This is a genomic window from Thermococcus marinus, from assembly GCF_055389025.1.
This window is the reverse complement of sequence record NZ_AP042417.1, coordinates 1,745,746-1,799,822: the sequence shown is the minus strand read 5'-3', so window position 1 is coordinate 1,799,822 and position 54,077 is coordinate 1,745,746. Positions and strand designations below refer to the sequence as shown.

Here is a 54,077-nt window from a genome sequence, read left to right as displayed (position 1 = left end):
GAGATGTTCCTTAAAGATCCTGCTTATCAGGAATGGCTGACCAAGCTGACAACGACGGCGGAGAGAATCCTTTATATATCTCCAAACTACCATTATCAGGAGATAATCAGAATACTCTTTGGGGGAAAGCCTCAGATAAGCGAAATAGTCTCTGCCTTAGCTTACGAGCAGAGCGTAGTGGAGGATAGACCAATGATGGAGAGCCTTGGGCTGATATGGAAGAACATCACCGCACTGCTCGTCATGCTCTTATTGCCCTTTGCGATAGCCTACGTCAAGTTTATGAAAGCCGACCTGAGGTGATTGCATGTACGCCATAGAGATTGAAAACCTAACCAAGTCCTATGGAAATTTTAAGGCTGTTGACGACCTAACACTAAAGGTTGAAAAAGGCATTACATTCGGATTTTTGGGGCCAAACGGTGCCGGGAAGACTACCACGATCCTGAGCATGATAGGCCTGATAATTCCGGACAGCGGGAGCATCAGGATTCTGGGAAACGACGTCTTCAGGGAGCCGATCAAGGTAAAGGAGAAAATAGGCTATCTCCCGGAAAACGCCACCGCCTATGAGGAGTTGACTGCCTGGAGAAATCTGGAGTTCTTCGCCAACTTTTATAATTTCTCCAAGCCAGAAAAGGAAAGGAGAATAGAGGAGCTCCTGAAGATGGTCGGCCTCTGGGACGTCCGCTACAGGAAAGTCAAGACTTTCTCAAAGGGAATGAAGCAGCGTCTTCTTCTGGCTCAGGCGCTGATAAACGATCCAGACGTTTTGATTCTTGATGAGCCGACCAGCGGGCTTGACCCAGAGGGGGCTTACCTTGTAAAGAACATCGTCAGGGAGGAGCGCAAAAAGGGCAAAACAGTCTTTTTCTCGTCCCACATCTTAAGTGAGGTTGAAGAGCTGAGCGACAAGGTCGGGATCCTCGTGAACGGAAAGCTCAGGGCAGTGGGACCGTTGGAAGAGATAAAGAGGCAGTTCATGGAGCTTGAAGGATATGAGATAAAGGTTGAGACGAAGCAAAAGCTCCCGCGGATTGAACTGCCCGAAATCATAAGGATAGAAAGGGTGAGTGAAAACAAGGCAATAATATTTGCAAAAGGAGACATAAGGGAGCAGCTTTCGGAGCTTCTTGCAAAGAAAGGAGTTACAATTGTGAGCCTTGAAGTCGAGGAACCGAGCTTAGAGGATGTTTTCCTGAAAACCGTTTACAGGAGAGGTGAATGAAATGAAAAAGAAGGCTTTTGTCATAATTTTTCTGCTTGTGCTCTCCCTCCTTCCTTTCACAAACGCTCAGCCGTGGATAACCGTGTTTGAGGGGAAGGTGAAGATTGGGGAGACCTTGGTCGTGGGGGATTACCGGATAAAGGCAACCCTTGAAAAGAACGAGATGAAGCCCTATGCTATAGTCTACGAAGGCGATGAGATTATGAAAATCATTGGACAGTGGAATCTCACAGAGGTCGGCAACATTAGAATAATTCTCGGAGGCTATGACGCGGAGAGCAAAGAGGTCTTCGTTTCCCTTCAGTATAGACCATCTCTGGTCAAAGAACTCAGACCGGAGGAAGGCTTCTCTTTTGAAGTTGGTGAGCACTCCATAACGATAGTCAAGTCAAGTAGCGAAAAATTGTTACTGAAGGTGGATGGAAGAGAGGTAGAGGTAAAGGCAAGCTCTACCAAAATATACCACAAACTTGCCCTAGAATACGCCGACGGAATTTTGAAGGTCTATTATGCCAAAGTTGAAGTGAAGAAAGAGGAGAAAAAGGATTACGAAATATACTACCCGTTCACAGGGTTAAAGGTTGTGGCAGGGAGTCAAGTTCAAATCCCCATTGAAGTCAGGAACAACGGCAACGAGGATTTAACCCTGCAGGTAGGGGTAGTATCAAAGCCCCTTGAATGGGAGGTTAAATTGCTCGATGAAAAGGGGGGATATGAGGTTAGCGAGATATTCCTAAAACCGGGAGCCTCTGCTATTTTGAACCTCCTTATAAAGGTCCCGGAAGATGCGAGCGGAACAAAGATTGTTCGCTTTGCAGTCGGGGAAGAAGTTGAGGAGATAACTCTCGATGTGGTCAAAAAGGGTAGCGTTGACGTGGCCATTCCAGTGCTTAGCATAGAGTGCGAAGCCGGTCAAAACGTTACTTTCCCGATAACCCTCAGGGGAGAAGGCGCTGTGGAGCTGGCAATAAAAGAAAAGCCTGCCAATTGGAGCGCATACTTCATCATGAAAAATCAGAGGGTCAGGTCGTTTCTCCTAGAAGGGGAGGAGAACGTCATCCTTTTTGTTGAAGTTCCGAGGGATGCCGGGCTCGGCGAGCATTCAATAATATTCTCTGTAAACGGGGTAGAAAAGAGCGTAAGCGTTTTCGTCTATAAAACGCACAGGGGAGAACCCGCAAAACTGCACATAACGGTTAAAGATGAGGAGGGCAACTTTTTGCAGAAGGCAAAAATTTACGTTGGGAACAAAACTGTTTTCACGGACGGCTATGGAAGGGCCACGGCGGAGCTTAAGCCCGGTGTTTATAAGGTGATCGTTGAGAAAGAGGGCTATGAAAAAGCTGAGAAAGAGGTCACACTTGAAGATGGAGAAGAAAAGGCATTGGAGATAACTATGACGAAGCTTCCATACTATTTTGAGCTCGAGGGGAGCGGTGACACAGTTGCCGTCACGACGGGATCGATAGGGGCTTACAAGCTGGGCATAAGAAACGTTGGAAAAGCTGAGGATACCTACTCGCTTTCCCTTCTGGGAGTTCCAGAGGGATGGTCGGTAGAATTCTACTACGCCGAAAGTCCAGTTAGGAGTTTAAAAATCAACTCGGGCGAATCAAAGGAAGTCACCTTAAGAATAATCCCTCCCTTCAACGCCCAGCCGGGTGAATACAACCTAACGATCGTCGTCAGAAGCTCTTCCGGACTGCAGAAGAACTTAAGCCTTGCAGTGAAGCTCATCGGGGAATACAGGTTCGAGATGTATCCCGAAACACCCATCGTTGGGATTAAAGCCGGAAAAGAGGGTGTTGCATACGTTTCCCTCGAAAACACTGGAACCGCCCCGATAACGAACATAAAGTTTAAAGTGAGTGCCCCTCAGGGCTGGGACGTTAAAGTTGTCCCCCAGGTTGTTCCGGAGCTTGGATCCCGCTATTACTTCGAAAAGGGTGGCATGACTATAAAAGGGGTGGAAGCAAAGGAACGCGTGACAATAACCATAAAGGTTCCCAAAACCACTCCGGCCGGAACATATCAGATAACGATCACTGGCAAAGGAGATCAGGCCCAAGCGAGCACCCAGATTACGGTCAGGGTGACCCAGAGCTCGAGCTCCGCCTACATCGGAGTATTCCTGCTTGTGATAACGTTTGTGGTGGTGGCGTGGATGATAAGGAGGGTGGGCAGGAGATGAAAGCGTTAAACGTTGCGATGAAAGAGCTCTACGTCTCGATAAAGAGCAAGAGGTTCGCAGTGCTCATCGCCATCTACGCCCTCTTCCTTATTCTGCTCTCTTACTCTTTAAGAGATAACTTGGCCGAGCTGACATCTCCCTCCGTCGAAAGGGTTCCAATGGGCCCCTTTGGAGTGAATGGGGAAATCCTTGCCACACCCCTGTCGGTAATGCTCATCACAAACTTCACGTTTTTCACTGTGATAGGAGCCATTCTCGGGGCTTCCCTAGGGGCGGACTGCATAAACAGGGAGATTGAAAGCGGGACAATAAAGACTCTTCTCAGCCATCCGGTTTACAGGGATGAGGTTTTAGTCGGTAAGTTCCTTGGCAATGCGTTCGTTTTGGTAATCACGATTTTCACTGGCTATGCATTTACGATTGCTTTTCTTCTTATCAACGGAACGCCGATTGACGGGGACTCGCTTTTGAGGGGCCTAATAGCGTTTCTTTTAACCGTCGTTTACTCCCTGGTGTTTTTGAGTGTTTCACTTCTTTTTTCAACCCTCCTCAAAAAGCCTGAAACGTCCATGCTGGTGTCGATAGGCCTTGCGATTTTCCTTACGATGGTATACGGCATTGTAGTTTCTTTAATATCCCACCATCTCGCCGGAGAAATGCCCCCTTATGGGACCCCGGCCTTTGAAATCTGGAGGGAAAACCTAAGGCTTTGGGAGCAGAGACTGCACTTCATTAACCCGGCTCATCACTACGCCGCCCTGGTTACTGCGGTTTTTGCGGGAGACAGAATAACCAACTGCTACGTACCCCTGGGAGAATCACTGGGGCTGGTGCTCAACAACGTCTCAATGCTTCTGGTGTTCTTGCTCTTGCCCTTCGCCTTCGCATACGCCCGGTTCCTGACGAGCGATTTAAGATAAAAGAGAAATCAGCCCTTCGCGACGCCCATCGGGCGCATCCTCGCGACGAGCTTTGCTATGCCAGCCTGGTGGACGACGTTGACGACGTTATCGACGCTCTTGTAGGCTCCGGGAGCTTCTTCGGCCACGACCCTGAGAGAAGCGGCTCTCACGTAGATTCCCCTCTGGAGGAGCTCGTTTCTGAGCCTGTCACCGCGGTACTGCCTCGTTGCGGCCTTCCTGCTGAGCAGCCTTCCGGCACCGTGACAGGAGCTTCCGAAGGTCTCTCTCATCGAGCCCTCGGCTCCAGCTAAGACGTAGCTCGCCGTTCCCATCGAGCCCGGAATAAGGACTGGCTGGCCGACGTCGCGGTAGGCCCTCGGCACGTCCGGATGGCCTGCTGGGAACGCCCTCGTCGCTCCCTTCCTGTGGACGACCACCTTGACCTTCTTCCCATCAACCTCGTGCTCCTCGACCTTGGCTATGTTGTGGGCGACGTCGTAAACTATGTGCATCTCCATGTCTTCGGCCTTCCTCTTGAAGACCTCTTCAAAGGACTCCCTGACCCAGTGGGTTATCATCTGCCTGTTGGCCCAGGCGAAGTTTGCGGCCGCCTTCATCGCGCTGAAGTACCTCTGACCCTCCTCGCTCTGGAAGGGAACGCTCACCAGCTCGCGGTCGGGCCAGGGGATTCCGTACTTCCTGTTGGCCTTCTCCATTATCCTGAGGTAGTCGCTCGCCACCTGGTGGCCGAGACCGCGCGAACCTGTGTGGACCATCACGACGACCTGCCCCTCGAAGAGGCCGTAGGCCTTGGCTATCTCCTCGTCAAAGACCTTATCAACGACCTGAACCTCAAGGAAGTGATTCCCTGAACCGAGGGAGCCGAGCTGCGGGGCACCCCTCTGCTTCGCCTTCTGGCTGACCGCGTTTGGGTCGGCGCCCTCCATTCTCCCGCCTTCCTCAAGGTGCTCAAGGTCCTCCTTCCAGCCGTAGCCGTTGTCAACGGCCCACTTGGCGCCGTCTGCTAACACGTCGTCGAGCTGGGTCCAGTGGAGCCTTACTCTTCCCTTGCTTCCCAGTCCAGAAGGCACGTTTTTGAAGAGCGTGTCAACGAGCTCCTTGATGCGTGGTCTGACTTCTTTTTCCGTTAAATTCGTTCTAATCAGTCTGACGCCGCAGTTGTGGACGACGACGCCGTTGGCTATGAAGTTGTGTGCCCTGTGATAGACGCCGATGTCGTAGAACTTTTCATAACTTGGCCTGATTCTCTCGACTTTAACGACCTTCTCTGCGACGAAGCCGCCCTCGTAACCCCTCTCGCGCGCGAACTCCTCAAAGGTCGGGAAGTCCTTGGGAACACGCGGTTCTTTCTCACCCTCGTATATTGCCCTCTCGACAAAGCGCTTGTTGACGACGTCCTTGACGGCCTCGTGGGCCTTTGCTACGCTTCCGGTCTCGGCGTAAACCCTTCTTGCGATTTCAGCCGCTTTCTTCCTCTCGGCCCTAACGCTTTCCTTGAACCTCAGGTAGGCGTAGGCGATTAAGCCTTTGGCCTTCTTCTCAAGGTCGTACTCGTAGTTTATCCTTCCAAGGAAGTTTCTGATGCTCTCCTCGCCAACGAGGGCCAGCCTGTACGTTATGCCCTTCTTCGACTTGACCCTGTAAACTGTCGTTTTGATACCGAACTCTGCCAGAAGCCCCGCTATCTCGTCCATGAACTCCCTGAGGTTTTCTTCAAGTTCCTCAACCTTGGACTGCGTGAGGTTTATCGGCAGTGGAGTGTTGCCCTTGAACTCGACGATGCTTCCGTCGGCCGCGAAGAGTCCCGCCAGGAAGTTCCTCTTCACCCAGAGGGGCGCGCTCTTAATCCACTCTGGAACGCTGTACGCAGTTTCTGCCTTCCTGCCTCTCGGCATTCCGAGCTTCTCCATGAGCAGGGCAAAGCTCCTTGAGGTGACCCTCAGCTCCGCCGAGACGCTCCTGCCCTCGTACTCGCCGCTCACCGTTTCGATGTGGTAGTCCCTCTCGCGCACGTAGAGGTTCGCGCTGATGCCGAGCCTCTCAAGGTCTTTCTTGAGCTCCTTCAGCGTCTCCTCCTTCCCGTAGAAGCTCAGGTAGAGCCTACCGTCCATCTCGCCAAGGTGGCCGTCGCCGAAGGCGAAGCCGAGGATTCTCGCGAGGGTTCCTATCCTCGGGTCGTCCCAGCGGAGCGGTAGTAGATTTTTCTCGCGCAGGAACTTCACTATTTGCCCGCCCTCGCCCTCAAAATCCTCCTCGCTCAGGAGAACACCTCTTCTCTCCTCGAACTCAACACCTTCGAACGGGTAAACGAGAACTTCGTCGCCCTCCCTGACGTTGCCGAGGTAAACGTAGCCCTGAGGGGTTAGAACCGGGTGGTCCTCGCTGCCCTCGATGATCTTCCCCGACTCGGTGACGATTCTCACCGCGAGCTCGTTCTCTTCAACGTCCCTCTCGGCAACGAAGGCGACCTCTGAGAAATCGTTGTGTCCCTCATCAACGTCGTAGACCCTCAGCCCCTGGAGCTTGAACTTTTCGGGCATTTCCTCAACCTTAACCCAGTATCCGTGCTCCGTAAGGACCTTTGAGCCCGGAGCAAGGCAGTTAATGTCGTATCCGACCCCTCCGGGGCTTATGACGCCTTCTTTGATGTCAAAAGCCGCTACACCACCGATTGGGAAGCCGTAGCCCTGGTGTCCATCAGGCATGACAATTGAGTACTTGTAGATGCCCGGGAGCATGGCGACGTTGGCGGCCTGCTCCAGAGTCCTGTCCTGACGCATCTTCTCGATGAGCTGGTCGTCAGCGTAAACCCTGCCCGGAACGCGCATTCTCCTGTCGAACTTGGGAATCTCCCAGCGGATTTTGTCAATCCTCTTCAGCGGAACCATCCTCTCACCCCCTCCTTAGGTGGGCCTAAAATTATTTTAAGCTTTCGAGGAACGGAAATGTTACTCAATCCTTAACCTCCTCTCCTTCGGGACGTAGTTGAGCAACCTCCCGTTCTTGGCCTTGGCCGACCCGAGGTAGTAGGAGCGCCATTTGAGGAGCACCCAGCCGTCTGGCACGTCAACTTCCACGCTCTCCCCGGCCAGGTAGCGCTTTGCTTTCTCATCGTCCAGCTCGACGACGTTCTTCGTTGCCTTTGGTCCAACGAGGAAGGCACCTTCAATCGTCAGCCTTATTCCGTCGCTCTCTATCCTGCCAAAGTAGACTCCCCTCCTGCCGGTGTCGCTTATCTTGAGTTCACAGTGCTTGTAGGCGTAGACCTTCCGGTGGTTGCCCCTGATTTCGTAGATTAAGTCTGGCGCATAGCCGTAGTTCTCCATGAGGAGCCTCTTGACGAGCTCGGCATCGCTGGTCTTGCCAATCTCGTTTCTGGGATTTCCCTTCTCATCACTCATTTTCATCACCCGGCTTGACTATCTTCGCTATGAAGAAGGCCTCGGTGTCGTTGTCGTTCGGGTGTATGCGCAGAGCCTTTTTCAGCTCGTCAGAGTAGGTCTTCCCCTCCCACTCAAGGACGGGCTCGCTCGTCTTCACGGGCAGTTCTATCCTCTCCAGCCTCGCATCGGTCTTCCTCAGGAGGTAGTCAACGACCTCCTCGTTCTCAAGCGGGTCTATGGTACAGGTTGAGTAAACCATAACTCCCCCCGGCTTGAGCGCTTTGTAACCGGCCAAGATGAGCCTCTTCTGAATGTTCATGTACTTGACGACGGCCTTCTCACGCCACTCCCTCAGGAAGCGCCAGCTCTTTCGTATCATTCCGACTGAGGAGCACGGTGCATCCAATAGAACCCTGTCGAAGGTGTTCTCGAAGCGCGCGAATTTAGTCCCGTCCCGCGTCGTTACCCTCGCTATCAGAACCCCCATTCTGTTGAGGTTCGCTATCAGGACGTTGGCCCTGTCCCTGTTGGGGTCGTTTGCTATTATGCACCCATCGTTCTCCATGTACTGGGCTATTTGTCCTGTCTTCGAGCCCGGCGCGGCGGCCATGTCGAGGACGAGCTCTCCCGGCCTCGGCTCGAGAACCACCGGCGGAATCATCGAGCTTGCCTCCTGCCCGAAGATTAAGCCGAGGCCGTGCTCCGGGACCTTTGCGAGGTTGTCAACGTTGATGAAGAACCCCTCGCGAACCCAGGGAATCGGTTCGAGCTCGAACTCCTCCCTGAGTCTCTCAACTACCACCTCCAGCGGGGCCTTGAGGGTGTTCACCCTGATGCTCTGCCTGAGGGGCTTAACCATGAACTCCCAGAACTCATCCGAATCGTCGAGCTTTGAGTAGCGCTCGTAAAATGCAGGATTGGTTTCCCTAATAACGTCCCTCGCGCTCATCCAATCACCTCACAGGTCGGGAACGAACTGCGCCATCCAGCGCCCGTCCGGCAGTTTCTCAATCTTCATGTCGTGGTAGGTTATTGCCTTGACTTCCTCCTTCGGCTCGTGCTTCTCGTAGTCGAGAACCTCGCCACAGGCCTTCGCTTTGAGGCGGTAGCCGTTCTCTGTCTTCTCTATCCTGACTCTAACGTCGCCGAAGACCAGCCCCTCCATGTCGTGGAGCACGAGGAGCTCTTCAAGGAAGCTGTACAGGAGAGCCTCTAAGTCCTCTTCCTCCACCTCAACCTCGCGACATTCCCTCGGCTCGACCTTCCTCACGTCCACCATCACGTCAAAGAGTCCCAACGCGACTGCCTCAAAGGCCTCCTCAAGCGTTGAGCCGTAACCGCGAACGCCTATGTCAGCGGTATGCTCGTAGTGCTCCCACTTTCTCATTCTCTCACCCCCAAGAGAATTGAGTTCAGGCCCTCTTTAAGGGCCACCTCGTGAAGCCTCTTATCTGCAGTGTAAAAGGCATCGGCCTTTACATGCTTCGCCGAAACTATTTGCAAGGCGTCAGCCTGATAAATGTGATACCTCTCAATCAGCTCCCACGCATCGGCGAGGAGCAGGGAATGGACGGGAACGACCTCAAGGACACCCAGCCTCGTGAACCTCTTTACCTCCGCAAGGAAGCCCCTCTTCAGGAAGTTGAACTCCTCCTCTGTGAGCTGGCCTCTCCTCAGCTTTTTGTCGAATATCCCGATTACCTCGCCTATGTTCCAGAAGCTGAAGGCCAGCTTAACCTCGCCCCTGTAGGCGTCCCTGAAGGCTTTCTTCACAACGTCACTCCCGTTTTCGTTCAGATACCTCTTCAAGATTGCACTACTGTCCAAGTAAACGCTTCTCGCGGTCATCCCTCATCTCCCTCAGGAGCTTTTGACTGCTCTCGCCACCAACGTCGAGTGGCTCGAACCACAGGGGAACTTCTGAGTCATCAACGTCCTTCAAGACCTCGTTTATGAGGTAGTTCATCAGCGCCTCCTCCAGCAGTCTGCTGACCTCGCTTCCCTCACGAAGGGCCAGCTCTTTAAATTCCTTCCACAGCTCCTCGTCGACGTAAACGCTCGTTTTGACTTTCCCCATGTCACCACCTGTAGGTAATTACCTACGTCGGTATATAATCCTATCGAAACCGTTAATTAGACCGCCAGCTAACCCCTCCACAGGTGGAAGAATATGAGGGAGATAACGCCGAAGAGAATCCGCGAGATGAAGGGGAAGGAGAAAATCACGATGGTGACGGCCTACGATTACCCTTCAGCGCTCCTGGCAGATAAAGCGGGAATTGACATCGTTTTCGTCGGCGATTCCCTCGGAATGGTCGTTTACGGCGATAACAATACGCTCAACGTGACGATGGAGCAGATGGTCTTCCACACGAGGGCCGTTGCAAGGGCCGTCAGGCGGGCGCTCGTTTTAGCGGATATGCCGTTTTCGAGCTACGAGGTGAGCGTCGAGGAGGGCGTTAAGAACGCCGTTAGGTTAATTCAAGCAGGAGCGGACGCGGTGAAGATTGAGGGTGGAGCAGACCACGAGAAGCTCGTCAGGAAGCTCGTTAGGATGGGAATTCCTGTTATGGGGCACACTGGACTAACCCCCCAGCGCTATCTAAGGCTCGGTGGCTACAGAATCACGGGCGAGACCGAGGAGGAAATCGAGGAAATCCTGCGCGACGCTAAAGCATTGGAGAGGGCCGGAGCCTTCGCGGTCGTTCTGGAGTTCGTCCTAGCCGATGTCGCAAAGCTCGTAACTGAGGAAGTCTCGATACCGACGATAGGAATCGGGGCGGGCCCGTACGTTGATGGCCAGGTTCTGGTCTGGCACGACCTCCTTGGAATTTACGAAAGCTCGCCTCCCTTTGCCAAGCGCTACGCCGAGCTGGGCAAGATAATCCTCGACGCCCTCGGCCAGTACAACCGCGAGGTCAAGACTGGAGAATTTCCAAGTTCCGAGCACTACTGGGAGTATCAGGACAAGGAAGACTTCAGGAGGAAGGCTCAGAAGGCCCTCGAAAGGCTTGGAGATGGTGAGTGAATGCTCGGCGGAAAGAGGATCAGCGTCATAATCCCGGCCTACAATGAAGCGGAGAGGCTCCCCAAAGTGCTGGAGAGGATTCCCGACTTCGTGGACGAGGTAGTGGTGGTCGACGATGGCTCAAGCGACGGGACTCATGAAGTTGCGGAGGGGTTTTCCGGGAAAGACGCCCGGATAAAGGCAGTTCGTCTTGGAAAGAACTGCGGCAAGGGCGGTGCAATGCGTGAAGGAATCCGACACTCCAGCGGGGACGTCGTTGTCTTTATAGACGCAGACGGCCAGCACAAGCCTGAGGAGATAATCAAGCTCGTTGAGCCAATAATATCCGGCGAGGCCGACCTGGTAATCGGTGCCAGAAGGGTCGGGGAGGCCGGCAAGAGGCCTTTCCATAGGAGGCTCAGCAACATAATAACGACGAGGCTCATAAGGTTCAAGCTTAGGCAGTACGTCTACGACACCCAGAGCGGGTTCAGGGCCTACAGGCGGGAGTTCCTCCCGGAGATAGAGAGTGACAGGTATGAGGTTGAGACGGAGATGCTCCTGAAGGCCGCTAAGATGGGCGCGAGGATAAAAGAGGTTTCGGTGAGCATGATATACGATCCCTCACGGGAGGGGCGGTTTGGGCCGAGGGACGTTTTTCGTTTCCTCAGGGTGTATTTCAAGTTCTGAGGCCCCATTGCCCTTTTACTTTCTATCTGCTTGAGCGCACGTAGAGATGTGGCAGAGTTAAGAGCACAGAGAATCCCGTGACGGTTCACTTTTCTGCCAAGTCAGTCTTGAGAAACCTGCAGGAATATGAGTTGTGGAGCCGGGACCGGGATTTGAACCCGGGACCTGGGGATTACGAGTCCCCCGCCCTGCCGAGCTAGGCTACCCCGGCACCGTTGTAAGGAACAGGCCCGTTATTTATAAGCTTTTCTCAGGGCTGGCCGAGGAGACTCCTGACCACCATGAGCCACTTCTGGGGGTACAGGGCCACAATGAGCACCAGCGCGGCGAGGGTGAAGTTCAGCATCGTGATTGCCCTGAGGGATTTCGTCTCGAGGCGGTGTATCCTCTCGGGAATCCTGAGCCTCGTGTCGTCGGTTATCCTGGAGACCAACCCCGCTAGGAGGAAGCCTGTGAGGACGTCGTAGACCCAGTGGTGGGCTAGGAAGACCGTCGAGAACGGTATCAGGGTGTTTATCACTATCACCGCCTTGCCCCCCAGGCGCTTCCGGTACTTCCAGACTGTGAGGATGTGTATCGCCGCGAAGGTGTTGTGGAGGGAGGGCAGTACGAACTCCTGCCTGGTCAGGAGGGTGTCCTTTACCGGATATCCCTGAATCTGGTAAACGTAGTGGGGTGCGTAGATGTGGAAGATTAGATAGACAATTCCGGCCCCAGCGTAGGCCAGCAGGTACCTCGCAAGGAGCTTGTCTGCAGCCTCCAGGTCGCGCAGGTATATCAGGACGTAGAACACCATGAACGCTATTGACCCCGCGAACCCGAAGTAGTAGACCCATTTGAGAATCAGATAAAGGGGAACGATGGAGCGGGTGTACTCCAGAAGCGCGAGGACAAAGGGCTTCGATGTGAGAGGGAGCTTTAAGAACTCCTGGGTAATGTCAACGCTTTTCCTGCCCATGTAGATGTACAGAAGGCTGAACGCCATCCATCCAAGGTAGCTGAGGAGGAATGCGTTGAGCCTCACGATGACTTCTCTGTCCCGAAGTCTTGAGACGAGTGGTTCCATTTCTTATCCCCCAAAGTCATGCTTTTAACTCGCTGGTTGTGTATCGCCTCAGTGTAGAATCCAATCCTTTAAAAACTTTACACTCAACCCCAAACGGGTGGTAGTTGTGGAAATACCTGGCTACGGAAAACTTAAGTTCGGCGCGGTTCTCTTCGACCTCAACGGGACACTTGGGGTTGAGGGGAGAGTTCCGGAGGACGTTAAGAAGCTCCTCGTGAAGCTTGCTGACCGCTGCACGGTCGTCATTCTTAGTGCCGACACCTTTGGGACGCTGGAGGAGGAGTTTAAAGGGCTCCCCGTTAGGATCGAACGGGTCTCAACTGGGGCAGAAAAGGCCGAGATAGCCGAAGGCTACGCCCCCTATGTGGCCATAGGCAACGGGAACAACGACGTTGCGATGCTCGAAAGAGCTGAGTTAGGGTTCTGCGTGATTGGAAAGGAAGGTGCGGCAGTTGATGCCCTCCTCGCGAGCGACGTGGTCGTTACCGACGTGAGGGACGCGATAGAGATGCTCCTCGACGAGAGAAAGCTGATAGCGACCCTGAGGGAGTGATGTATGGGCTACAGGACGCTGAAGGGCATCGGGACTGCCGAGCTGGTCATTAAAAAGTCCGTGTTCATAGGCTACGCTTCCCCCGCAAACACTGAGGAAGAGGCTAAGGCCTTCATCGAGAGAATCAAGGCCCACCACAGCGACGCGACGCACAACGTCTCCGCTTACCTCATCAACGACGGGAAGAACTTTGCCGTCCGCTACGATGACGACGGCGAGCCCAAGGGCTCGGCGGGAAAACCAGTACTCAAGGTTATACAGAACAAGGGGCTGAGCAACGTCGTCGTTGTCGTTACGCGCTATTTTGGGGGCATAAAGCTCGGCTACGGTGGGCTCGTCAAGGCTTACAGTGACGCGGCAAGCCTTGCAATCGAGAACGCGGGGGTAGTTGAGGTTTACGAGACGGAGCGCTTCGAGGTCACCTTCCCCTACAACCTCTTCCACACAGTCAAGGAGACAATCGAGAACTACGGGGGACGGGTCGTTGGTGAGGACTATGGAGCGCTGGTGGCGTTCACCGTAGAGACTAGGAAGGGCGAGGCCGATGGGCTGATGGAGCTCCTGACAGAAAAGACACGGGGGAGAGCAAGGCTGAGGAGGCTCTTTATGAGCTCGTTTGAGGGGAGCCTTTAGTCCCTCATTATTTTTAGGAGTTCGCGGAGCTTCCAGTGCAGGATCACCAACGGGTAAAGGGGTCTAAGGACGGCGTGAAAGGTGACTCCACCGGAGGTTTTCCTCGGCACCAGCTTGTAGAGTTTTGGATTGAACCCTCTAGATCGCAGGAACTCTTCCTCATGTTCAAGATACGCCCCTATGAGCAATTCAAGTGCATCAGCACTCCCAGATCTTCGTTTTAGGACTTCAACGAACTCCTCGCAGGTCTCCGCACTCTCCCCCTCGAAGAGAAAGTCCTCGAACACAAGCCTTCTTTCCTGCCTTTTTATCCTGCGGCAGAGCTCCAGCATTAGATCGTAGTCGTTGACGTCATGCACCCTACCCAGAACTTTCGAAAGCGTGTATGTCCTCCATGAGCGCCCCTTAACGTGAAGGGCCCACGTGAATGCTTCTACCAGCACCTTCCTTTTTTCATTGGGATCGTCTAAGCACCATCCCACCTTTTGCAGGATTTCAGCTTTCTCCCTTGGTCCGGGGATAAGATAAACTCTCTCCCAAACCTCGCGGGCGCGTTCTGGTGTACACTCCTCCAAATACTCATAGAAAAGCCTCCAGAGACCCCAGGAGATACTTTCGAGGTCATCAAGGAGTGCTACAATTGTATTCACACCATCGTCAAGCTTACCGTTCTCCCTAAAGGCGAGACCAAGGTTTATGACGTTGCGAGTGTAATCGGACAGCTCTCCATTGTTGAGCTTCCTTCTATCAATGTTGCGTAGGACTTCTCTGGCCGCTTCAAGCTCTCCCATTGCTATAAGCTCCTCAACGTTCATTTCTATCACCGTTAAGGGCATAGATATGGAGGCATTCTCAATGCGAGGAGAGGATAAAATATCCATCCTCGGTTCTTAAGCAGGGTTAAAAACTTAATTGTCAGTGCGGGACAACATTATAGATTTACACGGTATGTACTTTACACGGGGTATAAATTAGCTCAGGTTCTTGCGAGGCTTAAGAACCTCGACTTCAGGGGGCTTTTGCAGGAGATAACGGACAGCTATCCAAACATCTCCCTCGTTTTCACGGGCTCGATGCCGGGCATGCTGGTCGAGTACCTGAACCCCGGCGCCGAAAAACCCAACTTCATGCGCTCGGCGGAGGTCTTCACGCTCCCAAGGTGGACTACAGAAGAGGAAGGGGCTACCTCAAAGAAGGGTTCAGGAGTTACGGCATAAGCATCACAAACGAACTTGAGCTCTCAAGGGCCGTTGAGGAGCTGGGGGGCGTTCCCGGGTTTATTTCTCACTACGGCCTTACCGTCGTCAACCTTGTTCGGGACGGAAAAAGCCCGGAAGAAGCGCTTCTGCTGGCACTCGAAGAGAGCCGGAGATACGCCCTTGAAGAATGGCGCAGGGACGTGGAGGCCTTTCTATAATGTTTACAGCAGCGGGGTTTACATTAGGATTCTTAGAGTGCTGGCGGAGGCCTACCCAAGCGCCCTCAGGGGGGCAGAGGTCTATCGGAGACTCAAGCCCCTTGGCCTCGCTCCCAAAAGGGTACAGCACGTCTACAAATACCTTGAAACCCTGGAAAAGGCCGGGTTCGTCCGTTCCTCGGAAAAAGGTACTGGGTTGAAGACCCGCTCCTCAGGGAGACGATGAGGAGCTTCAATCTCCAGTGATGCCCTCCTCTTTGCTTCCCAAAACCCTCTCCCAAACCTTTATCGCGGCCCACTTGTCCAGGAACTCGTTGAAGGTGCCGCACTTTGGAGAGAGCGTGCACACCGGACAGCCGTCCCTGCAGGGGCAGGAGCGGAGGTGCTCAAGGCTCTTCTCCATAAGCTTCTCGATGTTCTCGTAGAGTATCGGTGCGAGGCCCGCTCCCCCCTCGTTGCCGTCGTAGATGAACACGAGGGGTTTTCCGGCGTGGGGTGAGCCGGGGAAGCTCGCGTAGCTGTAGCCGCCCAGCTCCCTGCTGTCGATGTAAGTGAAGATGGGGGCTATCTTTATGAGGTTGTGCTCTATCGCGTGGAGTGCCGGGCCTATCCCGTCCTTGCTGTCCACCATCTTCTTTATCGCGAAGGCCAGCTCCTCATCGCTTATTCCGAGCCTTTGGAGGGCGTCGCCGATGCTCTTCCTTATGACGTGGCTCGTGGCGCCGAGGTAAAGTGGGAAGAGCTTCCTCCTGTCGAGGTTGCTGTAGATGGTGAACGCAACGTCCTCAAAGCCCTTTTCAGTGGCCACGGCAAAGAACTCCCTGAACTCCTCGCTCGTGACATCCCGTATCCAGTCCGGGAAGACGAGCCAAATCCCCTCAGTCTCGAACTCCCTGACGTGGGGTTTTTCAAACTCGACCTTCGCGAACTTCTCCCAGTTTAAGATTGAAAAGTCCTCATCGGCCTCGACTCTCTCACCGCTGACGGGGGAGTAGATTTCGCCCTTCAGAATTCCTGCTTCCTTGAGTTTCATGAGCTCGGCAACGTAGTTGCCCACATCGTTGCCCTTAACGGCGAACCCCGTGTAGATGTGCCGGACCCTTAGGCGGCCGAGGCCGATCTCAACGCCAGCGTGCTCCTTGCTCGCGACGGTTTCGAGTATCTCGACCTCCTCCCTCTTGGCCACGAAGGTCTCAACGTCCCAGAAGCGGTTGAGTTGCCTCGCGAAGACGAAGTGGAGCTTCCCGATGGTGAGCCTATCTCTGGCCATGTACAGCTCCCCGCGGGAGAAGTAGGCCATTCCCGGGAGGAGCGAGCGGTGGTACTCGTCGGCGTCAACCTCCTCGATGATGTAGCCCTTGAGTTTGAGCCAGTTGATGAAGTTGAGAAGCTCGCCCAGCGAGGACTTCTCCATCAGCTTGCTCCTTATCCAGGGCTCGTCCCTGACGAGGAAGAACGTCTCGTCGCTCGCTGTCCTCAGGGAGGAGTAGCTGAAAGCCGGCTTCTTCACGCGGAGCTCAAGCCTTCCCGTGAGCGGGTTTTTCTTCAGGTCGGCTTTTCTCTCGATAACGAGCTTTTCGGCGATTTTTCTCTCGAACCCATCGAGCTCGTCCCAATCAAGTATCCCAAGCTCGGTTAGGAGGTAGTGGAGGTGCTTCTCTGCTATGCGCTCGTTCTCCACGTTGACGGGCATGTACTCGATTACCCCCTTCTCAAGCCTCTCCACGAGCTCGGCGAAGTGCTCGCGGTAGTAGTAGTCGAGGCCGTTTTTTCTGAGGACTATGGCGTTGAGGGCCTCCCTGTCCGCCTTCCTCCCTGCCCTGCCGAAGCGCTGGATGAGGGAGAACAGCCCGTCAGGCGGGATGCCGTAGTTCACAACGGCGTCGAGGTCGCCGATGTCTATGCCGAGCTCGAGGGCGTTGGTCGTGAGGAGGACGAGGAGCTTGCCCTCCTTGAAGTCCCGCTCTATTTCCCAGCGGACGTTCTTGGGGAGCGTCCCTTTGTAGGTGCTCGTCTTAGGGAAGACCGGCGAGCTGAGGAGGAAGCGGAGAAGCTTTTCGGTTCCTTTCCTGCTGTCGAAGAAGACAAGGGTCTTTATGCCACTATCGGCCAGCCTCTCAATCAGCGCCCTGAGGAGCTGTCTCTCGTCCAGGTTCTTCGGCTCGAAGAGGACGAGGTACCTCCTCGGGAAGGGGTTGGTGGCCTCTCTTACCGCCTCGAACTTCCTCCTGAAGAGCTTTTCAGCGAACTCCTCTGGGTTCCTCAGCGTCGCGGAAAGGGCTATAATCTGCGGCTTAACTCCGAGGCGCTTAAGCCTGAAACCCAGCCGCCTGAAGAGCCACGCCGCGTTGCTCCCGAAGACGCCGCGGTAAACGTGGAGCTCATCAACGACGAGGTAGCGGAGGTTCCGCAGGAGCCACTCGTAGTCCCTCCACTTCCTCAGGATGTTGTAGTGGAGCATGTCCGGGGTCGTGAATATCACGTTCGGCCTCTCGCGGAGCATCTCACGCCTCTCGCGCCAAGAGACATCCCCCGTTAGGATTCTCGCGCTCACGTGCTTTCCCGTGAGACGGTAGAAGGTGAGGTTCTGGAGCGAGAACTTCTCAAACTGGTTGTTGATGAGCGCGCGGGTGGGATAGATTAGCAGGTAAGTCGCGCGGGGGTCGGAGAGGTAGGAGTCGAACATCGCCAGCCGGAATATCTCGCTCTTTCCGCTCGCGGTTGGGGTGGTTACAACGATGTTTTTGCCAGAGTAGAGTTTCTCAAGGGCCTCAGCCTGGTGGCGGTAGAGGGAGAAGCCGAGCTCTTTAAGGAGGGCGTTTACTTCGGGGTTTTTGAAGTGGAACTCGCCGAACTCACCATCGCTCGGCGGGAAAACGTGGACTCTCGCTATCTCTGACTTCAATGGCTTCAGCGTCTCGAAGAGGGACATGTTGGTGGCTTGGAGGAAGGGACTAAAAAGCGTTTGGATAAGGATGCTGGCAAATGTTGGCCCTGTAGTGAACCCAATGCAAACTCACGGAGCAAAAAATGAAAGGTTAGCGAAGGCGCTCGGCCTCCGCGTAGAGCTTCGCCTTCTCAACGAGAACTTTGATGAACTCAAGGAGCTCTCGCCCGTTCTTTTCAGTGTAGGGAAGGAGCACATCAAGCGGCCCGTTGAAGCGGGCGTGGTCTTCGAGAAGCGTGAGGGTCTGTTCAACCGTCGTCCTCGCGATGCTCCCGGAAATCGTCTCGTAAGTGCTCCTCAACCGGACTTCATAACGCTTGCAGGCCTTCACAACATCACCTCCTATGCGCGCCCCAAATGGGCAAAAAAGAAAGATTACCGGAGCAGGGCCCTTATCTCTTCCTCGCTGAGGGCCCGCTCGATGTACTTGGAGAGGAGGTAGGTGAAGAGGAAGACGTTCTCGGGGGTCAGGTCGATGGGTTTGTAGTGGTAGCGGTCGTAGCCTTCGGCGATGACGAACTCGAAGCTTCTGGGGCCGAACTCGACTTCAATCCTGATGGGCCCGTCCACGCCTTCTAACTCAAGGACGTAGTAATCAAAATCCACTGCATACACCACAACCACCGCGCAGAAGAGTGAAGCAATCCAATTTGGAACAGAAGGGTCTGGAGTTTATAAATTTTTCGGGCCTGAATGACGGGATTAACACGTTTAGAGTCTTAAAAGTTGAAAACAAAACCAAGGGGAGCGTTATTTATTGCTAGTGGAGTATCCATATCGCCCCAAGGCCCGCCCACACTCCAGCCAAGAAGGCAGAGGAATACAAAGTTGCCTGCCAGAGCCTGTCCACGAGGGAGTAAGGCCCGCCCGCCTTCTCTATGGAGAGATAGAACATAACAAGGGCGAGCAAGCCGGTGAAAAGGGCCAGATGGTGGGCCTCGGGGAAAGCCTTCCATGCCTTGGGGAGCAGGTAGAGTGAGAGTACTATTGCGACTATTGAGATTCCCCAGAACCAGAGGTGCCAGTCCACCGAGCTCTTGCCCTCGTAGTGGAGCTGAGATGTGAACGCGAACGCTGCCATCCCTGCAAAGAACGCGGCAACCAGCGCCAAAAGGACAACGATGGTTGAGATGTTGTGGTAGCCCATGTCATCGAGGTACACCCCGATAGCCGCGACGGCTACGAGTGCCAGAAGCCCGGCTATTAAACCCGCAACCGCTCCCATCGTTCCGCCGGCAAGGGTTATCTTGAAATCATCGGGCTCTCCGCTGGGAGAGGAGTGCTTGCTGTAATCCGCCATGAGGTATGGGATCCCAAAAGTCCCGCCCAGAGCGCCTAGGATTGCCAGCCTCTCGTTGGTGACCCCGTGGTAGTAGCCATAGAAGAGCCACTCGGGGAGGGCGTTGTTCGAAAGGAGATGGTATATGAGCATGAAAACCGGGACGGCGATGATGAACATCGCGGGCCCAACGGGGTAGCCCCTGTCCCTCTCATAGAAGCTCAGGCCCGTTATGAACTGGAACGCCAGCGGGATGAAGGCGAAGGGGCCAAGTGCCATGAAGTAGAGCGAGATTATGAAGACGTCCCCCTCGGCCATCTCCTCGATGACCGCATTCTCTATTACACCTGCCATGAGACCTATCAACCCCCAGGAAACGATGCTGGCCTGCGGGAAGAACTTGGAGTTGATTATGAGGAGGGGTATTGAGAGGACGAAGACGGCCGTGGCGAGCTTCTCGCGGTTGGAGTCCATGAGAACCCCAAAGAGGAGGTACGCGAGTCCGACGGGGGTGGCGTAAAAGAGGGCTTTTAGGTTGCCTAGGAAAAAGCCCGCTATAGCGCCGAAGGCGAGGAAAACGTAGATGACGAGCTTTGCGAAGTCCATCCATGCAAAGGCGAGAAGGACGTAAGCTATCGCGAGTGCAAATGTGAAGTCGTTAAACTGGTCCGCCCACTCGAGAAAGGTCAGGCTCGCCGTGCCAAGGAGCACGAACCCTACTGCGTTCTTGAGCCTTTTTGAGACCATTTCGGCACCTCCTTTAGGGGGTTAAGAAGCCGAAGCCGAGGGAGTTGAGCTCGCCAAGGCCGGCGTCCATTAAGAACGCGTAGAAGTCGCGGTTGTCTGGAGTAATCCTCTTCTGGAGCAGTCTCCACGCGCTTCCGGGGATTAGAAAGCTCGCGCCGTGCATCCTAACACGGGTGTAAACGTCCACCCTCCCGTTCTTTCGAACCCTTGGAACCATTCTGTCGAAGATAGGCCCGTCCAGCTCGAACTCCTCGCCGGTAAAGACGCGGTATTTCTTGAGGGCGTTCTCCGTGATGCGGGATATGAAGTAGTCGAGGCTCTTCTCGTGGTAGAACGTGAAGAAGCCCCTGACATCGGGGTTCATCGAGCGGACGACGACGGGAGAACCCGTTACGAAGTTTCCCCTGGGCCTGAGGGAGAACTTTTTTATTCTCACAAGCTCGACCTTGAGCCCGCCGAGGTAGAGGCTTTCCTTCCCGCTGAGCCTATCGTGGAGGACTTCGATGAAGTTCCCGTCCGGGGAGCTGATGAGAACCGACTTTTCCTCACCCGCCCTGAAGTCGCCCGGCGGGAAGATGTCCGAGAACGTGAAGAACTTGAACCGCGCTTCATCGTGCCTCTTCCAGTACTCGGTGCCCCAGAGGTGGGAGTATATGAGGCCCTGGACGGTGTGCTTCGTCACGGAATCCCTCGGAGCGTCCCCCGTCGGACGGAAGGTCAGCATGAGCCGCATACACATAGTGGAGTGAAGTCAAATTAATAAGCCTTTTGGCTGTGGATTACGATGATGAGAGAAAAGAAATCTAAGGCGATCCCGATTGGGGATACGCTCTCATTACGCCAATTTAAACCGTTAGAGTCTTTACTGGCTTGACTTTTACTGAAAGTAAAGCGCTCAACGTCGAGCAGTTTAAAAAATTTGTTGGAATTCAAAAAGATGTCTGATGGGCAAAATTTGGATTTTACTCCATTGAAAGCCCGCAATTTGCGAATAAACGTGTTTTGTAGGTTTTCAGATTTTTAAAGATTTTCGTGGCTCTTCAGGAGTTTTGGACGAGTTTTAGGAGATCCCGATTAGGGATATCCACAGCAAAGCGTTGTTTTGCCCCAAAAGGCCTTTTACTTCCAGACTTTGAATCGTGGTAAAGCGCCCAACCTAAGATGATGTTAAAACCTGTAAGAAACCTTCAAGACCCGATTGGGGGACAGCGTGGTACTGTTATAACCCGCAAAAGTGCTTAACACCTGTTTTTCATGGAAAGCAGTCTTGAACGTGGACAGCAAACTAAAACAAAGGTGGAGAACCGAAAAGCCCTCTCGTGAGAGCAAAGTTTTTAAGGAGTCCTTACGTATTTATTCTGGACAAATAGGGCAATTGAAGGTATGGTTTACACAGAACATTGTTGTTTGGAAACCGGGGTTTGCAGTCAGACCAAATGTCAAGTTTGCCCGGAGCATTGTTGTCCAGCCAAGTTCCCAATAGTGGGTAAACTGTACAGCCTCCAAACGTGGAAAAGTTTATATATTCAAACTGACCAAAATGGTTCTGGTGCTTCGGCACATGAAGTACCCGCTCTTTATAACCCAGCATGGTGAACTAAGAAGAGAAAACAACGCCCTTGTCTTCTCCGGTGAACTAGTAAAGAGGGTTCTTCCGCTGGGGCAGATCAACGAGATACACTGCCTCGCAAGGGTCTCCCTCACGAGCGGTGCCATTGACATCCTGAGCGAGGCCGGGGTTCCTGTTCACTTCTACACCACAAAGAGCGACTACAAGGGGTCATTCGTAAACGACGCCTCGCCGAGGGGAAAGCTCCACCTCGCCCAGGCTGAGCACTACCTCGACGGTGAGAAGAGGCTCTACATAGCGGAGGAAATCGTAAAGGGCATGCAGAACACGATGGCATTCGTCCTCTCAAGGTGGGGCGTTAACCCCGTTAAGCTCAACTCCGTCGAGGTTTCAGGGGGGAGCGTTGAGGAACTTATGGGCAGGGAGGCCGAGCTGTGGACGCACTTCTACCGCTACTTCGGGGAGGCGATTGGCGTCGAGGACTTCAAGCGGACTAGAAGACCTCCGGAGGACGAGGTAAACGCGATGATAAGCTACGCCAACGCGGTCGTCTATGGCCTGGCCTTCTCATCGGCCGTAAAGGCCGGCCTGGACCCTTCCATAGGCTACCTCCACTCGGTCAGCGAAAGGAGGCACTCCCTCCCACTTGACCTTGCTGACGTTTTCAAGCCCCTCTACGTCTTCACGACTGTCAAGGCCCTGGTCACTGAAAAGAAGATGAAGAAGTCCGACTTCACGAAAAAGGGGAAAGCCGTGTACCTGTCGAGGGAGGGAAAGCGGAAGCTCCTGGAAGAGGAGCATGAGCTACCGTTTTATGATGGACTACGAGGCGAGGCGTCTTAAGAGGCACCTCCTTGGGAGGTCGAAATACCGGGCCTTCAGGCCGTGGTGGAAATGAGGTATTATATCCTTGTTTACGACGTGAACGAAAAAAGGGTCGTCAAGGTGCACAGGCTCCTTAGGCGTTATCTTCAGTGGCGCCAGAGGAGCGTCTTCGAGGGTTACCTGGCCGACGAGGAGCTTGGGGAGCTTCTGAGGAGGTTGGATTCAATAATAGACGAGTCCGAGGACTCGGTCGTCTTTTACTCACTGCCCAGTGATAAGGTCGTACACAGCTTCCATATCGGTGCTCCTCCCGACAGGTTTGAAAACGTCCTGTGAGGTGTTGAGATGTACGAGGCCGTGTTTGAGCTGGAGACCGTTACCCCCCTCTTCATGAGGGGTGCCGACCAAGGAAAAGCCGAATTCCGCTCCGCAAGCGTCAAGGGTGTCCTGAGATGGTGGTTCAGGGCCCTCGCACACGCTGTTCTCTTGGGCAACGTTGATGAGAACGAAGCTATCTCCATGATAAAAGACAGGGAATCTGAACTCTTCGGGAGCACCGGTAGAAAGTCCAAGGTTTTGGTCAGGGTCTCCTTCAGGGAGGAGAAGAAGGTTGACGTTAGGGAACTTGGAGCAAGGTATTTAAGCTTCGGCCTCTCTGGGAAAGGGCTCGTCGGAACAGCCAAAGTTGAACTTCTCTCCCACGAACGTAGATACCTTGAAATAGCGAGGGAAGTTTCGGAGGTTGCCTTTGCCTTCGGCGGTCTGGGGGCCAGAACGACCCGTGGAATGGGGAGCATCCAGCTCCTCGGAGAGTACGTAACTTCATCGTACCTCCAGAACGTTTACAAGTCTGCCCTTGATGTCATTGGTGGTTACCTCGGATATGGCCTTAACAGAACACCTAACGTTGAGCTTCCAGAGTTCCCGGCACTCCACCCGAAGTTCTTTAGGGTGAAACTCGGCTCGATGTTATACACTACCCCTTACGGTAGGTTTAGCGTCCTCTCAGACATAGACAGGAAGTTCCACAAGTTCCGACACAGTGGGCCGAAGCATGAGAGGTTTGTAAAAGGCAAATTAATCTCCTATTGGGTCACCGAGCAGTATGACGACGTTAAAAGGGCTTACCGGGGCAGTTCAGATGTCGAACTCCCTTACTCGGCCTTTGGCCTCCCCCACCAGTACAATTTCTTTTCCCTGGGCGTGAAGGGGCTTATGATAGAAGGGGAGGTTCACGAAAGGAGAGCGTCCCCCATCAGGTTCAAGGTCGTGAGAGGTTCTGACGGAAAGCACCGCCCGATGGTTGTCTACTTGAAGTACAGGTTCCTACCAGAGGGAGAGAATCTGAAGGTCAGAATCAAAAGGGATATACGGGCCAGAGGAATTCCTCAGCCTGGTTACCGCGACGTTGAGCGCTTCTTTAACGAATTCCCAGGTCGGGAGGTGGAGCTCTGATGATTCTATGGAACTCCTACGCTCAGGCCCTCCTTGAAGTGGCTCCGTCAAGGATTCTCGCGTCCCTGCTCGGGGAGTACGAGCTCCCTGAAAAGTGGAGGCATCTGTCAAGCTACCCCGTAACGGAGAGGCCGGGGCTTGAAAAGTTCGTCCTCAAGCACCCGATAAGCGCCGTTGAAAAGCCCCTCGAAAAACTCAGTAATTTCTGGTTCAATGCCTCCGAGGAGGAAAGGAGGCATTTCATTGAAACCCTGAGAAAAGCTGAAGAGAGCATCGCAAGGAAAATAGAAAGCGCCGATTCCATGGAGAAGTTCGCAAGGCTCTGGAACGACCTGCCGGAGAAACTGGAGGAGGAATACCAAAAAGCCCTTGAAGGAGAGGGGTTTGAAAACGCCAGGGATATCGCAGGGGAACTGGTTCACTTCCCGGCCGACCCTTACGTTCCGGACCACGACTGGTTGAGCAGGCTCGACGTCTACGCCCGGCTCAGGGACGGGAACGCCAGGCTTCTCCGCTTCAAGCTCTCGCCGGTTCAGGGGTTCATAGCCAACGCCAGAACCGAGAGGGACCTGTGGGCCGGGAGTCATATCCTCAGCCTCCTCACGTATCTGGCCATCTCGGAGCTGTGGCGCTCCTTCGGACCGCACGCGCTCGTCATACCCCACCTGCGCAACCAGCCCTTCTTCGAGCACGAGCTCGGCAAAGAACTCGACGAAAGAGAGCTCCAGATTGCCAACATGCCCAACAAAGTTTTAGCCATCGTTCCGGCCGATGAGGACGTCGAATCCCTTGGGGAGAAGATAGAAGACTCCATCAGGGGTTTCCTTGAGAAGCTCTTCCGCGCGGCCTGGGAATTCTACGGGATGGGCGAGTTCTTCGAAAAGAAGGACGTATACGACCTGACGGTGAGGAAGTATTTCTCGATAACGGTCGAAACCGTTCCGCTGACGAAGCTGGACGGCATCATCGAGGAGTCCCTAAAGGCCTATCTGGAGACGCTCCCAGACAACTTCGAGAGCGAGGTTCACCACTACCCAGAACTCTTCACCCTCCTCGACCAGTATACCGACTTCTCATCGGTCAGACACGACAGGTCCGAACAGCCTGGCGGCTTCCGCTGCACTCTCTGCGGCGAGAACCTCGCGATTGGGGGTAATGATAAATATGAAAAAGATGGCAGGGTTGAATATGTAAAATACAAGCATGTAACGGAGAAATGGAACGACCTCAGGGAAAGGCTGTGGGCGAGGAAAATCTACGACATTAAGGAGAAGGAGCGCCTATGTCCCCTCTGCCTGACGAAGCGCTTCTACCCGAGGTTCTACGTTCTCTGGGTTAAGAACTACCCAATGGTGGGGAAGGACGCGAGTGAGATAAAAGCGATGGCCGAAGGCAAGAAGAAAGAGCTCAAGCGCTTCCGCTCGGTGAGTGAGGTGGCGCTGAGGAGACCCACCGCCGAGGCACTGAAACGCTTCGAGAACGGGGAACTCAAGGCCAATGAAAAGCCCGTTACGTGGTACGATGTCTTTCTGTACCTGGCCCTCGATGTCTTCCCCGAGTGGCGCGACGAGTTCCGAAAGCCAACGTTCACCGGGGACAAGGCGAAGGAGTTCACGGACAAACTGCGGGAGCTCTCCGAGGCATTGAGGCTACTTTTCGAGAGGCTGGCTCCCAACGCTGAGGTCTTCTACGTCGAAAGCCTGACGGACAAGGAAGCCCTCGCGAAGGTTTACGGCGTTAACGTGGACAAACTCAAAGATATAGACGTCTCGGCAATCGCCCGGGCCCTGAAGGAACTCGTCACCTTCATCGGCGAACCGCCCAAGTACTACGCAATCCTCAAGATGGATGGTGACAACATGGGCAAGGTTCTGAGCGGTTCGAAGGCCGTGAAGGACGTTGGGGAGTATTTTGCCCGGGAGTCAACGATTGGGGCGAACAGGCCGGCAACTCCCGTTATCCATACGACCATAACGCGCTCTCTGAGCGAGTTTGCCGTCAAGCATGTCTCCGCCGTCTCGGAAACCCACGATGCCGAGCTCCTCTACGCCGGTGGAGACGATGTCCTGGCGCTTAGCTCGACGGACGAGGCCTTTGGGCTGGCTTATGAGGTTCAGGGCGAGTTTACCGAGGATTGGGTCGGTTACGAACCGTTACAGGGCGAGACGAGGAGTATGAGTGGAGGAATTCTTATAACCTACTACAAAGAGCCTTTATACACTGCCGTTCCCGGCGTTAACGGCTTAGAGCACCTTGCAAAGGAGAGCGGGAGGAACGGCCTTGCCATTGGTTACAGGAAGCACAGTGGCGCCTTTTACCGCGTGGCCGTTAACTGGGAGCTCTTCAAAGGAGGGTATTACTCCTCACTCCTCCGCGAGTTTAAGAGGGAAAAAATCAGCAGGAAGCTGATTTACGAGCTCGACACCGTCACGTGGCCCAACGAACCCCGGGCCGTGCTGAACCTTCTGAAGTACGAGTTCCTCCGGCACTCCAACTACGACAAGAAGAAAGAGAGGGAGGGGCTCATTGAGGCCCTCGCAAACTTCCTGTGGTTGGTTAGGAACGTGAGGGCCTTCCTAACGAAGGAAGACCTGAGGGGGATGGAAAACGGCCCCGACGAGTCCCGGCTGGAAGAGTTCAATGAGGAGATAAAGGAGGTAATCGTCAGCGACCCGGAGAAACCCGGGAGGTTCAGGTGGGAGGATATTAAGGCCCTTGCAGAGGAACTGATTGATGGGGAAGAGCCCCATGGGGAGGCGTGGTTTGATGAGCTCTCAAAACGTCTCAGTAGTGAACTGGCAGGGGTTGTCTTCAAAAAACAGGTTCACGGCGCTGCGACGCTCCTCAAGATACTCCTCGAAGCGGGGGTGGGGGCATGATTGAAATCCGCCCGCACGACGTCCTTTTTTTCAGGGAGAGCAGGGACTTCACGGCCGGTCAGGCCCACGTCGGGAGGAGCGTTGAGCCGCTCCCCCACACCCTGGCCGGGGCGATTATGGGTGCCCTCTTCGCGAGGAGAGCATACGACCTTCTCAACCTGGAGGTCGGGAATGGAGTCAAGAAAAAGCCCTCCAACGGTGAGTGGAGGCCAGGCTTCTCGATAGAGGGAGTTTTCTTCCACGATGGCTCCTCCCCCCTCTTCAAAATGCCTATGGACATCGTTGAGACCGAACTCGGCATAGGTGAGCTCAAGCCTTACTGGCCCCTTAAAAAAGAGGAACCCGCAGTTCACGCCTCTGTCCAGGGGAAGAGAACCCTCCGCTTCTCCCCGCTTGAAGGCTTCGTCGGGAAGGAATTCCTCATGGGCTACCTAAGGGGAGAGCCCGCGCTGGAGGACCTTGACCTCCTCAGACCCTACCTGAAGGAAGAGCGCGTTGGTATAGCACTCAACGGGCTTAAAACAACAGTTGTGGGAATGTTCTACAGGACTGAGTTCCTAAGGCTCGATGAAAAATCTGACAAGAGGGTTCGCATAGCTGTGTACTTATCCGAGTCCGATGAGGAGAAGCTGAAAGCGGTTCTTGGGGGGGAGGGCGTCCTAAAGCTTGGCGGTGAATCTCGCTTCGCCCGCTTTGAGTTCAAAGATGGTGAGCTCCCCATCCCAGAAGCGCTTGAAGTCCCAGCCGGCGGAACCGTCAGGGTTTACCTCGCGACGCCGGTCGTTGGGAAGTTCGAGGACATCAAGACGACCCTTATTAAAAAGCTCGGAAACGTGGAGTTCCTCAAGCTCTTCACTGGCAGGAGGCTCAAGGTTACGGGCTGGGACATGGTCGAGAGGAAGCCCAAGCCCCTGAAATACGCCCTTCCCGCTGGAACTGTGTTCTGGTTCAGGGTCAAGGAGAGCCTCTCACTCCCCGGGAAGATGTCCGTTGGGGAGATGACATGGGCCGGTTACGGCTTGGCCTTCACGGGGGTGCTGGGATGAAGAGGGTCTTAATCGCCACATGGGGGAACCCCTTCCAGTGGGAACCCATATGGTATAGGCTTGACTGCGAATCACTCGGGATTAAGGACTGCCGGAGCGTCGAGCTGAAGAACGTCAGCACTTTGCCCGTCCTGATGAAGGCCCTGCGACCCCATAGGGCCATCGTGCTCGTCCTCGACACCCTCACCAACCTCACCCTGAGAAACGACGTGAAGCCCAAGGAGGTTGGCTCCTACGAAGGGGCCGTTGAGGACGTTCAGGAGCGGGTTAAGTGGTTCATAGAGAACAGGATAAAGCCCCACCTCGATGAAGAAGACCGCGCCCTGCTCGATGACGTGGAGGTAGTGGTCCTGCCCGGTGTCGGGGAGTTCGACAACGTCAGCGTTGAGGGGGACGTCCTGGACTTTTATTCCGTCGTCCTGAAGGTTCTCGCCGAAAGGCTTCCCGTAGGGGACACAGAGGTAATCCTTGACCTCACCCACGGCGTAAACTTCATGCCCGTGCTGACATACAGGGCACTCAAGGCCCTGCTAGGCGTACTGGCGTACCTCTACACCGCGAGGCTGTACGTGGTGAACTCGGAGCCGTTCCCCCAGGGTCAACGGGAGTGGAAGGAGAAGATTAAAGAGCTCTCCGTCCTCAACATGAAGCTCGTGGAGGCACTGGAGCTGAGGCCCAGACCGCTGTACTCGACCGTCTCAGATAGGCCGGAGTGGAGCGCCTTCATAAGCTCCGTGACTAACGGCTTCCCCCTGGCCTTTGCGACGTTCTACCCCTCCACGAAGGACGTTGGGGCGTACGTGGAAAAAGGATATCAGGACTTCCTTGACGCCATCGAGGTGTGCATAAAGCCCGACCCTGCAGGAGAAAGAAAGGCCCACATCTTCCGCAGAAAAGCCCTAAGCAGGGACTTCAGAACGGCTGTGAAGCTCTACTACATGCTGAGGGTCTTTGGGACGGTTTTCAATGGGTATCCAAAGAAAGAGGTCACCCTTGACGAGCTGTTTGACATAAGTTCGAAGTTATTCGCGAAGATGCCGAGGATAGGGATTGTCGTGGAAGACCAGCTGTGCGAGCTGAAAAACCTTCAGGGATGGGCAATAGCTGAGCTGGGCAAGAAGAGGGGAAGGATTCCAAAGAGTCTGGTGGGGAAGAAAGGAATCGTACTCGGCGAGCTTTACAGGGTGAGAAATCAGAACTTCACTTCTGGTGGAAACTCAGTAAACAGAAACATCAAGGTTCGCAACTTCATAGCTCACTCCGGTTTCGAGTTTAACACCGTCTCCGTAAAGCTTGAGGATACCATCAGGGTTAAGGGTGGAAGGGCCGAGAAGGTTTTCGTGTTCTCGTACAGGGATAAGGGACTCGCGTCTCAACTCTGCGTTGATGCCCTCACGTATAGAAACCAGGGGGTGGTTTGCTGATGTATTCAGAAAGGTTGGTTCTCGGGATATACGCCGTTACCCCCGTCCACGCCGGGAGTGGAGCGGAGGTCAGCGTCATAGACCTGCCGATTCAGAGGGAGCGCCACACGGGCTTTCCCGTGATATGGGGCCAGAGCCTGAAGGGAGTATTGAGGAGCGCCTTCAAAGAGACCGGCGAACTGGAGGAAGTAATCAAGGCAATCTTCGGCCCCGAGCCTGGGGAGAAGGCCCACGAGCACGCGGGAGCGATAGCCGTTGGCGACGCCAAGGTTCTCCTCTTCCCGGTGAGGAGCGCGAAGGGCGTCTTCGCCTACGTCACGAGCCCGCTCGTGCTCAAGCGCTTCAAGGAGGACATGGAGCTGGCGGGTGAAAAGGTGGGCTTTGACGTTTCAGAGCTAAAGCCCAGGAGGAACGAGGCCATAGTTTCAGGAAACTCGGCCATCAACCTGAACGGCAAGGTCGTCCTTGAGGAGGTCGTGCTGGAGGCGCGAGAAAAAGAGAGCATCGGCGCCATCGCAACTGAGCTCAAAAGGCTCCTCCCGGAGGACATCAACCTTGAGGAGCGCCTCGTCATCGTTCACGACGACGTTTTCACGGCATTTGTGAAGCTCGCCACCGAGATTGTGGCGAGGGTTGCGATAGACCAGTCCACGGGAACCGTTCGCCGGGGTGGCCTCTGGTATGAGGAGTTCCTTCCCAGAGACACTCTCCTCTACGCGGTGATAGCCGCTGGAAACCCGAGGGTTACCGGGGTCGGGGGCCTGAGGACGGCCAGTGAGGTAAAGGACAAGCTTGGAAACTTCCTGACTTCGGTGAAGTACCTCCAAATCGGTGGCGACGAGACCGTTGGGAAGGGCTTCGTCAGGGTAGTCGTCAGGAGGTGAGGGCATGGACGTCGTGACGATGGAGCAGAGGCGCGCGAGGTTCGCCTACGAGAGGGTCCTTGAGGTCGCAACGCTCTCAATAAAAGACAGTAAAGGTAATGAGAAAGGCCCCGAGGTTGGGAGTAAATACCGCTCCTACGTCAAGAGCGCGCCGGTCTTAATCCTCACCAACGGCCTGGGGCAGGCGCTCGCTTTTTACCAGTCCAAGATAAAGGCAGAGGCCGAGATAACCGGGCCGGGCGAGGAGGAACCCGCGAACGGGCGCGTGCCGTTTACGAGGTTGCCCGACGAGATTAAGAAAAAGATGGAGGCCAGTGGAGAATTCTCAGCCGACAGGCTGGCCTACTCCTACCTCTACAAGCACATAGCCGAGTGGCTCAGCGAGATGGGTTTGACCGATGGAAACGACCCGCTGAAAACCTACGCCGAGAAAAACGCCCTTGAGGCAATCCTCCTGACGGAGGAGACGATAGCCCTCCTAAACTGGCTCAGGCGCTTCGCCGACGCGATGCTAAAGGAAGACGAGACGAGCGGTGATTGAGTATGAGAAAGGACCGCCGCGGTGGAGGGCGCAACTTCGGAGGGAGAAGGGAAAGCAGGGGACCCAAAGGGTGGAAGAAAAACACGAGAAGAGCGTGTTACTACGTTCCAAGGGACACACAGGACGCCCTGGGGGTCTCCAATCCAACAGCGGAGCCTGTGAACTTTGAGAAAGTACAGAACATCTCGCTACTCCTCGACAAGTTCGCGCCCTTTTCGAGCGAGAAGGGGGACGTGGGGACCTGCAACCCGGGTAGGTTAAAGGTGAGCGGGAACGTACTCAAGATGCTCCTCGGGGAAATCCGGGTGCCGTCAACGGCAGTGAGACTTTACCGGGGGTACTTCACCCGTTATCAGGAATTATTGACGAGCGTCGGAGCAAAGACCGGTAGGTTCACATTAAAGTCAAGGCTTGTCGTTGGCCTCGGTGACGAGAGCGTTTACGAGACTAGCATAAGACTGCTCAGGAACTACGGGGTTCCGTACATCCCGGGCTCGGCGCTGAAGGGCGTAACGAGGACGTGGGCGGTGGAGATGATGGCAGAAATGCTTGAGGGTACTGAGGGATTCGATGGAGACTTCTACCGGCGAGCGGGTCAGGTTCAGAGGCTCCTCGCGGAGGGAAACTTCAAAAAGTTTCCCGAGACGCTGGAGGTGGCCCCATCAAGGGAGCTTGAAGAGTTCCTCGATGTTTTCGGAACGGATGGTAACCCAAGGGAGGTAGCAGAAAAGCTCATCGAGCTCTTCGGAACGATTAAAGAGAGGGGAGGTGCAATATTCCTCGACGCTTTTCCGGAGCCGCCTGAGGGGAACGGCGACTGGCCCATCTTCGACTGGGACATAATGAACCCCCACTACGGTCCCTACTACCAGGGGGACAGGGCCCCGGGTGACTGGCACAGTCCAGTCCCCGTGATTTTCCTGACGGTGAGGGCAGAAACGCCATTCCACTTCGCCGTCGCGGGGGAGATGAAGGAAATAGCCTGGAACCTCCTGAGGCTGGCCCTAAGGCACCACGGCGTTGGTGCCAAGACCTCCCTGGGATACGGGCGCTTTGAATGATTCCCCAGTCTCATTCTCCCCTTTTTGCGTTTATCTGCAAAAACCGGGGGCCCCAACGGCAAACTTTTTGTGGAAGTAAGGCGCTCAATGTCTGGAAGTCTGAAAAATTTGCTCCTGAAAACGGGGGCATTTTAACCCTTTGAACCGTCCAAAAATCCCTAAAAGAACCGTATCCGGTTGAAAAAGAACGTTCCAAGGTTTTTGAATTTTGAGGCCCTGTGGTTGTCCCTAAAGGCATTTTGAGGACTCTCACAGAATCCCGATTATGAGTCCACCAATTCGAGCCGTCTTTAGCCGTTTAAAGCCACGACCATCTGGACTTTAATTGGTGGTAAAGCGCTTGATGTTTGGAAGTATTAAAACCTCAAAGCGGCCTCCGTTGCGGGGTTTGAAACCATCGAAGGAGAATTTCCGCGGAAGAAAGGCTCTCCTCGGGTTAAACTCCCCGGGAGATTCTTTCGATGCGTTTTGGCGAGCTAAAAGGGCAGAGGGACGAAAAGCCTTCAGATGAGAGCAAAGTTTATAAGGAACCGCTACATATTCCCTTTTGCCCCGGAGAGCTTCCGGGGATATGGTTTACGCAGAACATTGTTGTTTGGAAACTTTATCGGTGTCAATGAATCCCCAGCGACTACCCTTTATTGTTGAGAGCCTCGCCCTTTAGGGCGGGGAAGAGGTCAGTTCCTCTGGAACGACGACGTTGGGGAACAGCTCGAACCGTTAAAAAGCTAATTAGAAAGCTTTCCAAGGCTTACGGAACAAGCATAAAAAGTCCACGCGGGGAGGGAATGAAGTCCGATAGTGATAACCCGGTCGAGTTCGGGGATAGGGTCGGCTCCTTCAAGGCCGAGGGGCACGAGGTCGTCGTGGACGTAACCCCCTGCGGGAAGTTCATGAGCGCGCTCCTGCTTGGCGCAACAATCCTCACCAGCGCAACGGGAGACGGGCTTACGATATTTGGATTTCTCCTGAAATTTCCCTCTGGAAAGAAAAACCACCGTCCATTTCAGCGGTGTTCGCATGTTCACTCCGTTGCGGGTGTTGATTTCCGGTTTTTGTACCCGTCTCTGGCAGTCAGCGTCAGTTTTTCACGCTGAACATGGAAGATGGGACTTACGTTTTTCGGGCCGGAAAAGAGCGGCCCATTTCTTGCGGTACGGGTTTCCGCTGAAAGAAAAAAGGAGGGGTTCATCTCATCTCCATTCTCCTCCTTATGACCTCGTCTATGTCCAGAAGAGAGAGCGGGTCCACGTCAACCCTGGTCAGGGTGTTCTTACGTCCATTGTTCGTCTCGTCCTGCCTCAGGTACTCCGCCTGGGCCTTCTCCTTAACGGCCTCAAGGGCGAGGGCAACGCTCATCGTGGCGGTTCCCATGGTGAGGTCGTACGTTACGAGCGGCCACTCATCACCCCGAATGTTTCTCATCGTGTTCGATATTATCTCCCTGGCCTCCTTTATGTTTTCGTATGGAACGTTCGGCACGAAAACGACGTCAATGGTTCTCTTTCCGTTACCGACCACAGTAGTTTGTCCCGAGAATTTGTCCTTCTCGCGTCTCCAGTGTATTCTGAACTTCACAGAATACCCCCGTTCTGAAAGGCACCGCGAGAGCTTGGCGAAGAACACGGCCATCTTCCTCTGGAATGGATTGAGGTCCTTAAGGAAAGCTCTCAGCTCCTCCGGCGGATTTTCGAGGAAAGTTTTCTCCTCCTCGTTTACCGTCGGCTTCCCGTTCCTGATTATTGTTTTGATTGGTTTCTCCTCGTTCTGCCTTGAGCTGAATATATAAACCCTCTCCAGCTTCTCGATGTGAAACGCTATTGCCACCGCGAGAGGTAGAATGTTCATGCTCCCGTCGTTTTCGATTATGCTCTCGCAGTCCTTTCTCCAGAGCTCCTTTGCGCTCCAGCTTGAGAGCCTGCTCAGGGCAGTGGCCAGATACCTGGTCGGCACCAGCTCCCTGCTTTCTCTGGGCCTTTCGTGTACCCAGTAAAGACCAAACACCAGTGCGGCCAGGTAAAAGATTGCCCCCGTGGCCAGGACAAAGTTCCCGTTCTCAAAGCTGTCGGGAAGCCACGCCGCCAGGACGGCGGTCATGAGGACAAAAAAGGCCACGCTGGGAAGTGTGTACACCTCTCCCTTGACGAGGTTGAGAACATAGGTCCTCAAAAACCCTCCTACCGTGCTCTTGGGATTTTTACCTTCCTTCCATGCCGCCCCGACGGAGAACACCAGCAATGAAATCGCCGATGCCGCGAGGAACGACAGGTACTCGGCCGTACTTTCCAAAGACCTCAAGATTCCGATTTCATTCCTCAAGAGCATGACCACCGGCGGAAGGAGGGTGAACACGAGCCAGAAAGACTTTTTGATGGTTCTCAGCCAGCCCGCCAAACGAACACCCCCGCTTGTGGTCACTTCCCCTTTCCCGCAACCCTTTAAAATCCTCGCCCTCAGCTTAGCCCGGTGGTGAGAGATGAGGATAGCGGTCATCGACTACGACAAGTGCAACCCGGACAAGTGCGGTCACTTCCTCTGCGAGCGCGTCTGTCCCGTCAACCGAATGGGCGGCGAGGCGATAATCATAGACGAGGAGAACTACCGGCCGGTCATACAGGAAGCTAGCTGTACCGGCTGTGGAATCTGTGTCCATAAGTGCCCCTTCAACGCGATAACCATCGTGAACCTCCCGGAGGAGCTTGAGGAAGGTTGCGTCCACCGCTACGGAATAAACGGCTTCGTCCTCTACCGCCTCCCCGTCGTCAAGGAGGGCATGGTCGTCGGTATCCTCGGTCCGAACGGAACCGGTAAGACCACGGCCGTTAAGATACTCTCCGGCCAGCTCCTGCCGAACCTCTGCGGCGACAACGACAGCTGGGACAACGTCATCAAGGCCTTCCGCGGAAACGAGCTCCAGAACTACTTCGAGAGGCTGAAGAACAGGGAAATCCGCCCCGTCGTCAAGCCCCAGTACGTTGACTTAATCCCCAAGGCCGTGAAGGGCAAAGTTCGGGACCTCCTCAAGAGGGCGGACGAGAGCGGGAAGTTTGAAGAAGTTGTGAGAGAGCTTGAGCTTGAGAACATACTCGACAGGGATATAGGGCACCTCTCAGGTGGTGAGCTCCAGCGCGTGGCCATAGCCGCGGCCCTCCTCAGGAACGTGGAGTTCTACTTCTTCGATGAGCCGTCGAGCTACCTCGACATAAGGCAGAGGCTCAGGATTGCGAAAATCATAAGGAAGCTCGCCGAGTCGGGCAAGAACGTCTTAACCGTTGAGCACGACCTTGCTATCCTCGACTACATGAGCGACATTATTCACGTCGTCTACGGTAAGCCAGGCGCCTACGGTATATTCTCCCAGCCCAAATCAACAAGAAACGGCATAAACGAGTTCCTCAGGGGCTATTTGAGGGACGAGAACGTCAGGTTCAGGCCCTACGAGATAAACTTCAGCAAGAAGAGCGAGCGCAAGAGCCAGGAGGGAGATATCCTCGTCGAGTATCCGAGTCTCGTTAAGGACTACGGCTCTTTCAGGCTTGAGGCAGAGGGCGGAGAGCTCTACGTCGGTGAGGTCGTCGGAATCGTCGGCCCGAACGGAATCGGTAAGACTACCTTTGTGAAGATGTTAGCGGGAGTCGAGAAGCCCACTGAAGGCGAGATAGACTGGTCCCTGACGGTGAGCTATAAACCCCAGTACATAAAGACCGACTACGATGGAACCGTTTACGAGCTCCTCAGCAAGATTGACGCGGGCAAGCTCATGAGCAGTTTCTACAAGAGCGAGCTCCTGAACCCGCTCGGGATTCCGGAGCTCTACGACAAGAACGTCAACGACCTCTCAGGTGGTGAGCTCCAGCGCGTTGCCATAGTGGCCTGCCTGCTCCGCGATGCCGACCTGTACCTCCTCGACGAGCCCTCAGCGCATCTCGACGTCGAGCAGAGGCTGGCCGTCTCGAAGGCAATCCGCTCGCTGATGGCCAAGAACGAGAAGACCGCGCTTATAGTCGAGCACGACGTTATGATGGTTGATTACCTGAGCGACAGGCTGATTGTATTCGAGGGCGAGCCCGGCAAGTTCGGTAAGGCGAGCAGGCCGATGGGCATGCGTGAGGGTATGAACCGCTTCCTGGCATCGGTCGGGGTAACCTTCAGGCGCGACCCAGAGACGGGAAGGCCGAGGGCCAACAAGGAAGGCTCCGTCAAGGACAGGGAGCAGAAGGAGAGGGGCGAGTACTACTACACCTAAAGGCTTTTCTTTTCCTCCTCCAACTCCCTTTGGTGGTTGTATGAAGCCCGGAAAACTCCCGCCAGAACTCCTTGAAAAGCTCGTCCTCTCAAGGCTCCCCTCAAAGGGGAAGGGCGTTATTGTAGGGCCCGGCACCGGAATAGACGGCGCGGCGATGAGGGTAGACGGGACTCTCGTTGCCTCAAGCGACCCGATAACGGGTGCTACAAAGAGGATTGGCTTCTACGCAGTCCACGTTAACGCCAATGACGTCGCCGTTATGGGTGCAGAGCCAAGATGGTTCCTTACGACGATACTCCTGCCGGAGAACGCCGACGAGGGGCTTCTGGATGAGATAATCGAAGAAATCTCGAATGAGGCTGAAAGGCTTGGCGTTGCGGTTGTTGGCGGCCATACGGAGATTACTCCGGGTCTCGACAGGCCAATAGTCGTTGGGACGATGCTCGGTGAGGCGGAGAGGCTCGTAAGCCCCAACGGTGCGAAGCCGGGAGACGCGATAGTGATGACAAAGTGGGCCGGCGTTGAGGGGACCTCAATAATTGCGGAAGAGCTGAGGGAGAGACTCGCCCCAATACTCGGAGAGGAGTTCCTTGAGCGGGCATCGTCCCTTATCGAGTACCTGAGCGTCCTCCCGGAGGCGAGGGTTCTCAGGAAGTTCGCAAACGCGATGCACGACCCCACCGAGGGCGGAGTACTGAACGGGCTCCACGAGATGGCCGACGCCTCCGGCCTGGGGTTCAGGGTCTACGCGGAGAGGATTCCAATCCGCGAGGAGACCAAGGTTCTCTGTAACTACCTTCACCTAAACCCGCTTGGGCTGATAAGCTCGGGCGTTCTCCTGGCCGCCGTTCCGAGGGACCTTGCGAAGAAGGTCGTCGAGGAGCTGATGGCCAGAGGAATAACCGCGAGCATCATAGGGGAGTTTTTGGCGGAGGACAAACGGGTTCTAGTGGAAGACGGTGAAGAAAGGCCCGCGTGGAGGCCCGAGAGCGATGAGCTGTGGAAGGTCGTCTAAACCTCCACCCCTATCCTCAGTCCTTCGTCCTTTTCTATCTCCCTGAGGAGAATGACGACCTTTTCTGGCGGAAGCTCCATCTTGGAGAGCAGTTTCTTGGCTTTTCTAACCTCTTCCCGCTTTTCTCCGCTTGACCTCCCCTCAAGATAGTCGAGCACCGCCAGGAGCGCCCCCTTCAGGCTTCTGTCCCCGAGGGGGAGGGGCTTCCAGCCGTCTTCGTAGACGTAAACGGCCTTCGGCACTTCAACGCCCGAAAGCTTGGCAGCGGGCACTACAGAAGGCTGACCCCTTGTCCGGAGGTAGTTCAGAAGGGCTTCTTCTTCAAAGCCCTCGTTTAGCAGGCTTTTGTACGTCATCTCAAAGGCCGTCAAGAGCGTCGCAAGGCGCTCCAGCTTCCTTATATTCTCCTTGGACAGGAGAGAGAGCTTTATGATAGCCCTCTCAAGGGGTTCCTCCTCCAAATCCACCGTGAAGAGGATCCTGTCCCTGAGCGAAGTGCCCTCGGCGAAGGCCTTGACGACCACCCACTTTGCGCCGTTCGTGAGGATGCCGTACCTGACTCCCCTGCTGAAGCAGTAGCGGGCGAGCTGTCGCAGGGGCTCGTCCCTCTTTATGACGTTCACGGACAGGTTCTTTGCCTCAAGGAACGCGACAATCTCACCGTTAATCAGGAGCGCGTAGTCCGCCCTTCCGTCCTCCGTCCTCTCCTCGGGTCTAACTTCCTCCGGGTTGTTCCAGTCCCAGCCCAGAGCGCTCATTATCTCGCCGATGAGGTGTTGCTTCACGGCCTCCTCGTTCTTCTCGTAGAGTGTCCGGTGCATACCAATCCGCGACATGACGTTGAGGACTGCACGCTCCATCTCTTCACCTGTTCTGGGGTTAGCGGGCCCGACCTAAAAGCTTTTGGGGTTGAGTGATATAAAAATTCAGGGTGAAGGCCGTGTGCAGGATACTCTTTGCAACGGGCAGGGGAAAATCACTCTGGCCTCTCGCCGAGGCGCTCAGAAGTTCCGCCGAGAACGACCCGTACCGCATGAAGCGGAGCGGGAGGAAGCAGCACCGCGACGGGTGGGGCTACGTCCTCCTTGTGGGCGGGGCCGTGCACCACTACCGCTCGTCAGCCCCGATTTTTGAAGATGAGGAGGGGTTTCTGAGACTCACCAAGCTCCTTTCAGGGGCCAAGGAAGTAGTCCTCCTAGCCCACGCCAGGGCATCTACTCAGGGCTCGCTCGGCCTCTTTAACGTCCAGCCTTTTGCGTTCTCGACGAGACGCGGCTTTTCCTTCTGGTTCCTACACAACGGCGACCTGCACAAGGATAAGGTCATAGAGCTGGCTGGCTTCGACGAAAACGACCTGAGGGAAGTTTCGGACAGCTACGCATTTTCCGTGTACCTCTGCCGGGCCCTCCAGAGACTGGAAAAGGACGAACTGTTAAGGCACTACTCGATTGGGGCATCGCTGGCAAAGAGCACCTTCAACACTGCCACACTGTTCCTGCTTCCAGACGGGAGCTGGAGGGCCTTCTTGACGGCATACATGGTGGAGAAATACCGGGAGAACGAGGCACACAGAGACTACGCGAGGCTCATTGAGCTTGAGGGGGATGGTGTTTTTGCAGTGGCCAGCTCAACGCTGGAGCTCTACCACGATGCGGGCTGGAAAGGAGTTCAGAACGGAACCGCATACCTGATAACACCGGGTAAAATCGAACGCTTTTCCCTGAGGTGATCCCATGGACGAGAACGCCCCGATTAGAGTGTACATGACGAGAAAGCTAATTGGAGTTTCACCGGACGACCCCGTGAAGAGGGCCTGTGAGGTCATGATGGAGTTCGACATCGGCTCTCTCGTCGTAGTGGAGAACGGCGAAGTCGTGGGCTTCTTCACGAAGACCGACATAATACGGCGCGTGGTCATTCCCGGAAAGCCCAACACGACACCAGTCAGGGAGATAATGACCAAGAAGCTGATCACCGCCGACGCAAACGCTCCTCTCAGGGAAGTCCTTGACACAATGGCCAAGAAGCGGATAAAGCACATTCTCATAAGCGAGAACGGGAAGATTGTGGGAATATTCAGCCTCAGCGACCTTCTGACCGCGAGCAGGCGGAAGCTCGAAACTGCCATAGCGGCGGAGTGATGCCTATGATTCGGATAGCCCACATAAGCGACACCCACATAACCGGTGAGAGCGCCTACAAAGGCTACGCCTACGACCTCATATCCAACGAAGTGAACCGACTGAACTTCGACTTCGTCGTCCACACTGGAGACGTCACCAACAATGGGCTCCGCGAGGAGTACGAGAGGGCCGAGTATGAGCTCAAAAAGATTCGAAAACCTCTTGTTGTCGTCCCCGGAAACCACGACGTCAGGAACGTGGGCTACGACCTTTTCGAGAAGTTCATAGGGCCCCTTAACGGTGTCTACGAGTTCAAGGACGGGGTTCTTATATGGGTCGACTCGACGATACCCGACCTTAGCGACGGCAGAATTGGAAAGCACAAGTTCCGCTGGCTGAAGAAAAAGCTAGAGGAGTACTCCGACAGGAGAATAAAGATAGTTGCCGCTCATCACCACCTCGTCCCGCTCCCGAACACGGGGCGAGAGAGGAACGTCCTCTACAACGCTGGAGACGTCCTTGACCTGCTCCTCAGGCACGACGTGACTCTCTACCTCTGCGGCCACAAACACGTCCCCAACGTCTACCGGGTCGAAGACCTCGTCGTGGTGAACGCGGGGTGTGCGTCCTGCAGAAAGACGAGGCGGGGAGACGTCAACAGCTACAACATAGTTACAATCCACGACGATGGGAAGGCCGAAGTCACGATAAGGCGCCTGACGGGTGAGGAAGTTAGAGCGGAACACAAGCCAGTAAGACCAAAGCTCTTCGTTCCGAGGGGGAAGAGGCTCTTCAGGATAGTCCAGCTCAGCGAGACCAAGGTCTCGGACAGGGTCTATTTCAGGAGAAAAGTCCTCGAGAACGTCGTGAACCTGATAAACGACAATCTGAAGCCGGATCTTGTTATCCACAACGGCGACCTCGTTGACATGGGCATCGAGCGGAACTTCCAGAAGGCTGTCGAGTTCTGGGAGAAGATTGAGGCACCCAAACTAATTGTGCCAGGCCACAGCGACATGACGTATCTTGGCTATGAACTCTTTCCCGAGTACTTTGGAGAGCCAGAAACGGTCTCCATTGGGGAGTTTACGTTCATTCCAGTATCAACACCCCAGTACGAGACGGAGATAGGCGTGGTCGGCAGGTTCGGTCAGAAGAAACTTGAAAAAGAAATTGAGAACGCGGAGAACTTCAAGGTCGTCTTCATGCACCACAACGTCGTCCCGATTCCGAAGAGCAGGGAGCGCGGCTTTCTTGAGGACGCCGGCGACGTGCTGAAGCTCCTGACGGAGAAGGGCGTGGAGCTTGTCCTCACAGGGCACGGGGGCAACGCCTTCGCGGTTCGCGTTGAAAGGACGATAATCATAAACGCGGGTTCCGTCAGCTGGGAGCTCCACAGGAACCCCTTCGGAAACAGCTTCAACGTAATAGACATCTACCCCTGCATGGTGATAGCCTTCGAAGTCCAGGCGACCTGGGGAAGCAGGAGGCTCCTTGGAGTGTGGAAGCTCAAAGGGCCTCGCGCAGGCGGTTCATGAGGTCTTCCATTATCTCATCAACCGTCTTTTCGAGCTCAACGTTCTCTATGACCTTCACCCCGTGCTCTCTAGCTTTCTCCACTATGTAGTCCTGGAGCAACAGTATCTCATCTAGGTGTTTAATGTAGTACTCCGCCGGCCGCTTGCTGTAGCGGGAGCGCTCGTAGAAGTGGCTTTCAAGGACTTTCCTGTCGCTCACGGCCAGGACGTACATGAAGGTGTTCTCTCCGGGCTCTATAAACCCAGGCACTAGGTGGATTCCCTCGATTATGGCGTTCATGCCCTCGCGCTGAGCCCTGTCAAGAACGGCCTTAACTCCCACCGAGACGTGTCTCACTTGGTTTTCAAAACCCTCGATTATACCGCCTGAGCCCTTCAGCGTGCGCCACGCCATGAAGGAGGAGGCGTGGAGGTCGGGCAACAGCTCCTTCGCGATTATCTTCCTCATGACTTCCCTTACTGTGTCAGTCCCGATTATGGTCCTTATCGACAGCCTGAACGCCAGCTCCGTGGCTATGGTTGACTTTCCAACGCCGGTAACGCCCCCAAGGAGGACAACGAGCGGAATCTTTTTGCGCTTGAACTCGCGCCAGAAAAGGTAGCGCTCGGCTTCCTTCTTAAGGCCGTGCTCAAGGAGCTTCTTGTAAGTGAGCTCCCTTATCTCTTCCGTGCTCACAAAACGCTTTCTCCTCCTGATAAGCTCCATCTGGACTTCGTGTGCTATGACGTAGGCTGTTCCGACGTCAACGCCCGCCAGGGTTATAGAGCGAGTGAGGATTCCCCTCGAAAACGGCAGCTGGATTTTCTTTTCTGGGTCTATGACGACCATCATCTTCCCGTCACCCTCCTGGCAAGCTCCAGGACGGCTTCACGCAGGTTCTTGCCGTCCACGTTCTCGGGCTCGTTGGCGAGGTAGATTACCTCAATGTCCTGTCCAAGGGCCCACTTCGTTACGACGTCAACCGCCGCTGCCTTTAGTTCAACGAGGACTGCATCAACGCTTCCTTCCCCTTCGAGCCTTTCAAGGTCTTTCCTGAGGGCGGGCCTCCTTGAGAGGTTTCCGCTTGTAAAGACGACCTCTGCACCCATGCCCTCGATGTCCCCAACTGCCTCGCCAGCGGCTTTCTCTGACGTCATGAAGAGCGCGACCCTCTTTTCTGAGACGTCTCCGAGGGGCTTCGGCACAAACCGGACCAGATGGACGTCAGCCGTGGGATTGACTTTTTCTATGAAGTCAGCGAACTCCTTGGCCTTTTTCGGCTCAACGTCCGCCATCGTGATTACGGCGATGTCCGCCAGCCCAATCCGGAAGGGCCCGAAGAAGCCCTCTACCGTCTCCCTCGGCTGGAGGGTGCTGAGGACTGTGATGTACCCGTCTGCCCTCACGGGAGGAATCGTGGCGCCACTGCCCTCCGCGACGATGATGTCGTGGGGAAGCTCCTCGGCGAGCTTTATCCCCTCGTGGACTATGTGGAAGAACGGGAATCCCGCCATTCCCCCTCCACAGCGACGGCACCCGACGGTCGTTACCCCCGCGACGAGGGCGTCCTCGTAGTGGTCCGAAGCGGCGTGCTTGCCCATCTCCGCGAGTTTTAGGAGGTTCTCGGGGGTCAGCTCTTCCCTCTCGCCGTCTATGAGCTCGGGCTCTTCCGGGCCCCCTCTGCCCATCGTAACAACCACGGGCCGGTATTTCTCCTTCAAGACCCTCGCAACGAAGCCGCCCACTGCGGTCTTTCCAACGCGTTTTCCAAGGCCGAGAATGCTTATGGTTGGCTTCTTTGGCCGTATAAGCTCCCCGGGAGTGAACGCGAAGTCCGCGCCCCTGTATGCAACTCCCCTGCGCAGGCATATCGAGGCTATCCTAAACCTCATTTCGTAGTCCACAACCGGCTCGTCGCTCAGGTCGACTACCTCATCGATATCGTTCTCGGAGAGGGCCAGCTCAATGGCTCTCAGGGGATCGCCCCCAAAGTAAATCCTAACCCCGAGCTCTTCTTCAAGCCTTTCGGGCGAGCCTATCTTCTCGCTACCGCCGAGAAACACGGCACAGCACACATTTCCAAGTCTCTCCAGTGCCCAGCGCGTTACGGGAGGATAGTGCTCTCCATCGATTAGAGCGAGCCTCCTCATTTTCTCTACCCCATATCCGGTTACGTGTGGTTGATTTAACCTTTTCCGTTCTTCCGGGCGCGCTCGGAGGAGAAAAGTTATAAAGGGGGACGGTGAACTAAGGGTGGCCTTACGGGCCGTAGAAGGAGGTGTGTAAAATGGCTGAGATGCTTGTTAAGTCCAAGGTTAAGGAGCTCGTTAAGAACCTCGATCCCGAGATGAGGGTCAGCCCGGAGTTCTACGACGCCCTTGAGGAGGAGCTCAAGGTTCTCGTCGAGAAGGCCGTCAAGAGGGCCAAGGCCGAGGGCAGGAAGACCCTCTACGCCAGGCACGTCTGATGCCTCTCTTCCTTTCCTTCCAAAGCCTTTTATTGATTGGTTCTTGGTTTCTGATATCATAGCATTGAAGGAACCCGGAGATTCCGTTCATCCTTGCCTCAAAAGCTCGCCCTGAACCTCGTGCTCCTTCGGGCCCTTATAGCTGAACTCTACAACCGCAGGCTCATTGAGGCGGTGGTTGATAACGGGCTCAGGTGGGTTGTGATGGGGGTGTAGCTTTGCGGTCACCAACCTCAAAGATTGGCCAGAAATTTGTGATTACCACACAAAATTCACTCTTCTCCAGGATAGCACAGGTAGCGGTAGGGGCAAAAGCGACAGGCGTAGCTTCTCCAGCCTTCTGGGGGTTTCCCCTTTTCGTAGGCCTTCTTCACCGAGTAGAAGTGCCTGAGCGTTTCCTTGAAGAGCTTGCCGTCGTAGGGGATTTCAAACGCCTTAAAGTTCGGCCCCTTGATGACCGGAAAGTTCGACATGTCGAGCTTGCCGATTATTTTCGTGGGCTCTTCGTGGAGCTTAATATAGTATAGGTATCCGTATTCGGCCTCGGCCCAGCGGAGGTAGACGTTGAGCTGGGCCAGGTGGTAGTCGTAGGGCACCTTCGGGAGGCTGGTCTTGCCCTTAATCTCGATGGGGAACTCCCTGAAGGCGTCAATCCTGCCGTGAATCTCAAAGCCGAGCTTCCTTGAGCGGAGGACGAGATGCCTCTCAAGTTCGAAGCCAAAGCGTCTGCTCAGAATCTGCCCGAGAATTTCGTGGGTTTTAACCCCCTGATTGAGCCTAACCCTCACGTTCTCGGGCCATCTCTGGGGGTAGCCCTTCAGCCGGAAGTATATCCTCCTCGGACAGGTCAGGGCTTCGCTCGCGTAGAACTCTATCAGCCCGTCGTTTTCAGCACTTCCGTTGTTCTCCACGTCTCTTCCCTCCAGCGGGCGGGTCATCGGCCCGCGAACCTCGCCGCCCTTGCGTCAGCTAATACCGACGTCATCACAGTTCAGACTGGGCAAGGGTCGTCATCCGCGAAGGAAGGTAGAAGGGAAGAATTTAAAGCTTCCGCTGGCTCAAAGAACCATACGTCTCTTCCTTTTAATAGAATAGCTAAGCCCGTATGCCGGCCAGATGCTCGGGGGTTGCTCGTAGTGGTGGAGGTTCCTCAAAATCTTCTCGGCGGACTTCTTGTTCTTTGCCCTGACCCTCAATACCCCCCGGTCCAGCTCAACGACCCCGTCGGCGAGGTTGAGCACCAGCTTTGAGCCCTTTACATCGGGCCTGGCCCGCATGAGAAGCCTGCGGTATTCCTCGTACGCCTCTTCGCTCAGCCTCTGCTCAAGAAGTGCCTCTTCCCTCTTAAAGAGCCTTGAAAACAGCCCACTACTCGGGGGCTCGTCCTCCATATCCATCATCGACCTCCGATGGTTCTCATTTTAAATCCGTCCTTTAAGTTTTTAAAGCTTTCTTATCGCTTTTTGACGAAGGGAGAAATATGCGCGCAAGGAGAACCCAGGTCATAAAGCCCCGCATACGGGAGATACTCTCGAAGGAGCTTCCGGCCGGGCTGGTTAATTTGCTCCCCAAGCACTGGGTCCAGATTGGCGACGTCCTGATTCTGCCCCTCCGGCCGGAGCTTGAGCCCTACAAACACAGGATAGCCGAGGTTTACGCGGAAGTTTTAGGCGTTAAAACCGTCCTCAGGAAGGGCCACATACACGGCGAAACCAGGAAGCCGGACTACGAGGTTCTCTACGGCGGGGACACCGTTACCGTTCACGTTGAGAACGGCGTCAAATACAAGCTTGACGTGGCGAAGGTCATGTTCTCACCGGCCAACGTCAAGGAGCGCGTCAGAATGGCGGAGGTGGCAAGACCGGGCGAGCTGGTCGTTGACATGTTCGCGGGAATAGGCCATCTAAGCCTCCCTATGGCCGTCCACAAGGGGGCGAGGGTCATAGCGATTGAAAAGGACCCCTACACATTCCGCTTTTTGGTGGAAAGCATCTGGCTGAACAACGTCCAGGACCTGATGACGCCCTACAACATCGACAACCGCAACTTTCCCGCTGAAAACATAGCCGACAGGGTTTTGATGGGCTACGTCGTCAGGACTGCTGAGTTCATACCGAAGGCCTTAAGCATAGCGAAGGACGAGGCGATTATCCATTACCACAACACCGTTCCCGAGAGGTTGATGCCCGATGAGCCCTTTGCGACCTTCAGGAGGATAGCGAGAGAATATGGCTACGAGGCCGAGAAGCTTAACGAGCTGATTATCAAGCGCTACGCCCCCGGCGTCTGGCACGTGGTCGTTGACGTTAGGGTGTTTAAGCGGTGAATAATTCCCATTAGTATAACCACGGTTATACTACTCTTTTCCTCCCTGTTCTTCCTGCGTCCCCCATAACGGCTCCCAGTCGTCGCAGACGAAGTTCATGTGGACGGTCTTCATGTGCTTCCTGCACATTCCGTAGGTCAGGAAGTAGGAGTCAATCGGCCCGAACCAGCGACAGTTCTTGCAGGCCTTGAGCTTCTCGTCCATTTCCTTCACCTGGGAGAATAAGAGGGGAGGGGATAAAAACCTTCAGATTCCCGCTCCAATGTCGTCCGCGATGTCCGGCAGGTCGAGGGCCATGAGCTTGGCCTTGGTCGGGATTCCGTCCCTGCTCCATCCGCGAGCCTGGTAGTACTCGTCAAGCATCCTGTCGAGCTCCCATGGCGGGACGTGGAGGCCCTTGCTCGGGCCCTCAGGAATCGGCTCCCACATAATCCTGTACGGGAGCGTGTCGTCCTTCCTGGTGAAGCCCTCGCGGACGTTGAAGGCGCGAGCGATGTTCATTATCCTCTCGCCGATGACCATCAGCTCGGCCTCGCCGATGTTCATGCCTGTGACAGCCTCGACGAGCTCGGGGAAGCCCTCAAGGAAGTACATGTGCCTTGAGAACTTGCACGTTCCCGTTGCATCGTAGATTGCCATGAGGTTCTCGTGGAAGGCAATCTCGAATCCCTTGTTCTCGCCCTTGGTCCTGTCAACGCCCTCGAACTTCCACCACTTGCCAACGAGCTCGGTTCCGTAGGCACCGCTCGTGAGGTGGTCGGCACCGCGGACGCTGACCGCGAAGGCGAGCGCCATTCCCTTGATTCCCCTGACGTCATACGCTGGAGGCTCCATACCCTTGACGTGCACGGCGAACTTCTCGCTTCCCCTGCCTAGGCGCTCACTTGCCCTCTTGACACCATCTGCCAAGAGCTTTCCGAGGTTGCCCTCGCGGTAGGCCATCTTCCTGAGGGCCTCCACAGCGGCCTCGCCGTTTCCAAAGGTCAGCTCGAGGCCGTCCGCTTCCTCCTTGGTGAGAATGCCCCTCTCGTAGGCCTCCATGGCCCATGCGATTGTGACGCCGGCTGAAATCGAATCGAGACCAAGCTGGTCGGCGAGGTAGTTGAGATACGCGACGGTCTCGAAGTCGTCGAGCTCAAGGACTCCGCCGAAGGAGTAGAGGGTCTCGTACTCGGGGCCGTCCACCATGAAGGTGCCCCACTTCTCGCTCTCGACTTTGACGTACTGGCTGCACGGCTTGTTACAGAGCGGGCACGGCCTCCTGCCGGCGCGGTACTTCGGTGCCCAGAAGTACGGGTCAAGGCCTATGTGCTCCCTGCCCTCCTCCTTGGCCTTCTCGTAGGCCTTCTTGAAGAAGCCCATCTGCCAGTTCCTGGTCGGGAAGGTTCCCCTCTCCCTGTTCATCCAGTCGAGGAACTCACCGCTTCCGTACTCCATGTCCGCCTTGGTCGCGGGGTGGTCCTTGAAGACGAGCGCCCACTTCTTGATGAGCTCGCGGAGCTTCTCAGGCTCGGCAATCGGTACCTTCTTGGTTCCCTTGACGAGGATTCCCTTGAGCTTCTTGCTTCCGAGAACTGCACCAGGGCCACCGCGAGCGGCCTGCCTCTCGTCGGTGTCTATGATTGAGATGAGGCTGAGGTTCTCTCCAGCGGGGCCAATGAAAGCGGTGGCGAAGCCCGGATACTCCTCCTTAGCCTTCTTCCTTGCCTCGCCGGTGGTGAGGCCCCAGTACTCCTTGGCCGGGACGAGCTTAACGTCATCGTCTTCAATCACGAGAAGAACGGGCTCCTCGCTCTTGCCCTCGATAATGAGGACGTCGTAGCCGGCCTTCTTAAGCTCCTCACCCATCTTCGCTCCTGCCATCGCTCTGCCGTAACCGCCGGTGAGCGGGCTCTTGAAGTTGAACGCTGTCTTTGAGCCGGTTCCGATTCCCGTGGCAACGAAGAGACCAGGGGTTATAATCATCTTGTTCTCAGGTCCGAGGGGGTCTACCTTTGCGGGAACCTCGTCGTAGAGAAGTCTCGTTCCAAATCCAACGCCGCCGAGGTACTTCCTCGGGAACTCCTCCGGGAGAGGCTCGACCTTAATCTCTCCTGTCGTCAGGTTGACCCTCAGAATCTTTCCCCAATAGCCACCCTTGGCTTCCATCAATATCACCTCGAAGAATTTTCGGCTCGGAGGATATAAGGTCTTCGAAAAAGGATATAGTTGACGAGATAAGGATAGTTAAGCCCATTTGTTAACTTGAATGAACTTTCACATACATTGGGATTAAGCTCTGTCAGCGGAGGTCTAATTTGGGCCGGCTGTCTGAAGTATGACATCGCGCTCTCCAGAAGAGGGTGAAGGATGTGCCCCCGGGGAGCGAAGGGGAATCACGGCTCGCCGAGGCGCTCATCCCCCGCGGTTTCCCGGGGGCACTCTTAATTTCGAGGGCGGGCTTAAATCGTTAGCGGTTCACTATCGAGGTGACGCCCGCGGCCGCGAACACGAGGACCTCAAAGGTCTTGTAGGCCTCTTCGACGCTCTTTGCTTCAAAGCGGACGGTCTTTCCGTCGAGCCTCTCGACGAAGGGCAACAGCCCGGCGACTTCCGCGTGGGCGCTGTTGAGGAAGCGGAGCTTGACCTCGACCGGCGTTTTGGTCTTCAGCGGCTTAACCTCTCCGCGCTCGAGGCGCCTGAATGCCTCAATGGTTCCCTCGCGGAGAAGCTTCTTTATTCCCTCCATTCCAGGGCTCACTGCCGAATACCTGCCGAAGCTCTCCTTTATCGGGACGCCAACGGCCCACGGGAGGTGGTTCTTAACGTCGGTCTCTATCAACGCTTTGTCCCCGGCGACCATGGCAACGGGGACGCCCCACTCTCCGAGCAGGTATGCGTTGAGGATTGTCTCGCTGACCTCGACCCCGTTCACCTCAAGCCTGTCAACGGTGGCCCCGCTGTAGGTGTGGTCGAAGGTCGCGCCTGCGGTTCCGGCTTTGGTGTGGTACCCGAGGAACATCGCGAAGTCCGCGCCCTTTCCTCCGGCGACCATGCTTAGGGGCCTCGGGAAGCCCCTTACCAGCCGGACGTATCCGGGCATTTCCTCCACGATGATGTTCACCATCGGCCCGTGGCTGTCTGCTACGACGATCTCATCAACACCAAGCTCGTCGTGGAGTGTGCTCGCGACGGCCATCACAACTTCCGTCGCTATCTTCCTGGCCTCCGCATAGAGGGCGCCCTTCACGAAGAGGTGCTCCCTGCTGACGACGTGTGGGAGCCCCTCAAGGTCGAGGGAGATAAACGCTCTCATAGGTACCACCAGAGAATAATGGAAACGTTATGATAAAAACTTTACCGAAGGCTTGCCGTTTTCGATAACTGTCGGGAATATTTTTGGCGAAGAACGATAATTCTCGCTCATGAAAAAGGTTTTATAGGACTTTTTTCTAATAATAAAACGGTGATGAATATGCAAATCCTTGAAGTGGACCTCAAAATCCCCTACCGTGAAAGGGGGAACATTTTAGGCCGTCTTCTATCCAAGGTGTCGGGCAGGATTAGGGACATACACTTCCACCCGCCCGACGCGAGGGGTATGTCCGAGATCAAGATGGAGCTTGTGGGGGGCATAGACCTCGCTCAGGAGCTTAAGAAGCTTGTAAAAGAAGGAAAGATATCCTTCAAGGTGCTCTCCGAGGCCTGACGTTTCTCTTTTCAAGCCTCGTCCTTTATGGAAGTAAGTCGGCTTTTCTTATTGTGTCCTGTGAGATGAAAGTGGAAGAAAACGATTATCCCTTAACCCCTGAGTTCAGCTCCTCCAGCTTCTCCTTCGCTTTCTCAATTGAACCGGCTTTCTCTATTGCTGTTCCGGTGACGATGATGTCCGCTCCGGCCTCGACGGCCTGCCTTGCCTGCTCCTTCGTCCTTATTCCACCGCCAACGATGAGTGGGACGTCTATAACGCGCTTAACGAGGGCAATCATCTCGGGCGGAACGGGCTGCGGTGCCCCACTACCCGCTTCAAGGTAAACGAGGCGCATGCCAAGGTACTGGCCGGCTAAGGCGTACGCGGCGGCGATCTTCGGCTTGTGCCTCGGTATCGGCTTCGCATCGCCGACCCAGCCGACGGTCTCTCCGGGCTCGATGATGAGGTACGCCATCGGAATAGGCTCTATGCCGTAGCGCTTGACCGTAAAGGCCCCCAATGCCTGAGAGCCAGTTATGAAGAATGGGTTTCTTGAGTTGAGGAGGCTCATGAAGAATATCGCGTCCGCGTACTTGCTTATCCCGCCGTGCGAGCCTGGGAAGAGGATAACCGGCAGGCCTGAGGACTCCTTTATTGCTTTAACAACTCCGTCGAGCACTTCACCTTCTGCCCCAGTCGAGCCGCCGACCATTATTGCATCAACGCCAATTTCTTCGCTCATCTCGGCTATTTTACCGGCTGTCCCCGGCGGGACGTCGTCGGGGTCGAGGAGGACGAAGTGGAGCTTCTCATTTTTCAGCTTCTCGTGAATGTAGCGCTCAACCTTACCTATTTCGAGCATCTTTATCCCTCCAAAAATTCTTTAATCGTGTCGTCGTCAGTTGATTCTTCAATTAAGAGGCAGGGGACACCCAAATTCTTTGAATGTGTGCAGAGTGCTTTGTCGCGGGTTATCAGGCGGTAGCCTCTCGCAAGGGCAAGGGCCAGAAAATATGTATCGAATCCAGAAGGTGCGACGATGGAGGCTGTTTCCTTGGCAGTTTCATAGATTTTATCCTCTGAGACCACTTCAAACGACGTTTCAACGGCGTTTCCAAGCCTAACAGCCAGGGTTATGTCTCCTGTTATCCTTTTCACAACACTTATAACTTCAACGACGGCTACTCTGGGGACTGCAACGTTTTTTTCCTTTAACAGGCCGAGCACTAGTCTGCATTTCTTGAGAAGGGCTTCTCTGCTTTTAACTTGGGGATAGTCCTTTCCATAAAAGAAGGCCCCCACTATGACGTTGGTGTCAATAACGAACCCTTTTCCTCCCCCTGACATCATCAAGCACTTCCTCGACGTTTGCCTCGACGGGGATTCCCTCAATCTCTTCAAGCAGGTCCCATATCGTCTCGCCCACGATGACCCTAACTTTTGCCCCCTTGGGGAGGTTAACCTTCTTTAGGGGTCTGAACGTCTTGCCGTCGTAGACGGCCTCGATGACAGTTCCCATACTACCACCGTATTTCCGTTATTTCTTCATCGCTTTTAACGGTTTTCCAGTCCAGGCCCATTTCCTTAAGGATTCCCTCTAGAGTCCCGTCCGGCTCGTCATCAAAGCGGTAGAGGTTCGTGCCAACCTTAACGTCCCCGGCCCCAAAGCCTGGAACGGGCTCGCCGAAGCGGGAAACTTCCAGCGAGAGCTTCTCCTCAAGCTTGACCTCGCTGGGAATCAGGTACGCCCTCAGAAGCCCCGCCTCCTTTAGGAGGTAGTCTATGTGCCAGTGAAGCTTTTTCTCCTTCCGGAAATGCCTCGCGACGCGCTTTTCGAGGGAGTTCATGGCCGAACCAACGTAAACGTAGTAACCGGGCCTGAGCTCGAAGGCTCTTCCCTTTGTCCGTATCACCTTCTCCCTATCGAGCCTGATTATGAGGAAGTAGGAACCCTTCATATCCGCCCCTCCCACTGAGAGTTTATAAACCCACGGTCCGACCTGGGGTTAGGTGCGGGGTATGGTTAAAGAGAAGGAGAGAAAGGAAAAGAGAAGGGCCGTTGATGATTTCGCCTGGCAGGAGTACGACAGGGAGGAGTTTGAGAAGAAGTTCCCGGCCCTTGCAAGGGAGCTTGAAGAGGGGGGAATCCCGATAGACGCGTTCAGGACCGACGAGGAAGAGGGAGAGGAGCTCGCCGAGCCAATGGACTTCTCGGGCTATGAGCCTACGGTGATAGACTTCCTCAGGCGGTGCGAGACCGACGAAGAGGCTCTAGAGATAATCAACTGGATGGAGAGCAGGGGAGAGATAACACCCGAAATAGCGAGAGAGCTCAGGATAACGCTCACCAAGAAGGGCGTGAGGGCCTTCGGGCCGAAGAAGGAGTGGGGCTGGTACGAGAGGCACGGGAGGCGGTGAGTTGAGAACCTTCATAATCAAGGCCAACCGAGCCAAGACGAGCCCCGACTTCAAGCTGAGCGATTTACCTGGCACGAGCGGAAGGATAGACGTCCTCTGCAGGTTTCTCAACTCGGCCTTTTTGCTCTCCCACGGCCTCCGGAAAAATGTCCGCGTCTGGCTCCTCCTCTACGGCCCGCCGAACCCACCGAAGGCCATGCGCTTCGAGGGGCCCCAGCTTAAAGTTCGCCTCAACCCGGACGAGAGGAGCACGGCGAAGCTCATAATGAAGGCCCTCAAGGCCGGTGAGGGACTGAAAGAGCCTGGGAAGGAGGTTGAGGTTTACCCTGGCCTCTACGTGAGCAACAGGACTTTTGAAGACGTCATCAGGCTGACGCTCAAGAACTCAAGGCTCTACTACCTCCACGAGGAGGGAAAGCCGATAGAGAAGGCCTCCTTCGGGAGCAACGTCGCCTTCGTCCTCGGCGACCACGAGGGACTGAGCCGGGAGGACGAGACATTCTTAGCGGGAATAGCGGAAAAGGTGAGCGTCGGGAAAAAGAGCTATCTCGCCTCGCACGTCGTCGCCTACGTCAACATCTTCCTTGACTCGCTCACTCCTCCGCCCTGAGCTTCAGGGAAGTGTGCTCCTGCTTCAGCTCCTCAATCCTCTCGATTAGCTCGTCCGTGAGCTTCTTGAGGTTGAGGGCAACCTCTTCGATGGCCTTGATCTTCTCCTCCAGTTCCCTCTCGCGCTCCTCCACTTCCTCCATCGCCTTCGCGAGCCTCTCTTCTTCACCCTTCCTGTAGACCTCAATCCTGAGAGAGTCATAGTCCCAGACGATGGAGCCGTCCTTGATTCGGAAATCGACGGTAATCCTCACAACGTCCTCCTTCGAGACGTTGAGCCTCTGAAACTCCTCGAAAATCCTCTGGTTGAGCTCGGCCGAGGCGCGGATAATCTCCTTTGGCTCGACTTTCTTCCTAGCCAGGGCGAATAGAACGCGCCTTACCTTGTGCGCGTACCCGCTTGCCCGGACGTAACCGGTGCTCAGCTTCACGGCCATCACCAAAAGTTTATTCAACTCGTGTGCATAAATGTTTAATGGTGGTGCGCGGTGAACATTCTGATTTTCGGCCCTCCCGGAAGCGGAAAGAGCACGCACTCCCGCAGGATAGTGGAGCGCTACGGCCTGACCTACATATCCTCTGGCGACCTTATTAGAAAGGAGATAGAGCGGGGAACTCCGATTGGGAAGGAAATGGAGGCTTACCTGAGCCGGGGTGAGCTCATTCCAGACACGATCATCAACACCCTTATAATCTCCCGGCTGAGGCGTCAGAGGGAGAACTTCATCCTCGACGGCTATCCAAGGACTCCGGAGCAGGTCTTGGCCCTTGAGAGCTACCTATACGACCACGGGATAAGGCTTGACCTGGCCCTTGAGATTTTCATAGACCTTGAAACCAGCGTCGAGAGGATAAGCGGAAGGAGAATCTGTCCGAACTGTGGCGCAGTTTACCACGTCAAATACAACCCACCCAAGAAGCCTGGGGTCTGTGACGTCTGCGGCTCGGAGCTGATTCAGAGGCGGGACGACAGGCGCGAAGTCGTTGAGAAGAGGTACCGGATTTACACAAAAAACATGGAGCCGATAATAAAGTTCTACAGAAACAAGGGGATTTACGTCAGGGTTGATGGTGACGGGGGCGTCGAGGAAGTTTGGAAGAGGATTCAGCCGCTGCTGGACTACATAAGGGCTAGAGAGACTTACCTAAGGCCTCCATGAGCTTCTTCAGGTCTTCGTTCTTAGTAAGCTCCTCTATCTCCTTCTCTATGCTCTTTGCACGTTTCATAACCTGGGCAATGTTCTTGTCGCTTGGGTCAAGAACCTTGACCTGTATATTGAGCCTCTCTGGGAGCAGTGCCTTTGCGTAGCTCCTGGCCTTGGTCTCGACGGAGCTTTTGAGGCTGTCCTTCTCAGCTTTTTCTATCTGCTCCGCAAGTTTGAGGACTATGGAGACGGTCTCCGGGGAAATTAGGTCATCAGTCGTCACAGTGATTGACGTCAGGGGCACGTTCCATTCCTTCAGGGTTATCATAAGCCCCCTGCCGAGGCGCCGCAGGGCGTCTTCCATCTCCTGGGGCCCGCTCACTACTAGCCGGGCATCTTCTCGTTTCTCTCTTCTTGGCACGTCTTCGGTTATCGTTACAGATTCAAGAACAAACCTGAACCCATAGAGCTTTCCAAACGATGAATTGGCCTCTTGGATACGTTTCTCAAGTATTCCCTGGACAATAGTCTCAGTGTCAACCACGCTGCTGAGGCTGTACCTGACAACATCGACATCAAAGGTTAGGAAGAGAACTCTTTTTCCTTCCCTGACCTTAGCTCTAATCCTCCTAACACTTGCGCCTAAAGTATCAACTGCCTCAACAATCTCCGATACAAAGAGCTTGTGTATGAGTGGGTAGTATTCCTGGGGTTCAACTTCCAGCACTTTTCATCATCGTTGGGTAATTACGTGGTAATTGCTTTAAGGGTTTCTGTTTAATTCTCCCACA

61 protein-coding genes and 1 tRNA gene (1 of these 62 running past the window's edge) are annotated in these 54,077 nt (G+C 54.9%); 33 read left to right on the top strand and 29 right to left on the bottom strand.

The window, feature by feature from the left end; genetic code table 11:
* The 4 genes in view from ACZ5ER_RS09935 to ACZ5ER_RS09920 are tightly spaced (at most 4 nt apart) and all read left to right on the top strand, a layout consistent with a single transcriptional unit that may run on beyond the window.
* A protein-coding gene (locus tag ACZ5ER_RS09935; RefSeq protein WP_464934347.1) for an ABC transporter permease crosses the window boundary here: on the top strand, positions 1 to 303 show its final stretch. Its footprint begins 675 nt before the window's first position; only the last 303 of its 978 coding nucleotides appear in the window; the start codon falls outside the window, past its left edge; its stop codon occupies positions 301 to 303.
* A 4-nt stretch (positions 304 to 307) separates the two neighbouring features.
* Complete coding sequence (locus tag ACZ5ER_RS09930) at positions 308 to 1,228, top strand: ABC transporter ATP-binding protein (RefSeq protein ID WP_464934346.1); 921 nt, start codon at positions 308 to 310, stop codon at positions 1,226 to 1,228.
* A 1-nt stretch (position 1,229) separates the two neighbouring features.
* Positions 1,230 to 3,419: an NEW3 domain-containing protein gene (locus ACZ5ER_RS09925; protein WP_464934345.1), complete on the top strand. Its 2,190-nt coding sequence runs from the start codon at positions 1,230 to 1,232 to the stop codon at positions 3,417 to 3,419.
* Positions 3,389 to 4,339: an ABC transporter permease gene (locus ACZ5ER_RS09920; protein ID WP_464934344.1), complete on the top strand. Its 951-nt coding sequence runs from the start codon at positions 3,389 to 3,391 to the stop codon at positions 4,337 to 4,339. The genes ACZ5ER_RS09925 and ACZ5ER_RS09920 overlap by 31 nt, the downstream gene beginning before the upstream one ends.
* A gap of 8 nt (positions 4,340 to 4,347) precedes the next feature.
* Here the strand turns inward: ACZ5ER_RS09920 and ACZ5ER_RS09915 are convergent, their stop codons facing one another.
* From ACZ5ER_RS09915 to ACZ5ER_RS09890, 6 genes are read right to left on the bottom strand one after another with little or no spacing between them, the layout of a single operon-like run.
* On the bottom strand, positions 4,348 to 7,230 hold the full coding sequence (locus tag ACZ5ER_RS09915) for an intein-containing RtcB family protein (protein WP_464934343.1): 2,883 nt from the start codon (positions 7,228 to 7,230) through the stop codon (positions 4,348 to 4,350).
* A 60-nt stretch (positions 7,231 to 7,290) separates the two neighbouring features.
* Positions 7,291 to 7,743 carry a methyltransferase RsmF C-terminal domain-like protein gene (locus ACZ5ER_RS09910; RefSeq protein WP_464934342.1) on the bottom strand — a complete coding sequence of 151 codons (453 nt, stop codon included), beginning with the start codon at positions 7,741 to 7,743 and terminating at the stop codon, positions 7,291 to 7,293.
* Complete coding sequence (locus ACZ5ER_RS09905) at positions 7,736 to 8,674, bottom strand: tRNA (cytosine(49)-C(5))-methyltransferase (RefSeq protein ID WP_464934341.1); 939 nt, start codon at positions 8,672 to 8,674, stop codon at positions 7,736 to 7,738. Before ACZ5ER_RS09905 ends, ACZ5ER_RS09910 begins: the two co-directional genes overlap by 8 nt.
* A 9-nt stretch (positions 8,675 to 8,683) precedes the next feature.
* A complete protein-coding gene (locus ACZ5ER_RS09900; RefSeq protein WP_050003758.1) occupies positions 8,684 to 9,112 on the bottom strand; it encodes an archease in 429 nt (142 codons plus the stop codon).
* A complete protein-coding gene (locus ACZ5ER_RS09895) occupies positions 9,109 to 9,573 on the bottom strand; it encodes a type II toxin-antitoxin system VapC family toxin (protein WP_050003757.1) in 465 nt (154 codons plus the stop codon). Before ACZ5ER_RS09895 ends, ACZ5ER_RS09900 begins: the two co-directional genes overlap by 4 nt.
* Complete coding sequence (locus ACZ5ER_RS09890; protein ID WP_050003756.1) at positions 9,542 to 9,802, bottom strand: ribbon-helix-helix protein, CopG family; 261 nt, start codon at positions 9,800 to 9,802, stop codon at positions 9,542 to 9,544. Before ACZ5ER_RS09890 ends, ACZ5ER_RS09895 begins: the two co-directional genes overlap by 32 nt.
* A 93-nt stretch (positions 9,803 to 9,895) precedes the next feature.
* Here ACZ5ER_RS09890 and panB point away from each other — a divergent pair, with 93 nt between their 5' ends.
* Positions 9,896 to 10,753, top strand: a complete 858-nt coding sequence (gene panB / locus ACZ5ER_RS09885; protein ID WP_050003755.1) for a 3-methyl-2-oxobutanoate hydroxymethyltransferase — start codon at positions 9,896 to 9,898, stop codon at positions 10,751 to 10,753.
* Positions 10,754 to 11,422: a glycosyltransferase family 2 protein gene (locus ACZ5ER_RS09880; RefSeq protein ID WP_464934340.1), complete on the top strand. Its 669-nt coding sequence runs from the start codon at positions 10,754 to 10,756 to the stop codon at positions 11,420 to 11,422.
* A gap of 134 nt (positions 11,423 to 11,556) precedes the next feature.
* Here the strand turns inward: ACZ5ER_RS09880 and ACZ5ER_RS09875 are convergent.
* Together ACZ5ER_RS09875 and ACZ5ER_RS09870 are read right to left on the bottom strand one after the other, a co-directional pair.
* Positions 11,557 to 11,633 (bottom strand) — tRNA-Thr (locus ACZ5ER_RS09875).
* Between the two features lie 39 nt (positions 11,634 to 11,672).
* Positions 11,673 to 12,488, bottom strand: a complete 816-nt coding sequence (locus ACZ5ER_RS09870) for a phosphatase PAP2 family protein (RefSeq protein ID WP_050003753.1) — start codon at positions 12,486 to 12,488, stop codon at positions 11,673 to 11,675.
* Positions 12,489 to 12,594: 106 nt separating this feature from the next.
* Between ACZ5ER_RS09870 and ACZ5ER_RS09865 the strand changes: the two genes are divergently transcribed.
* Both ACZ5ER_RS09865 and ACZ5ER_RS09860 read left to right on the top strand, forming a co-directional pair.
* Positions 12,595 to 13,041 (top strand): HAD family hydrolase, encoded by a 447-nt coding sequence (locus tag ACZ5ER_RS09865; protein WP_464935194.1) that lies wholly within the window; start codon positions 12,595 to 12,597, stop codon positions 13,039 to 13,041.
* 3 nt (positions 13,042 to 13,044) lie between these two features.
* A complete protein-coding gene (locus ACZ5ER_RS09860) occupies positions 13,045 to 13,674 on the top strand; it encodes a YigZ family protein (protein WP_464934339.1) in 630 nt (209 codons plus the stop codon).
* Here the strand turns inward: ACZ5ER_RS09860 and ACZ5ER_RS09855 are convergent.
* Positions 13,671 to 14,489: a hypothetical protein gene (locus tag ACZ5ER_RS09855; protein ID WP_050003750.1), complete on the bottom strand. Its 819-nt coding sequence runs from the start codon at positions 14,487 to 14,489 to the stop codon at positions 13,671 to 13,673. The two genes, ACZ5ER_RS09860 and ACZ5ER_RS09855, sit on opposite strands and share 4 nt — an antisense overlap.
* 204 nt (positions 14,490 to 14,693) lie before the next feature.
* Here ACZ5ER_RS09855 and ACZ5ER_RS09850 point away from each other — a divergent pair, with 204 nt between their 5' ends.
* From ACZ5ER_RS09850 to ACZ5ER_RS09840, 3 genes are read left to right on the top strand one after another with little or no spacing between them, the layout of a single operon-like run.
* Entirely contained in the window at positions 14,694 to 14,891 is a 198-nt protein-coding gene (locus ACZ5ER_RS09850; protein ID WP_227738721.1) for a hypothetical protein, read from the top strand.
* Positions 14,834 to 15,091, top strand: coding sequence for a hypothetical protein (locus ACZ5ER_RS09845; protein WP_227738720.1), 258 nt, complete (start codon positions 14,834 to 14,836; stop codon positions 15,089 to 15,091). Before ACZ5ER_RS09850 ends, ACZ5ER_RS09845 begins: the two co-directional genes overlap by 58 nt.
* Before the next feature lie 37 nt (positions 15,092 to 15,128).
* Entirely contained in the window at positions 15,129 to 15,317 is a 189-nt protein-coding gene (locus tag ACZ5ER_RS09840) for a hypothetical protein (protein WP_464934338.1), read from the top strand.
* A gap of 6 nt (positions 15,318 to 15,323) precedes the next feature.
* Here the strand turns inward: ACZ5ER_RS09840 and ACZ5ER_RS09835 are convergent, their stop codons facing one another.
* The 5 genes from ACZ5ER_RS09835 to cas6 form a co-directional block, all read right to left on the bottom strand.
* The gene (locus ACZ5ER_RS09835; protein WP_464934337.1) at positions 15,324 to 18,023 is read right to left on the bottom strand and encodes a DEAD/DEAH box helicase; all 2,700 of its coding nucleotides are present in this window, start codon (positions 18,021 to 18,023) and stop codon (positions 15,324 to 15,326) included.
* Between the two features lie 106 nt (positions 18,024 to 18,129).
* On the bottom strand, positions 18,130 to 18,369 hold the full coding sequence (locus ACZ5ER_RS09830) for a hypothetical protein (protein ID WP_050003748.1): 240 nt from the start codon (positions 18,367 to 18,369) through the stop codon (positions 18,130 to 18,132).
* Between the two features lie 44 nt (positions 18,370 to 18,413).
* Positions 18,414 to 18,653 (bottom strand): hypothetical protein, encoded by a 240-nt coding sequence (locus ACZ5ER_RS09825; RefSeq protein ID WP_050003747.1) that lies wholly within the window; start codon positions 18,651 to 18,653, stop codon positions 18,414 to 18,416.
* Positions 18,654 to 18,798: 145 nt separating this feature from the next.
* The gene (locus ACZ5ER_RS09820; RefSeq protein ID WP_050003746.1) at positions 18,799 to 20,064 is read right to left on the bottom strand and encodes a hypothetical protein; all 1,266 of its coding nucleotides are present in this window, start codon (positions 20,062 to 20,064) and stop codon (positions 18,799 to 18,801) included.
* Between the two features lie 13 nt (positions 20,065 to 20,077).
* On the bottom strand, positions 20,078 to 20,797 hold the full coding sequence (cas6, locus tag ACZ5ER_RS09815) for a CRISPR-associated endoribonuclease Cas6 (RefSeq protein WP_464934336.1): 720 nt from the start codon (positions 20,795 to 20,797) through the stop codon (positions 20,078 to 20,080).
* A gap of 816 nt (positions 20,798 to 21,613) precedes the next feature.
* Here cas6 and cas1 point away from each other — a divergent pair.
* From cas1 to ACZ5ER_RS09765, 10 genes are all read left to right on the top strand, one after another.
* Positions 21,614 to 22,477: a CRISPR-associated endonuclease Cas1 gene (gene cas1, locus ACZ5ER_RS09810; RefSeq protein ID WP_464934335.1), complete on the top strand. Its 864-nt coding sequence runs from the start codon at positions 21,614 to 21,616 to the stop codon at positions 22,475 to 22,477.
* A gap of 51 nt (positions 22,478 to 22,528) precedes the next feature.
* The gene (gene cas2 / locus ACZ5ER_RS09805; protein ID WP_050003744.1) at positions 22,529 to 22,795 is read left to right on the top strand and encodes a CRISPR-associated endonuclease Cas2; all 267 of its coding nucleotides are present in this window, start codon (positions 22,529 to 22,531) and stop codon (positions 22,793 to 22,795) included.
* 9 nt (positions 22,796 to 22,804) lie between these two features.
* Positions 22,805 to 23,914, top strand: coding sequence for a type III-B CRISPR module RAMP protein Cmr1 (gene cmr1, locus ACZ5ER_RS09800; RefSeq protein WP_464934334.1), 1,110 nt, complete (start codon positions 22,805 to 22,807; stop codon positions 23,912 to 23,914).
* Complete coding sequence (cas10, locus tag ACZ5ER_RS09795) at positions 23,914 to 26,793, top strand: type III-B CRISPR-associated protein Cas10/Cmr2 (RefSeq protein ID WP_464934333.1); 2,880 nt, start codon at positions 23,914 to 23,916, stop codon at positions 26,791 to 26,793. Before cmr1 ends, cas10 begins: the two co-directional genes overlap by 1 nt.
* Positions 26,790 to 27,839, top strand: coding sequence for a type III-B CRISPR module-associated protein Cmr3 (gene cmr3, locus ACZ5ER_RS09790; protein WP_464934332.1), 1,050 nt, complete (start codon positions 26,790 to 26,792; stop codon positions 27,837 to 27,839). The genes cas10 and cmr3 overlap by 4 nt, the downstream gene beginning before the upstream one ends.
* Positions 27,836 to 29,263 carry a CRISPR-associated CARF protein Csx1 gene (csx1, locus tag ACZ5ER_RS09785; RefSeq protein ID WP_464934331.1) on the top strand — a complete coding sequence of 476 codons (1,428 nt, stop codon included), beginning with the start codon at positions 27,836 to 27,838 and terminating at the stop codon, positions 29,261 to 29,263. Before cmr3 ends, csx1 begins: the two co-directional genes overlap by 4 nt.
* On the top strand, positions 29,263 to 30,147 hold the full coding sequence (gene cmr4 / locus ACZ5ER_RS09780) for a type III-B CRISPR module RAMP protein Cmr4 (protein ID WP_464934330.1): 885 nt from the start codon (positions 29,263 to 29,265) through the stop codon (positions 30,145 to 30,147). The genes csx1 and cmr4 overlap by 1 nt, the downstream gene beginning before the upstream one ends.
* A 4-nt stretch (positions 30,148 to 30,151) precedes the next feature.
* Positions 30,152 to 30,688: a type III-B CRISPR module-associated protein Cmr5 gene (cmr5, locus tag ACZ5ER_RS09775; RefSeq protein ID WP_050003738.1), complete on the top strand. Its 537-nt coding sequence runs from the start codon at positions 30,152 to 30,154 to the stop codon at positions 30,686 to 30,688.
* Positions 30,689 to 30,690: 2 nt separating this feature from the next.
* Positions 30,691 to 31,749 (top strand): type III-B CRISPR module RAMP protein Cmr6, encoded by a 1,059-nt coding sequence (cmr6, locus tag ACZ5ER_RS09770; RefSeq protein WP_050003737.1) that lies wholly within the window; start codon positions 30,691 to 30,693, stop codon positions 31,747 to 31,749.
* A gap of 788 nt (positions 31,750 to 32,537) precedes the next feature.
* Positions 32,538 to 32,846 carry a hypothetical protein gene (locus ACZ5ER_RS09765; protein ID WP_050003736.1) on the top strand — a complete coding sequence of 103 codons (309 nt, stop codon included), beginning with the start codon at positions 32,538 to 32,540 and terminating at the stop codon, positions 32,844 to 32,846.
* A gap of 91 nt (positions 32,847 to 32,937) precedes the next feature.
* Here ACZ5ER_RS09765 and ACZ5ER_RS09760 read toward each other — a convergent pair whose 3' ends face one another.
* Entirely contained in the window at positions 32,938 to 34,143 is a 1,206-nt protein-coding gene (locus ACZ5ER_RS09760) for a hypothetical protein (RefSeq protein ID WP_464934329.1), read from the bottom strand.
* Positions 34,144 to 34,225: 82 nt separating this feature from the next.
* Here ACZ5ER_RS09760 and ACZ5ER_RS09755 point away from each other — a divergent pair, with 82 nt between their 5' ends.
* Positions 34,226 to 35,995, top strand: coding sequence for a ribosome biogenesis/translation initiation ATPase RLI (locus ACZ5ER_RS09755; protein WP_464934328.1), 1,770 nt, complete (start codon positions 34,226 to 34,228; stop codon positions 35,993 to 35,995).
* Between the two features lie 40 nt (positions 35,996 to 36,035).
* Positions 36,036 to 37,010: an AIR synthase family protein gene (locus ACZ5ER_RS09750; RefSeq protein WP_464934327.1), complete on the top strand. Its 975-nt coding sequence runs from the start codon at positions 36,036 to 36,038 to the stop codon at positions 37,008 to 37,010.
* On the opposite strand, the gene ACZ5ER_RS09745 is transcribed toward ACZ5ER_RS09750, so the two are convergent.
* On the bottom strand, positions 37,007 to 37,870 hold the full coding sequence (locus ACZ5ER_RS09745; protein ID WP_050003731.1) for a type I restriction endonuclease: 864 nt from the start codon (positions 37,868 to 37,870) through the stop codon (positions 37,007 to 37,009). The two genes, ACZ5ER_RS09750 and ACZ5ER_RS09745, sit on opposite strands and share 4 nt — an antisense overlap.
* A gap of 71 nt (positions 37,871 to 37,941) precedes the next feature.
* Between ACZ5ER_RS09745 and ACZ5ER_RS09740 the strand changes: the two genes are divergently transcribed.
* The 3 genes from ACZ5ER_RS09740 to ACZ5ER_RS09730 are packed head-to-tail and all read left to right on the top strand — an operon-like array spanning position 37,942 to position 40,671.
* Positions 37,942 to 38,739 (top strand): class II glutamine amidotransferase, encoded by a 798-nt coding sequence (locus ACZ5ER_RS09740; protein ID WP_464934326.1) that lies wholly within the window; start codon positions 37,942 to 37,944, stop codon positions 38,737 to 38,739.
* A gap of 4 nt (positions 38,740 to 38,743) precedes the next feature.
* Positions 38,744 to 39,151 carry a CBS domain-containing protein gene (locus tag ACZ5ER_RS09735; RefSeq protein WP_050003729.1) on the top strand — a complete coding sequence of 136 codons (408 nt, stop codon included), beginning with the start codon at positions 38,744 to 38,746 and terminating at the stop codon, positions 39,149 to 39,151.
* Between the two features lie 5 nt (positions 39,152 to 39,156).
* Entirely contained in the window at positions 39,157 to 40,671 is a 1,515-nt protein-coding gene (locus ACZ5ER_RS09730) for a metallophosphoesterase family protein (RefSeq protein WP_464935193.1), read from the top strand.
* On the opposite strand, the gene ACZ5ER_RS09725 is transcribed toward ACZ5ER_RS09730, so the two are convergent.
* Entirely contained in the window at positions 40,643 to 41,503 is an 861-nt protein-coding gene (locus ACZ5ER_RS09725; protein WP_464934325.1) for a 2-phosphoglycerate kinase, read from the bottom strand. The genes ACZ5ER_RS09730 and ACZ5ER_RS09725 overlap by 29 nt on opposite strands.
* Complete coding sequence (locus ACZ5ER_RS09720) at positions 41,500 to 42,801, bottom strand: 2,3-diphosphoglycerate synthetase (RefSeq protein WP_464934324.1); 1,302 nt, start codon at positions 42,799 to 42,801, stop codon at positions 41,500 to 41,502. Before ACZ5ER_RS09720 ends, ACZ5ER_RS09725 begins: the two co-directional genes overlap by 4 nt.
* A 137-nt stretch (positions 42,802 to 42,938) precedes the next feature.
* Between ACZ5ER_RS09720 and ACZ5ER_RS09715 the strand changes: the two genes are divergently transcribed.
* Positions 42,939 to 43,118: a hypothetical protein gene (locus tag ACZ5ER_RS09715; protein ID WP_050003726.1), complete on the top strand. Its 180-nt coding sequence runs from the start codon at positions 42,939 to 42,941 to the stop codon at positions 43,116 to 43,118.
* Between the two features lie 93 nt (positions 43,119 to 43,211).
* Positions 43,212 to 43,334, top strand: a complete 123-nt coding sequence (locus ACZ5ER_RS09710; RefSeq protein ID WP_394297633.1) for a hypothetical protein — start codon at positions 43,212 to 43,214, stop codon at positions 43,332 to 43,334.
* Positions 43,335 to 43,390: 56 nt separating this feature from the next.
* On the opposite strand, the gene cas4 is transcribed toward ACZ5ER_RS09710, so the two are convergent.
* Positions 43,391 to 44,056, bottom strand: a complete 666-nt coding sequence (gene cas4 / locus ACZ5ER_RS09705) for a CRISPR-associated protein Cas4 (protein ID WP_464934323.1) — start codon at positions 44,054 to 44,056, stop codon at positions 43,391 to 43,393.
* Positions 44,057 to 44,176: 120 nt separating this feature from the next.
* Positions 44,177 to 44,509, bottom strand: coding sequence for a hypothetical protein (locus tag ACZ5ER_RS09700; RefSeq protein ID WP_050003983.1), 333 nt, complete (start codon positions 44,507 to 44,509; stop codon positions 44,177 to 44,179).
* Between the two features lie 89 nt (positions 44,510 to 44,598).
* Here ACZ5ER_RS09700 and taw2 point away from each other — a divergent pair, with 89 nt between their 5' ends.
* The gene (gene taw2 / locus ACZ5ER_RS09695; protein ID WP_464934322.1) at positions 44,599 to 45,444 is read left to right on the top strand and encodes a tRNA(Phe) (4-demethylwyosine(37)-C(7)) aminocarboxypropyltransferase Taw2; all 846 of its coding nucleotides are present in this window, start codon (positions 44,599 to 44,601) and stop codon (positions 45,442 to 45,444) included.
* A 30-nt stretch (positions 45,445 to 45,474) separates the two neighbouring features.
* On the opposite strand, the gene ACZ5ER_RS09690 is transcribed toward taw2, so the two are convergent.
* The 3 genes from ACZ5ER_RS09690 to ACZ5ER_RS09680 all read right to left on the bottom strand — a co-directional run bounded on the left by ACZ5ER_RS09690 (position 45,475) and on the right by ACZ5ER_RS09680 (position 48,739).
* A complete protein-coding gene (locus tag ACZ5ER_RS09690; protein ID WP_464935238.1) occupies positions 45,475 to 45,657 on the bottom strand; it encodes a hypothetical protein in 183 nt (60 codons plus the stop codon).
* A 33-nt stretch (positions 45,658 to 45,690) separates the two neighbouring features.
* Entirely contained in the window at positions 45,691 to 47,592 is a 1,902-nt protein-coding gene (locus ACZ5ER_RS09685) for an aldehyde ferredoxin oxidoreductase family protein (protein ID WP_464934321.1), read from the bottom strand.
* A 301-nt stretch (positions 47,593 to 47,893) separates the two neighbouring features.
* On the bottom strand, positions 47,894 to 48,739 hold the full coding sequence (locus tag ACZ5ER_RS09680) for a M55 family metallopeptidase (RefSeq protein ID WP_050003721.1): 846 nt from the start codon (positions 48,737 to 48,739) through the stop codon (positions 47,894 to 47,896).
* 159 nt (positions 48,740 to 48,898) lie between these two features.
* Between ACZ5ER_RS09680 and ACZ5ER_RS09675 the strand changes: the two genes are divergently transcribed.
* A complete protein-coding gene (locus ACZ5ER_RS09675; protein WP_050003720.1) occupies positions 48,899 to 49,132 on the top strand; it encodes a hypothetical protein in 234 nt (77 codons plus the stop codon).
* Between the two features lie 85 nt (positions 49,133 to 49,217).
* Here the strand turns inward: ACZ5ER_RS09675 and ACZ5ER_RS09670 are convergent, their stop codons facing one another.
* From ACZ5ER_RS09670 to ACZ5ER_RS09655, 4 genes are read right to left on the bottom strand one after another with little or no spacing between them, the layout of a single operon-like run.
* Positions 49,218 to 49,976: a phosphoglycerol geranylgeranyltransferase gene (locus tag ACZ5ER_RS09670; protein WP_050003719.1), complete on the bottom strand. Its 759-nt coding sequence runs from the start codon at positions 49,974 to 49,976 to the stop codon at positions 49,218 to 49,220.
* Between the two features lie 2 nt (positions 49,977 to 49,978).
* Positions 49,979 to 50,464, bottom strand: coding sequence for a PIN domain-containing protein (locus ACZ5ER_RS09665; protein WP_050003718.1), 486 nt, complete (start codon positions 50,462 to 50,464; stop codon positions 49,979 to 49,981).
* A complete protein-coding gene (locus ACZ5ER_RS09660) occupies positions 50,430 to 50,633 on the bottom strand; it encodes an antitoxin family protein (protein WP_050003717.1) in 204 nt (67 codons plus the stop codon). Before ACZ5ER_RS09660 ends, ACZ5ER_RS09665 begins: the two co-directional genes overlap by 35 nt.
* Position 50,634: 1 nt before the next feature.
* Positions 50,635 to 51,072, bottom strand: a complete 438-nt coding sequence (locus tag ACZ5ER_RS09655; protein ID WP_464934320.1) for a GIY-YIG nuclease family protein — start codon at positions 51,070 to 51,072, stop codon at positions 50,635 to 50,637.
* A 61-nt stretch (positions 51,073 to 51,133) separates the two neighbouring features.
* On the opposite strand from ACZ5ER_RS09655, the gene ACZ5ER_RS09650 reads away from it, so the two are divergent.
* Both ACZ5ER_RS09650 and trmY read left to right on the top strand, forming a co-directional pair.
* Complete coding sequence (locus ACZ5ER_RS09650; RefSeq protein WP_464935192.1) at positions 51,134 to 51,532, top strand: DUF2095 family protein; 399 nt, start codon at positions 51,134 to 51,136, stop codon at positions 51,530 to 51,532.
* 1 nt (position 51,533) lies between these two features.
* Positions 51,534 to 52,142: a tRNA (pseudouridine(54)-N(1))-methyltransferase TrmY gene (gene trmY / locus ACZ5ER_RS09645; protein ID WP_464934319.1), complete on the top strand. Its 609-nt coding sequence runs from the start codon at positions 51,534 to 51,536 to the stop codon at positions 52,140 to 52,142.
* Here trmY and ACZ5ER_RS09640 read toward each other — a convergent pair.
* Positions 52,126 to 52,578, bottom strand: coding sequence for a single- stranded DNA-binding family protein (locus ACZ5ER_RS09640; protein WP_050003982.1), 453 nt, complete (start codon positions 52,576 to 52,578; stop codon positions 52,126 to 52,128). The two genes, trmY and ACZ5ER_RS09640, sit on opposite strands and share 17 nt — an antisense overlap.
* A 51-nt stretch (positions 52,579 to 52,629) precedes the next feature.
* Between ACZ5ER_RS09640 and ACZ5ER_RS09635 the strand changes: the two genes are divergently transcribed.
* Entirely contained in the window at positions 52,630 to 53,301 is a 672-nt protein-coding gene (locus ACZ5ER_RS09635; RefSeq protein WP_050003713.1) for an adenylate kinase, read from the top strand.
* Here ACZ5ER_RS09635 and ACZ5ER_RS09630 read toward each other — a convergent pair.
* Complete coding sequence (locus ACZ5ER_RS09630; RefSeq protein ID WP_464934318.1) at positions 53,273 to 54,013, bottom strand: hypothetical protein; 741 nt, start codon at positions 54,011 to 54,013, stop codon at positions 53,273 to 53,275. The genes ACZ5ER_RS09635 and ACZ5ER_RS09630 overlap by 29 nt on opposite strands.
* Positions 54,014 to 54,077: the final 64 nt, after the last annotated feature.

Coding starts and splice junctions, on each gene's coding strand:
- ACZ5ER_RS09930 (WP_464934346.1), top strand. CDS start 308: ATGTACGCCATAGAGATTGAAAACCTAACCAAGTCCTATGGAAATTTT.
- ACZ5ER_RS09925 (WP_464934345.1), top strand. CDS start 1,230: ATGAAAAAGAAGGCTTTTGTCATAATTTTTCTGCTTGTGCTCTCCCTC.
- ACZ5ER_RS09915 (WP_464934343.1), bottom strand. CDS start 7,230: ATGGTTCCGCTGAAGAGGATTGACAAAATCCGCTGGGAGATTCCCAAG.
- ACZ5ER_RS09910 (WP_464934342.1), bottom strand. CDS start 7,743: ATGAGTGATGAGAAGGGAAATCCCAGAAACGAGATTGGCAAGACCAGC.
- ACZ5ER_RS09905 (WP_464934341.1), bottom strand. CDS start 8,674: ATGAGCGCGAGGGACGTTATTAGGGAAACCAATCCTGCATTTTACGAG.
- ACZ5ER_RS09900 (WP_050003758.1), bottom strand. CDS start 9,112: ATGAGAAAGTGGGAGCACTACGAGCATACCGCTGACATAGGCGTTCGC.
- ACZ5ER_RS09895 (WP_050003757.1), bottom strand. CDS start 9,573: ATGACCGCGAGAAGCGTTTACTTGGACAGTAGTGCAATCTTGAAGAGG.
- ACZ5ER_RS09890 (WP_050003756.1), bottom strand. CDS start 9,802: ATGGGGAAAGTCAAAACGAGCGTTTACGTCGACGAGGAGCTGTGGAAG.
- panB (WP_050003755.1), top strand. CDS start 9,896: ATGAGGGAGATAACGCCGAAGAGAATCCGCGAGATGAAGGGGAAGGAG.
- ACZ5ER_RS09880 (WP_464934340.1), top strand. CDS start 10,754: ATGCTCGGCGGAAAGAGGATCAGCGTCATAATCCCGGCCTACAATGAA.
- ACZ5ER_RS09870 (WP_050003753.1), bottom strand. CDS start 12,488: ATGGAACCACTCGTCTCAAGACTTCGGGACAGAGAAGTCATCGTGAGG.
- ACZ5ER_RS09860 (WP_464934339.1), top strand. CDS start 13,045: ATGGGCTACAGGACGCTGAAGGGCATCGGGACTGCCGAGCTGGTCATT.
- ACZ5ER_RS09855 (WP_050003750.1), bottom strand. CDS start 14,489: ATGAACGTTGAGGAGCTTATAGCAATGGGAGAGCTTGAAGCGGCCAGA.
- ACZ5ER_RS09835 (WP_464934337.1), bottom strand. CDS start 18,023: ATGTCCCTCTTCGAGACGCTGAAGCCATTGAAGTCAGAGATAGCGAGA.
- ACZ5ER_RS09820 (WP_050003746.1), bottom strand. CDS start 20,064: ATGGTCTCAAAAAGGCTCAAGAACGCAGTAGGGTTCGTGCTCCTTGGC.
- cas6 (WP_464934336.1), bottom strand. CDS start 20,797: ATGCGGCTCATGCTGACCTTCCGTCCGACGGGGGACGCTCCGAGGGAT.
- cas2 (WP_050003744.1), top strand. CDS start 22,529: ATGAGGTATTATATCCTTGTTTACGACGTGAACGAAAAAAGGGTCGTC.
- cmr1 (WP_464934334.1), top strand. CDS start 22,805: ATGTACGAGGCCGTGTTTGAGCTGGAGACCGTTACCCCCCTCTTCATG.
- cas10 (WP_464934333.1), top strand. CDS start 23,914: ATGATTCTATGGAACTCCTACGCTCAGGCCCTCCTTGAAGTGGCTCCG.
- cmr3 (WP_464934332.1), top strand. CDS start 26,790: ATGATTGAAATCCGCCCGCACGACGTCCTTTTTTTCAGGGAGAGCAGG.
- csx1 (WP_464934331.1), top strand. CDS start 27,836: ATGAAGAGGGTCTTAATCGCCACATGGGGGAACCCCTTCCAGTGGGAA.
- cmr4 (WP_464934330.1), top strand. CDS start 29,263: ATGTATTCAGAAAGGTTGGTTCTCGGGATATACGCCGTTACCCCCGTC.
- cmr5 (WP_050003738.1), top strand. CDS start 30,152: ATGGACGTCGTGACGATGGAGCAGAGGCGCGCGAGGTTCGCCTACGAG.
- cmr6 (WP_050003737.1), top strand. CDS start 30,691: ATGAGAAAGGACCGCCGCGGTGGAGGGCGCAACTTCGGAGGGAGAAGG.
- ACZ5ER_RS09765 (WP_050003736.1), top strand. CDS start 32,538: ATGAAGTCCGATAGTGATAACCCGGTCGAGTTCGGGGATAGGGTCGGC.
- ACZ5ER_RS09755 (WP_464934328.1), top strand. CDS start 34,226: ATGAGGATAGCGGTCATCGACTACGACAAGTGCAACCCGGACAAGTGC.
- ACZ5ER_RS09750 (WP_464934327.1), top strand. CDS start 36,036: ATGAAGCCCGGAAAACTCCCGCCAGAACTCCTTGAAAAGCTCGTCCTC.
- ACZ5ER_RS09745 (WP_050003731.1), bottom strand. CDS start 37,870: ATGGAGCGTGCAGTCCTCAACGTCATGTCGCGGATTGGTATGCACCGG.
- ACZ5ER_RS09735 (WP_050003729.1), top strand. CDS start 38,744: ATGGACGAGAACGCCCCGATTAGAGTGTACATGACGAGAAAGCTAATT.
- ACZ5ER_RS09730 (WP_464935193.1), top strand. CDS start 39,157: ATGATTCGGATAGCCCACATAAGCGACACCCACATAACCGGTGAGAGC.
- ACZ5ER_RS09725 (WP_464934325.1), bottom strand. CDS start 41,503: ATGATGGTCGTCATAGACCCAGAAAAGAAAATCCAGCTGCCGTTTTCG.
- ACZ5ER_RS09720 (WP_464934324.1), bottom strand. CDS start 42,801: ATGAGGAGGCTCGCTCTAATCGATGGAGAGCACTATCCTCCCGTAACG.
- ACZ5ER_RS09715 (WP_050003726.1), top strand. CDS start 42,939: ATGGCTGAGATGCTTGTTAAGTCCAAGGTTAAGGAGCTCGTTAAGAAC.
- cas4 (WP_464934323.1), bottom strand. CDS start 44,056: ATGACCCGCCCGCTGGAGGGAAGAGACGTGGAGAACAACGGAAGTGCT.
- ACZ5ER_RS09700 (WP_050003983.1), bottom strand. CDS start 44,509: ATGGAGGACGAGCCCCCGAGTAGTGGGCTGTTTTCAAGGCTCTTTAAG.
- taw2 (WP_464934322.1), top strand. CDS start 44,599: ATGCGCGCAAGGAGAACCCAGGTCATAAAGCCCCGCATACGGGAGATA.
- ACZ5ER_RS09685 (WP_464934321.1), bottom strand. CDS start 47,592: ATGGAAGCCAAGGGTGGCTATTGGGGAAAGATTCTGAGGGTCAACCTG.
- ACZ5ER_RS09680 (WP_050003721.1), bottom strand. CDS start 48,739: ATGAGAGCGTTTATCTCCCTCGACCTTGAGGGGCTCCCACACGTCGTC.
- ACZ5ER_RS09675 (WP_050003720.1), top strand. CDS start 48,899: ATGCAAATCCTTGAAGTGGACCTCAAAATCCCCTACCGTGAAAGGGGG.
- ACZ5ER_RS09670 (WP_050003719.1), bottom strand. CDS start 49,976: ATGCTCGAAATAGGTAAGGTTGAGCGCTACATTCACGAGAAGCTGAAA.
- ACZ5ER_RS09665 (WP_050003718.1), bottom strand. CDS start 50,464: ATGATGTCAGGGGGAGGAAAAGGGTTCGTTATTGACACCAACGTCATA.
- ACZ5ER_RS09660 (WP_050003717.1), bottom strand. CDS start 50,633: ATGGGAACTGTCATCGAGGCCGTCTACGACGGCAAGACGTTCAGACCC.
- ACZ5ER_RS09655 (WP_464934320.1), bottom strand. CDS start 51,072: ATGAAGGGTTCCTACTTCCTCATAATCAGGCTCGATAGGGAGAAGGTG.
- ACZ5ER_RS09650 (WP_464935192.1), top strand. CDS start 51,134: ATGGTTAAAGAGAAGGAGAGAAAGGAAAAGAGAAGGGCCGTTGATGAT.
- ACZ5ER_RS09640 (WP_050003982.1), bottom strand. CDS start 52,578: ATGGCCGTGAAGCTGAGCACCGGTTACGTCCGGGCAAGCGGGTACGCG.